37 protein-coding genes (1 of these 37 only partly in view) are annotated in these 42,535 nt (G+C 71.0%); 19 read left to right on the top strand and 18 right to left on the bottom strand.

Annotated elements, in window-relative coordinates; genetic code table 11:
* Positions 1-223: 223 nt before the first annotated feature.
* From MFF40_RS19020 to MFF40_RS19000, 5 genes are all read right to left on the bottom strand, one after another.
* Positions 224-2,308 (bottom strand): hypothetical protein, encoded by a 2,085-nt coding sequence (locus MFF40_RS19020; protein ID WP_147896978.1) that lies wholly within the window; start codon positions 2,306-2,308, stop codon positions 224-226.
* Positions 2,309-2,522: 214 nt separating this feature from the next.
* On the bottom strand, positions 2,523-5,342 hold the full coding sequence (locus tag MFF40_RS19015) for a DUF4159 domain-containing protein (protein WP_238261776.1): 2,820 nt from the start codon (positions 5,340-5,342) through the stop codon (positions 2,523-2,525).
* A gap of 7 nt (positions 5,343-5,349) precedes the next feature.
* Positions 5,350-6,261, bottom strand: coding sequence for a DUF58 domain-containing protein (locus tag MFF40_RS19010; protein ID WP_147856947.1), 912 nt, complete (start codon positions 6,259-6,261; stop codon positions 5,350-5,352).
* 2 nt (positions 6,262-6,263) lie between these two features.
* Positions 6,264-7,268 (bottom strand): AAA family ATPase, encoded by a 1,005-nt coding sequence (locus tag MFF40_RS19005; protein WP_147856948.1) that lies wholly within the window; start codon positions 7,266-7,268, stop codon positions 6,264-6,266.
* Between the two features lie 270 nt (positions 7,269-7,538).
* Entirely contained in the window at positions 7,539-8,087 is a 549-nt protein-coding gene (locus MFF40_RS19000; RefSeq protein WP_058192649.1) for a formaldehyde-activating enzyme, read from the bottom strand.
* 291 nt (positions 8,088-8,378) lie between these two features.
* Between MFF40_RS19000 and MFF40_RS18995 the strand changes: the two genes are divergently transcribed.
* Positions 8,379-11,486 (top strand): rhamnan synthesis F family protein, encoded by a 3,108-nt coding sequence (locus tag MFF40_RS18995; RefSeq protein WP_238261774.1) that lies wholly within the window; start codon positions 8,379-8,381, stop codon positions 11,484-11,486.
* A 17-nt stretch (positions 11,487-11,503) separates the two neighbouring features.
* On the top strand, positions 11,504-13,039 hold the full coding sequence (locus tag MFF40_RS18990) for a glycosyltransferase family 2 protein (protein WP_238261772.1): 1,536 nt from the start codon (positions 11,504-11,506) through the stop codon (positions 13,037-13,039).
* Between the two features lie 295 nt (positions 13,040-13,334).
* On the opposite strand, the gene MFF40_RS18985 is transcribed toward MFF40_RS18990, so the two are convergent.
* Positions 13,335-14,606, bottom strand: a complete 1,272-nt coding sequence (locus MFF40_RS18985; RefSeq protein ID WP_147896975.1) for an FAD-dependent monooxygenase — start codon at positions 14,604-14,606, stop codon at positions 13,335-13,337.
* A 95-nt stretch (positions 14,607-14,701) separates the two neighbouring features.
* Between MFF40_RS18985 and tesB the strand changes: the two genes are divergently transcribed.
* The 3 genes from tesB (at position 14,702) to MFF40_RS18970 (ending at position 17,953) form a co-directional block, all read left to right on the top strand.
* Entirely contained in the window at positions 14,702-15,601 is a 900-nt protein-coding gene (tesB, locus tag MFF40_RS18980; RefSeq protein ID WP_147896974.1) for an acyl-CoA thioesterase II, read from the top strand.
* Positions 15,602-16,036: 435 nt separating this feature from the next.
* Positions 16,037-16,375, top strand: a complete 339-nt coding sequence (locus MFF40_RS18975; RefSeq protein ID WP_147855545.1) for a P-II family nitrogen regulator — start codon at positions 16,037-16,039, stop codon at positions 16,373-16,375.
* 66 nt (positions 16,376-16,441) lie between these two features.
* Entirely contained in the window at positions 16,442-17,953 is a 1,512-nt protein-coding gene (locus MFF40_RS18970) for an ammonium transporter (protein WP_147855546.1), read from the top strand.
* Positions 17,954-18,290: 337 nt separating this feature from the next.
* On the opposite strand, the gene aqpZ is transcribed toward MFF40_RS18970, so the two are convergent.
* The 3 genes from aqpZ to trmD form a co-directional block, all read right to left on the bottom strand.
* Complete coding sequence (gene aqpZ, locus MFF40_RS18965; RefSeq protein ID WP_147896973.1) at positions 18,291-19,031, bottom strand: aquaporin Z; 741 nt, start codon at positions 19,029-19,031, stop codon at positions 18,291-18,293.
* 661 nt (positions 19,032-19,692) lie between these two features.
* Complete coding sequence (locus tag MFF40_RS18960; RefSeq protein ID WP_238261770.1) at positions 19,693-20,859, bottom strand: phosphoserine transaminase; 1,167 nt, start codon at positions 20,857-20,859, stop codon at positions 19,693-19,695.
* A 353-nt stretch (positions 20,860-21,212) separates the two neighbouring features.
* On the bottom strand, positions 21,213-21,941 hold the full coding sequence (gene trmD / locus MFF40_RS18955; protein ID WP_147896970.1) for a tRNA (guanosine(37)-N1)-methyltransferase TrmD: 729 nt from the start codon (positions 21,939-21,941) through the stop codon (positions 21,213-21,215).
* A 74-nt stretch (positions 21,942-22,015) separates the two neighbouring features.
* On the opposite strand from trmD, the gene MFF40_RS18950 reads away from it, so the two are divergent.
* The gene (locus tag MFF40_RS18950; protein ID WP_147896969.1) at positions 22,016-22,735 is read left to right on the top strand and encodes a class I SAM-dependent methyltransferase; all 720 of its coding nucleotides are present in this window, start codon (positions 22,016-22,018) and stop codon (positions 22,733-22,735) included.
* Positions 22,736-22,753: 18 nt separating this feature from the next.
* Here MFF40_RS18950 and MFF40_RS18945 read toward each other — a convergent pair whose 3' ends face one another.
* Complete coding sequence (locus tag MFF40_RS18945) at positions 22,754-23,545, bottom strand: NAD(P)H-dependent oxidoreductase (RefSeq protein ID WP_238261768.1); 792 nt, start codon at positions 23,543-23,545, stop codon at positions 22,754-22,756.
* A 92-nt stretch (positions 23,546-23,637) separates the two neighbouring features.
* Here MFF40_RS18945 and MFF40_RS18940 point away from each other — a divergent pair, with 92 nt between their 5' ends.
* A complete protein-coding gene (locus MFF40_RS18940) occupies positions 23,638-24,558 on the top strand; it encodes a LysR family transcriptional regulator (RefSeq protein WP_147857215.1) in 921 nt (306 codons plus the stop codon).
* Positions 24,559-24,592: 34 nt separating this feature from the next.
* Here the strand turns inward: MFF40_RS18940 and rimM are convergent, their stop codons facing one another.
* Genes rimM through MFF40_RS18915 form a run of 5 tightly spaced genes read right to left on the bottom strand, consistent with a single transcriptional unit; the run spans position 24,593 to position 27,843 of the window.
* Positions 24,593-25,288: a ribosome maturation factor RimM gene (gene rimM, locus MFF40_RS18935; protein WP_238261766.1), complete on the bottom strand. Its 696-nt coding sequence runs from the start codon at positions 25,286-25,288 to the stop codon at positions 24,593-24,595.
* 11 nt (positions 25,289-25,299) lie between these two features.
* Positions 25,300-25,662, bottom strand: a complete 363-nt coding sequence (gene rpsP, locus MFF40_RS18930; protein ID WP_147896965.1) for a 30S ribosomal protein S16 — start codon at positions 25,660-25,662, stop codon at positions 25,300-25,302.
* Positions 25,663-25,666: 4 nt separating this feature from the next.
* Entirely contained in the window at positions 25,667-26,002 is a 336-nt protein-coding gene (locus MFF40_RS18925) for a chorismate mutase (RefSeq protein WP_147857910.1), read from the bottom strand.
* Positions 25,999-27,582, bottom strand: coding sequence for a signal recognition particle protein (gene ffh, locus MFF40_RS18920; RefSeq protein WP_147896963.1), 1,584 nt, complete (start codon positions 27,580-27,582; stop codon positions 25,999-26,001). The genes MFF40_RS18925 and ffh overlap by 4 nt, the downstream gene beginning before the upstream one ends.
* Positions 27,583-27,600: 18 nt before the next feature.
* A complete protein-coding gene (locus MFF40_RS18915; RefSeq protein ID WP_147857418.1) occupies positions 27,601-27,843 on the bottom strand; it encodes a glutathione S-transferase in 243 nt (80 codons plus the stop codon).
* Between the two features lie 301 nt (positions 27,844-28,144).
* Here MFF40_RS18915 and MFF40_RS18910 point away from each other — a divergent pair, with 301 nt between their 5' ends.
* From MFF40_RS18910 to MFF40_RS18870, 9 genes are all read left to right on the top strand, one after another.
* The gene (locus MFF40_RS18910) at positions 28,145-28,777 is read left to right on the top strand and encodes an ATPase (RefSeq protein WP_238261764.1); all 633 of its coding nucleotides are present in this window, start codon (positions 28,145-28,147) and stop codon (positions 28,775-28,777) included.
* A gap of 401 nt (positions 28,778-29,178) precedes the next feature.
* Positions 29,179-30,204, top strand: a complete 1,026-nt coding sequence (locus MFF40_RS18905) for an aromatic ring-hydroxylating oxygenase subunit alpha (protein ID WP_238261784.1) — start codon at positions 29,179-29,181, stop codon at positions 30,202-30,204.
* A gap of 105 nt (positions 30,205-30,309) precedes the next feature.
* The gene (locus tag MFF40_RS18900; RefSeq protein ID WP_147856934.1) at positions 30,310-30,546 is read left to right on the top strand and encodes a DUF6894 family protein; all 237 of its coding nucleotides are present in this window, start codon (positions 30,310-30,312) and stop codon (positions 30,544-30,546) included.
* 76 nt (positions 30,547-30,622) lie between these two features.
* Positions 30,623-31,684 carry an MBL fold metallo-hydrolase gene (locus tag MFF40_RS18895; protein WP_238261762.1) on the top strand — a complete coding sequence of 354 codons (1,062 nt, stop codon included), beginning with the start codon at positions 30,623-30,625 and terminating at the stop codon, positions 31,682-31,684.
* A gap of 131 nt (positions 31,685-31,815) precedes the next feature.
* Entirely contained in the window at positions 31,816-33,435 is a 1,620-nt protein-coding gene (locus MFF40_RS18890) for an ABC transporter substrate-binding protein (protein WP_147896960.1), read from the top strand.
* A gap of 101 nt (positions 33,436-33,536) precedes the next feature.
* Positions 33,537-33,785 (top strand): hypothetical protein, encoded by a 249-nt coding sequence (locus MFF40_RS18885; RefSeq protein ID WP_147856286.1) that lies wholly within the window; start codon positions 33,537-33,539, stop codon positions 33,783-33,785.
* A gap of 184 nt (positions 33,786-33,969) precedes the next feature.
* Positions 33,970-34,383, top strand: a complete 414-nt coding sequence (gene lanM, locus MFF40_RS18880; protein WP_147856287.1) for a lanmodulin LanM — start codon at positions 33,970-33,972, stop codon at positions 34,381-34,383.
* 46 nt (positions 34,384-34,429) lie between these two features.
* Positions 34,430-34,633, top strand: a complete 204-nt coding sequence (locus MFF40_RS18875) for a hypothetical protein (protein WP_187277831.1) — start codon at positions 34,430-34,432, stop codon at positions 34,631-34,633.
* A 49-nt stretch (positions 34,634-34,682) separates the two neighbouring features.
* Entirely contained in the window at positions 34,683-35,027 is a 345-nt protein-coding gene (locus MFF40_RS18870) for a hypothetical protein (RefSeq protein WP_238261759.1), read from the top strand.
* A 41-nt stretch (positions 35,028-35,068) separates the two neighbouring features.
* On the opposite strand, the gene pcaD is transcribed toward MFF40_RS18870, so the two are convergent.
* Complete coding sequence (gene pcaD / locus MFF40_RS18865; protein WP_238261757.1) at positions 35,069-35,869, bottom strand: 3-oxoadipate enol-lactonase; 801 nt, start codon at positions 35,867-35,869, stop codon at positions 35,069-35,071.
* A gap of 171 nt (positions 35,870-36,040) precedes the next feature.
* Here pcaD and MFF40_RS18860 point away from each other — a divergent pair, with 171 nt between their 5' ends.
* On the top strand, positions 36,041-36,496 hold the full coding sequence (locus MFF40_RS18860) for a DUF1810 domain-containing protein (protein WP_238261755.1): 456 nt from the start codon (positions 36,041-36,043) through the stop codon (positions 36,494-36,496).
* Here MFF40_RS18860 and MFF40_RS18855 read toward each other — a convergent pair.
* On the bottom strand, positions 36,482-38,968 hold the full coding sequence (locus MFF40_RS18855) for a PBP1A family penicillin-binding protein (RefSeq protein ID WP_238261754.1): 2,487 nt from the start codon (positions 38,966-38,968) through the stop codon (positions 36,482-36,484). The two genes, MFF40_RS18860 and MFF40_RS18855, sit on opposite strands and share 15 nt — an antisense overlap.
* Positions 38,969-39,111: 143 nt before the next feature.
* Complete coding sequence (locus tag MFF40_RS18850) at positions 39,112-39,771, bottom strand: HdeD family acid-resistance protein (RefSeq protein WP_147857309.1); 660 nt, start codon at positions 39,769-39,771, stop codon at positions 39,112-39,114.
* Between the two features lie 197 nt (positions 39,772-39,968).
* Here MFF40_RS18850 and MFF40_RS18845 point away from each other — a divergent pair, with 197 nt between their 5' ends.
* Together MFF40_RS18845 and MFF40_RS18840 are read left to right on the top strand one after the other, a co-directional pair.
* Positions 39,969-41,237 carry an HlyD family secretion protein gene (locus MFF40_RS18845; protein ID WP_238261752.1) on the top strand — a complete coding sequence of 423 codons (1,269 nt, stop codon included), beginning with the start codon at positions 39,969-39,971 and terminating at the stop codon, positions 41,235-41,237.
* A gap of 5 nt (positions 41,238-41,242) precedes the next feature.
* A protein-coding gene (locus tag MFF40_RS18840; RefSeq protein WP_147857094.1) for a DHA2 family efflux MFS transporter permease subunit crosses the window boundary here: on the top strand, positions 41,243-42,535 show its 5' portion. It continues 357 nt past the right edge of the window; only the first 1,293 of its 1,650 coding nucleotides appear in the window; the start codon lies at positions 41,243-41,245; the stop codon falls past the right edge of the window.

Raw genomic sequence — 42,535 nt, 5'->3', positions numbered from 1 at the left:
CGCATGGAACGACACATACTTGCTCAGCCTCATCAGCCAAATGCGATAGCCCTGCCCCGCAGAGGGGGGGAGGGAGAGGCGCGGTATCTTTCGTGTAATCTGCCGACATGATGTGTGAATCCGCAAGCCCGCAAAGGGGGGAGGGCAGGCGTCGCGGCCGTTGAATGCGGGTCAGCCCGGAACGCTCCTCGCCGAGCCACCCCCAACGCGAACAAACAAAAACTCAAACCGCACGCCCGCGGCGGCCCTCGACCAGCCACATGGCGAGCACGGCGGCGGCAAGCGCCGCAAGGGCCGCGAGGCCCAGCGCCAGCGGGTAGACCTCGACGCCGCGGATGTTGGCGCTGTCGCTCGGGCGGAAGCCAATCCAGTCGCCGCCGGCCAGGCGGCCGCTGCGCACGGTGGCGAGGCGCGGCACCTGGGTGGTGCCGCCGGCATCCGCGACCCGGCGGATCGAGCCGCCGGAGCCTTCGGCCACCGCCTTCAGGCGTTCGGTATCGCTGAACACGTCGGCGAGTTCGCGCGGATTGGCGGGGCCGACGCTGACGAAGGCCACGAGGTTGCCCGAGCGCAGGGTGTGCAGCCCCAGGGTCTCCGCGTCGAAGGTGGCGGTGAACAGGCCGGGCTCGCCGGGCTTGAGGGTCAGCGTCGTGACCTTGCCGGTCGGGCCGGTGACGGTGACCGGCTCGACCTGCTCGGCCATGGTCTGCCGCTCGACCCGCACCTCGCGGCCGCGGCCGGTGGTCTGGGCACGCAGGGCCTCCTCTTCGAGGGCCGGCTCCTTCATCAACCAATGGGCGAGGCGGCGCAGCAGGTCGAGATAGGGGCCGCCCTCCTGATAGCCCCGCGCCCAGAGCCAGGTATGGTCGGACAGGAGCAGCGCGACCCGGCCCTTGTCCTCGCGCGACAGGGCGAGCAGCGGCAGCCCCTCGGCGCCGGACAGGATCGGCTGGATGCCGGGCCGGGTGCGGGCCTGGACGATGCGCAGCCAGTCGCCCCAGGCGGGCGGGTTGGCGTCCGAGCCCGGCAGATCGCGGGTGACCGGGTGGCGCTGGCCGACCTGCGTCGGGGTCGCCTTGTAGGGGCGCTCGACCACGCGCCCGTCCGGATCGCCCGGCAGGATGCCGGCGAGCCGGGTGCGGGCCAGGCTCGCCGGGCCGGCATATTCGGGGCCGGCGGCGACGAGGAGCGCCCCGCCCTCGCGGACGTAGCGGACGATATTGTCGAAATAGGCCTGCGGCAGCACGCTCTGGTTGGCGTAGCGGTCGAAGATGATCAGGTCGAAATCCTTGATCTTCTGGACGAACAGCTCGCGGGTCGGGAACGCGATCAGCGACAGTTCGGAGATCGGCGTGCCGTCCTGCTTCTCCGGCGGGCGCAGGATGGTGAAGTGCACGAGGTCGACGTTGGCGTCGGATTTCAGCAGGTTGCGCCAGGTCCGCTCGCCCTGGTGCGGCTCGCCGGAGACCAGCAGCACCCGGAGCTTCTCGCGGATGCCCTCGATCGGCAGCACCGCGCGGTTGTTGACCGTGGTGAGTTCGCCCGGCAGCGGCTCGACCTCGATCTCGACGACGTTCGGGCCGCCATGCTCGATCCGGGTGGTCAGCGCGAACGGCTTGTCGGTGGGTACGTCCCGCCGGCCGATCTCCTCGCCGTCGCGGCGGATCGTGACGACCGCGTGGCCGGTGCCGCCGCGCTCCATCACCTCGGCGCGGATCGTGAGATCCTTGCCGACGATGCCGAAGCGCGGCGCCTCCAGGAGTTTGATCTGGCGGTCGCGCTCGTCCGGATGGCCGGTGACGAGGACGTGGAGCGGCGCCTTGATGCCGAGTTGCGCCATCGAAGCGGGGATGTCGTGCACCACGCCGTCGGTGAGCATCACGATGCCGGCGAGCCGCTCGGGCGGCACGTCGGCCAAAGCCTGGCCCAGCGCCGTGAACAGCTTGGTGCCGTCGTCGCCGTCCTTGGCGTCGGGCACGTCGATGAAGCGCGGCTCGATGTTGGTGAGCGCGCCGAAGCGGCGCTGCAGCTCGGCCCGGACCGCATCGGTCATCTGCGGCCGGTCGCCCAACGCCTGCGAACCGGAGCGGTCGACCACGATGGCCGCGATGTCCTTCACCGGCTCGCGGTCCTCCCGCACCAGGGCGGGGTTGGCGAGCGCCGCCAGAACCAGGGCAAGCACCAGCGCGCGCAGCAGAGCGGTCCGGCCCCGGGCCACGAAGGCGAGCAGAGCCAGGACGACGACGATCAGCCCGAGGGCGGCCAGGACCGGCCAGGGGAGGAGGGGGGTGAAGCTGAGGCTCAGCATGGCGTGCAAGCCTCCGAGATTGGCGTGAGGGATGTAGCGATGGGCCCATCAGACCCCCTCATCCTGAGGTGCCGCGTCAGCGGCCTCGAAGGAGGGCTCCAGGGATCGCGCGGCCGGCTGGAGGGCTCCTTCGAGGCGCCCGCTGCGCGGCCGCACCTCAGGATGAGGGGGGTTGGTGGGAGCAGGCGCTGCCCGGGGACTGTGTCCAAAGAAATCACTGCCCCAGCCGCTCCAGCAGCGCGGGAACGTGGACCTGGTCCGCCTTGTAGTTTCCGGTGAGCGTGTAGATCACGATGTTGACGCCGCCCCGGAAGGCCATCTCGCGCTGGCGCTGGTCGCCGCCGACCACCGGGTAGAGCGGTTCGCCGCGGCGGCCCACCGCCCAGGCGGCGGCGAGGTCGTTGCCGGTGATGATGATCGGGCTGACGCCGTCGCCGGCCCGGGCCGGGCGGCGCTCGGCGCCCTCCGCCGCGGGGGGGAGTGCCTCGACCCAGGTCTGGCCGGTGGCGTAGCGGCCGGGGAAGCTGTCGACGAGATAGAACGCCTTGGTCAGGACGTGGTCGAGGGGCACCGGCTCCAGCTCCGGCACTTCGAGGGTCGCCAGCATCTTGCGCAGGTAGGCCGCCTCCGGGGAGGGCGGCCCACCCGGGCGGGTCGTGAGCGCGTCGCGGGTATCGAACAGGACCGTGCCGCCGTTGCGCATGAACGCGTCGATCTTGCGGATCGCCGTCTCCGAGGGCTGGGGCCGCGACGGCGCGATCGGCCAGTAGATCAGCGGGTAGAAGGCGAGCTCGTCCTTGGCCGGGTCGATCCCGGCGGGCTCGCCCGGTTCGAGGGCGGTGCGCGAGGCAAGCATCTGGGTCAGGCCGGACAGGCCGGTCCGGCTCGCCTCATCAACGGCGGCGTCGCCGGTGATCACGTAGGCCAGCCGGGTGACCAGCGCCGATTCGATGCCGTTCGGCCGGTTGGCCGCGGGCTCCTCGGCGCGCAGCGGCTGCGCCGGCAGGGCGGCGAACAGCACGAGGCCCGCGACGGCCAGCGCCGCCGGGCGTCCGCGCAGGCGGCTCGCCCAGGCGGAGCGGCGCAGGAAGCCGCCGAGCCACAGTCCCGCCAGGGTGTCGAGGGCGAGCAGCAGCAGCGCCAGGGTGAACAGGGTCGGGCGCAGGTCCAGGGTCTCGGCTCCGGCGAGGGTTCCGATCCGGGCGCCGTCCAGCGCCGCGGTATCGAGGGGCTTCAGGCGGTCGTCGGGCTTGAGGGCGTTGACGCTGATGCCGCCGTCCGCCGGTCCGTAGAAGCCCGGCGGGTGCTCGGCATTCCCCCGGTCTGCGTAATCGGCGGCCACCGCGGTGGCCGAGGCGGGGGGCGAGCCTAGCGCGCCGAACCCGTCCAGCGTCGCCCGGGGGGCGAGCACGATTGCGGACGCGCGGTTCGCCTCGCCCGCGGGGGGCGCCGAGGTGCCGGCCAGGCCGACCACGCGCCGGAGCATGTCGATGAACAGCCCCGACAGCGGCAGGTTCGACCAGGTCGTGTCGGCGGTGACGTGGAACAGCACCAGCGTGCCCTGACCGCGCTTCTGCGCGGTGACGATCGGCGTGCCGTCCTGCAGGGAGGCCCAGGTCCGGTTCGGCAGGTCGCCGTCCGGTTCGGCCAGGATCTGGCGGCGCACGCCGATATCGGCCGGCGGCGTCAGGCCGGCGAAGGGGCTCTCGGGTGGGAACGGCGCCAGGGTCTTGGGGCTGTCCCAGGACAGCGTGCCGCCGAGCGTCCGGTTGCCCCGGCGCAGGCGGACCGGCACGAGCGGGTCGTTGCCGGCGGCGAGCCGGGGGCCGGCGAAGCGCAGCAGCATGCCGCCGGCCTTCACGAAGCTCTCGACCCGGGCGGTGGTCTTCTCATCGAGCGCGCCGACATCGGCGAGCACCAGCACCGAGACCTGGTTGTCGAGGAGCTGGTTGATCGATTCCGCGGTGCCCTTGGCGCCGCGCGCCTCCTGCACGTCCGCGAAGGGCTGGAGCGCCCGGGCGAGGTAGTAGGTCGGCGCCAGGAGCGGCTGGGCCTGGTCGAGGGTGCCGCCGAACACCAGGCCGACCCGGCGGCGCTTGCCGCGTTCGTCCTGGAGCACCACGGCCCCGGCCGAGCGCTCCCCTGCGATCTCCAGGCGACTGATGCTGTTGCGCAGCTCCACGGGCATCTCGAACGTCGCCGTCGCCTCGGTGGCGTCGGCCGCGAAGGCGATGTCGCGCTCGGCCAGCGGCAGGCCCTTCTGGTCGAGCGCCCGGATCACGCCGGCGTCGCGCCCGTTCGGGGCAGCGCGCAGGGCCCGGGCCGTGAGGGTGCCGCCGGTCTCGGAGGCGGTGAGCGCCAGGGCCGGCGGCCTGTCGGCGCGCAGCACCGTCAGGGCGGCGCCGCTGCCGCCGACGAGGTCGGCCAGGCCCTTGGCGAAGCGCTCGTCGCTCGCCCCGGCGACGCCGTCGCTGATCCAGACGAGGCCGGCGCCGCGGTTCTTCTCAAGGAACGTCCCGATGCTGGCGAGATGCGCGTCCCGCGTCGGCAGGATCGGGCGGGGCGCCAGGGCGCGCAGGCGTTCCAGGGCGGCTGCCGGGGTCTTGGCCTCGAAGGCCGCGGGCGGCTCGGCCAGGCCGATCACCGCCACGGGCCGGCCGTCCCGGGCCGCGCCCTCGACGGCGTCGGTGGCGACCCGCAGCCGGTCGCGCCAGTCGTGGGCGGCCGGGAAGCCGTTGTCGAGGAGCACGAGGAGCGCGCTGCGCCCGCCGCCCGCCCCGACGCCGCCGGGATTCCAGACCGGGCCGGCCACCGCGAGGATCAACGCGGCGGCGATCAACAGGCGCAGGAGCAGCACCCAGGGCGGGGTGCGTGCCGGCGTCTGCCGCTGTGGGATCAGGTCGGCGACGAGCTTGAGCGGCGGGAAGTCGATCCGCCGGGGGCGCGGCGGCGTCACCCGCAGCAGGAACCACAGGGCCGGCAGGCCGATCAGGGCGGCGAGCGCCAGGGGCGCCGCGAAGGTCAGACCGAGCATGGCGGCCTCACTCCGGGCCGCGCGCGGCGATCAGCGTGGCGAGCCGCAGGGCCGCCTCGCTCGCCGGGCGGTCGGTGCGGTGGATGGTGAGCGTCCAGCCCTGCTGGCGGGCGATCGCCTGCAGGGCGGCGCGGTGCTCGGCGATGCGGGCGCGGTAGCGGTCGCCCCAGGCGCCGGCATCGCCGATATCGAGGCTGAGCCCGCCTTCGAGATCGTGCAGCACGGCCTGGCCCGAGAACGGGAAGGTCTCCTCGATCGGATCCACGACCATCAGCAGGTGGCCGCGGCTGCCCCGTCCGGCCAGGGCCTGGATTGCGGTCGCGATCCGGCTCGGATCGGTGAGGAAGTCGCCGATCAGCACGACCTCGTCGAAGCGCGCCGGGCTCGCACGGGGCGGCAGGTCCTGCTCCAGGCCGGCCTTGTCGGCGACCAAGGCCTGGATCATCCGCTCGACGATCCCCCGCGACGCCGTCGCCCGGGTCAGCCCCAGGAGCCCGACCCGCTCGCCGCCCTCCACGAAGGCGTCGGCGAGCGCGAGCCCGAGGACCAGGGCGCGCTCGACCTTCGACGCCGAGGCTAGGTCGGACGAAAACCCCATCGAGGCGGAGCGGTCCATCCACAGCCAGATATTGTGGGCCGCCTCCCATTCCCGCTCGCGCACGTAGAGCCGGTCGTCCCGGGCCGAGCGGCGCCAGTCGACCCGCGCCGCGGCCTCGCCGGTGACGAAGGGGCGGAACTGCCAGAAGCTCTCGCCCGGACCGGCCCGGCGGCGGCCGTGCAGGCCGTGGGCCAGGAGGCTCGACACCCGCCGCGCCTCCAGCACGAGGCGGGGCATCCTTTCGGAGAGGGCCGTCGCGCCCTCGCTCTCGCGCCTGCCGGGGGTGCGCCGTTCGGAGTCGAGGGCGTGGGTCCCGACCAAGGCTAAAGCTTCTCGGCGAGCTTGCCGATCAGGCCCTCGATGGTCTCGCCGTCGGCGCGGGCGGTGTAGCTGAGCGCCATCCGGTGCTTGAGCACCGGCTCGGCCAGGGCCTTCACGTCGGCGACCGAGGGCGCGACCCGGCCCTCGATCAGCGCCCGAGCGCGGGCCGCGAGCGTCAGCGCCTGGCTGGCGCGGGGGCCGGGACCCCAGAGCAGCTTGTCCTTCACCAGCGGGTCGCCGCCATCGGGCCGGGCGGCGCGCACGAGGTCGAGGATCGCCTCGACCACGGCCTCGCCCACGGGCAGCCGACGCACCAGGCGCTGGGCGGTGAGCAACTGGTCGGTGGACATCACGGCGTGCGGGCGCACCTCGTCGATGCCGGTGGTCTCGATCAGGATGCGGCGCTCGGCGGCGCGGTCGGGATAGCCGACGTCGATCTCCAGCAGGAACCGGTCGAGCTGCGCCTCGGGCAGCGGGTAGGTACCCTCCTGCTCGATCGGGTTCTGGGTGGCGAGCACGTGGAACGGCCGCGGCAGGTCGTGGCGGGCGCCGGCCACCGAGACGTGGCCCTCCTGCATCGCCTGGAGCAGGGCCGACTGCGTCCGCGGGCTCGCCCGGTTGATCTCGTCGGCCATCAGGAGCTGGGTGAAGACCGGCCCCTGCACGAACCGGAACGCCCGGCGGCGCTCGGCATCCTCCTCAAGGATCTCGGTGCCGAGGATGTCGGACGGCATCAGGTCCGGGGTGAACTGCACGCGCCGGGCGTCGAGGCCGAGCACCGTGCCCAGCGTCTCCACCAGCTTGGTCTTGGCGAGACCCGGCAGGCCGACGAGGAGGCCGTGGCCGCCGGCCAGGATCGTCACCAGGGCGAGATCGACGACCTTCTCCTGGCCGAAGATCACCCCGTGGATCGCGTCCCGGGCCTGACCCACGGCGGCGAGGCAGCTCTCCGCGGTGGCCACGATGCCGTCGTCGAGGCTGGTGGCCGGGCTGATCGCCTGCGTCATGCCGTTGTCCGTCTCCTGTGCAGGGCACCCGAGGCGCCCCTCCGGTCATCCGGTCAATGTGGGGCCGTTCGCACCGGGCTGGCAAGGTCGGGATCGCCGCACGCCGATTCGCGGTCGGATCCGCGAGGCAATGCAACTCCGGTTGCCAGCCTCGGGGGCGCCGCCTCCGGGCAGCCGCGCACCCTTACGTTTTTGGGCGCCGGCCGGTGCCCGGGAGCGAAGTCGTTCGGTCCTCCACCGCTCCCGGGCACGCTTGTTTCAGGACGCGGTTCAGATCTTACCTTCGAGACCCATGGTGTAATACTTGTGCACGATCTTGTCCTGGTTCTCGAGCAGCCAGTCGATCGACGGCTCGTTGGTCATGGCCTTGCGGATCGCCTCGGTCATGCCCTTGCGCTGGATCTCGAACAGCGCCTTGTGATCCACCGTCTCGGCCTGGATCACGCCGGGGCTGAGCCAGACCGAGCAGATGATGCCGAGGTCGTTGGCCTTCTCCTTGGGGATGTAGCCCGCCCGCACGGCGTCGAGCACGCCGTTGGCGATGGCGAACTGCACCGTGCCCATCAGGATCGAGGTGTACTTGCTCTCGGTCACGCTGACCTTGGAGACGCAGAGCGTCACCGGCCGGACCATGATGTCGGTGTTGAGGAGCGCGAAGACGCGGCTGTGGCCGACCACCTGGTCGCCCGTCAGCGTCGCGATCGCGGTGCCGACCGGACCGTCCAGCTCGCCGATGATGACCTCCGGCTCGGACGCGGTGTTCGGCGGGCCGCCCGCCACGAGCGCCTCGCCGGCGCGGAGGATGATGCGTTCACTCATAAAGGTAGGCTCCCTGGGTTGCGGCACGGGGCGGGGGCGGCCGCTGCGGCCGTGCCGACTGGATCGACGGCGCCCCCTCTAGCACGCGCTCCGGCATCCGTCGGCTCCGCCGCGATGCCGCTGCCGGCTCGGTGAACCTGTCCTGGCCCAACCTGTCCTGGCCCTTGGCGCGGGCGAGCCGGACCAGTAGGAAGGCGCGCGAGGCCGGGGCGACCGGCTGAACCTCCTGATGTCTCTCGCGGATTGCGGCGTAGGCAGCACAGCGGGCCTCCCGCGTATCCGGTACACACCATGCGCCTTCGAGATGTGTTCGTCGCCGGGCCCGCGCGGTCCCTCACGCGCCCGCTGGCCCGGCGCCTGAAGCGGCGGCGGACGAGCGAGCCCCGTCAGGCGGATCTGGTGGCGGCCGTGAAGGCCTCGGGCCTGTTCGATCCGGCCTGGTACGGGCGGCGCTATCCCGACGTGGTCGGCGAGGGGATTGACCCGCTCGTGCACTACGCGGTGCATGGCGGGCGCGAGGGCCGCTGGCCGTCGCCGCTGTTCCACGGCGACCGCTACCTCGACGCCGTCCCGGGCCTGCGCGCCGAGGGCGTGAACCCGCTGATCCACTACGTCGAGCGCGGCGCCGACGCCGGCATCGCCCCCAACCCGCTGTTCGACCCGGACTGGTACGCGCAGCGCTATCTCGGCGGCGCCGACGCCCGCGCCCGGGCGTTCTTCCACTTCCTGAAGAGCCCCGACACCGACCCGTCGCCGCTGTTCGACTCCGCCTGGTACCGATCGCGCTACCCGGATGCCCGGGAGGCGGGCGGCATCGCGCTCAGTCACTATTTCGAGACCGGGCGGAAGCAGGGCTACCTGCGCAACCCCGAGGAATTCGCCGGGCTGTCGCGGCACGTCGACCTGATCCGCCGCTCCGGGATCTTCGATGCCGAGTTCTACCGTGGGCGCTGCCCCGAGGCCGAGACCAGCGGGCTCGAGCCGCTGGAGCATTACGTGATGGCCGGCGGATACCGCCGCTACGCCCCGCATCCCCTGTTCGACCCCGATTGGTACGCCGCGCAGTCGGCGGCGGTGCGCGCCGACAGCCTCAACCCGCTGGTGCACTTCCTGGAGCACGGCGCCCGGGAGGGACTCGATCCCGGCCCCTGGTTCGACACGCGCTGGTACACCAAGACCTATCTCGCCGACGACGAGACGGAGGCTAATCCGCTCGCGCATTTCCTGTCCGATAACGGCCGGCGCACGAGCCCGTCCCCGCGCTTCGACGCGCCCTGGTACCTCGCCCGCTACCCCCGCGTCGCGGCGCTCGGGCTCAACCCCCTGGTCGATTACGTCACGACCGGGCTTGAGGCCGGCCGGCTGACCCGCCGGGTCGCCGGCACCGCGGTCCCGGAGGCCGCCGACGCCCGGCTGTCCTGCCTGAAGCGGGAGCCGCGCCGGCACGGCCGCACCGCCCTGTTCATCACCCACGCGCCGGAGGGGCGCATCCGCGGCCATGTCGAGCCCTACCTGCGGGCGTTTTCTGAGAACGGCATCGACATCGTGCTCATCATCGCGGCCGACCAGCACAAGACCGCGGTGCCGGAGGCGATCCTGAAGCTCTGCGCCTCGGCCTACCTGCGCGAGAACACCGGATTCGACTTCGCGGCCTGGGCGCATGTCCTCCTGGAGGACGACGACCTGCTCGATTCCGAGACCCTGTACCTCGCCAACGACAGCCTGGTCGGCCCCCTCGACAGCGGCGACTTCGCGGGGCTGCTGTCGAAGATCGATGCCTACCCGGAGGCGGTGATCGGGCTCGCAGACAACTTCTACTACAGTCACCACCTGCAAAGCTTCTTCCTGGCCCTGAAGAAGCGCTGCGTGTCGTCGTACGCGTTCAACCACTTCATCCAGTCGGTGGCGAACTGGCCGGACAAGAACACGGTCATCACCGAGTACGAGTTGACCTTCTCCGGGCGGATGCGGGCCGCGGGGCTCGGCATGCGCAGCCTGTTCTCGGCCCAGAATAAGCACATGACGCTGGTCAACGACCCGCGCAACAACCGCACCCTGTTCGACTGGGAGAACATGCTCACCCAGGGCTTCCCGTTCGTGAAGCGCTCGCTCCTGGGCGAGCACGCCGCGATCGGCGGCGCGGCGGTGCGCGAGGCGATCGGCGAGCGCGGCTTCGACCTCGACCGGCTCGACCAGACCTTCACGTATCCCGGCCCCAAGATCTGGGCCGACCTGCGCAGGCCGAAGGCGCCGGAGCGGCCCTTGCGCGTCTCCTACGTCTCGCCGATGAACTACGCCAACGGGCTCGGCGTCGCGGCGCGCAGCTACGTGCGGGCGCTGCACCGGGCGCCGTTCGCCCTGAACGTGCATCCGATGGAGCGGTCGTTCCACGTCCATGCCCGGGTCGGGCCGGGCTGGCAGGCCCGGACCTTCTCGGGGGCGCCGGACGTCGCCCTGGTGCATTTCAATGGCGACAGCTGGCACTCCCTGATGAGCGAGCGCCAGCTCGGCATCACCGCGAGCGCCCGGCTCAAGATCGGGCTGTTCGTCTGGGAGACCTCGCACGTCCCCGGCGGCTGGCTGCCCACCGTGGACGGCCTCGACGCGATCTGGGCGCCGACCGAGTTCTGCGCCGCGATCTTCCGCCAGATCACCGACATCCCGGTCGATGTCGTGCCCTACGTGGTCGAGAACGAGCCCGGCGAGCCGGCGAGCGCCGCCGCCAAGGCCAACCTGCGCAAGGCGTTCTCCATCGACCCGGCCAGACGCGTCATCCTCTACGCCTTCGACGGGTCGAGCTACCTCGCCCGCAAGAACCCGCACGCGCTGATCCGCGCGTTCCGGGCGGCGGCGCTGGCGCAATCCGGCTGGCAGCTCGTGCTCAAGACCAAGCACGTGTTCGACCTGCCCGACGAGGGCAAGAAGCTGCTCGACCTCGTCGGCAAGGCCGGGGACGTGGTGGTGATCGACCAGCCGCTGTCCCAGAACGAGCTCGGCGCCCTGTTCGAGCTCTGCGCGGTCTACGCCTCGTCGCATTCCTCGGAAGGCTTCGGCCTGACGATCGCCGAGGCGATGGAGATGGGCAAGGTCGTGGTCGCCACCGATTACGGCGGCAGCCGCGACTTCCTCGACGCCACCTGCGGCTTCCCGGTGAAGGCCGAGATCGCCGCCCTGGACCAGACCTACGGGCCGTATCTGCGCGGCGCCGAATGGGGGCAGGTGGACGAGGACGACCTCGCCCGCGCGCTCACCGACGCCGCCCGGACGGTGACGAGTGGCGATGCCGCGCGGATCGGCGCCGCCGCCCGCGCCCGGATCCGCGAGCGCCTGTCGATCGGCGCGGTGGCCGCCGCCATGGAGGCGAGCCTGTCTCGTCTTCTCAAGGCCGAACGTAGCTGACGCCCGGGAGACGCGCCGTGTTGAACAAAAAACCGGTCCCGGCCCCGTCGGCCTCCTGGAGCGCGCACGCCTGGCCGGACGCGATCCTGCCGCTACCCCTCGACGAGCGGTTCCACCCGGTCGACGAGCGGAAGCTCGGCCAGATCGCCGCCGGCCAGCTTCCCGCCTGCCGGGCCGTGTTCGTGGCCCCGGCCGCGTCCGATCTGCATCCGGACCTGTTCGCGCCGATCCTCGCCGCGATGGCCGAGCGGCCGGATATCGGCATCTTCTACGGCGACGACGCCGTGGTGGACGGCGCGGGCCAGGTCCGCAGCGTCCATTGCAAGCCGGCCTTCAACCCGGCACTCCTCATGGCCGACGACTATATCGGCTTCCCGCTGGTGATCCGCGTCTCGGCCCTGGCAGGCCTGACCCCGGATTTCGGCCGGCGTACCGGCAACGCCGCCTGGTTCCGGCTGCTGCTCGACGCGCTCTCGGCGGGCGTCGGCATCGACCGGATCCCGCAGACGCTGATCGCCTCGCCGCTCGCCCGCCCGAAGGCGAAGCGCGCCGCCCGCGCCGACGTGCTCGACCGCTGGTTCCAGGGCTCGGGCGCGTCCCTGCGCACCGCCCCCGGCCTGACTCCGGACACGCTGGAGATCCGCCGCAGCCTCGATGCGCGCCCAGTCGTGACCCTGGTGGTGCCCACCGCCCAGACCCGGCCCCGGAACGAGGACGGGAGCCCGATCGCGGGCGCCAAGCCGCACGTCATCACCTTCCTCGACAGCCTCGCCCGCAGCAGCTACCCGGCGGACCGGATCCGGGTGCTGATCGGCGACGACAAGACCGACGACGCGATCTACCGGGGCCGCTCCGACCGGTTCGCGGTGACCCGCCTGCTCACCACGCGGCCCGAGGGCGCGCCGTTCAACTACGCGGCCAAGATGAATACCCTCTGGCGCGCCGCCGAGACCGACCTCGTCATCCTGATGAACGACGACCTCGTGGTGCGCCGCCCCGGCTGGATCGAGGCGCTGCTGACCTTCGCGCTCGACCGCGGCGTCGGCGGCGTCGGCGGGCGGCTGCTGTTCCCGAGCGGCAAGATCCAGCATGCCGGCATGTTCGGCGGCATCTTCGATGTCTGCGCCCATCCCTGGTACAACCGCGACGCGGCCGAGCCGACCTACGGCGACTGGGCGCTGGCGCATCGCGACTGCTCGTCGGTGACGGGCGCGCTGTTCGCCACGCGCAAGGCGGTGCTGGAAGCGGTGAACGGCTTCGACGAGAGCTTCGCCCTCGACTTCAACGACGTCGACCTGTGCTTCAAGCTGCGGATGCTCGGCTACCGCATCGTCTACACGCCGTTCGCCGAGATGGCGCACCACGAGAGCGCCTCGCGGCAGACCAGCTTCGCCCCGGGCTCCCAGATCTCCCGTTTCCTGCGCCGCTGGCACGACGTGCTGACCGACGACCCGGCCTACAGCCCGCAGCTGCGCACCGACACCGACGTGGTCGCCCCCCGGGCCGACGCGGCGCGGTGGGTGAGCGAGCGAAGAGCAGGGCAGACGGCCTGAGCCTGCCAAGCTCGAGACCGTGCGCCGCTCCTCCTCATTGATCGGGTAGCGAAGCCAAAAGGTGTCGCACGAAGCGCGGGTCCCCTCTCCCGTGCGGGAGAGGGACAGGGTGAGGGGTGCGACCTCTCCGAAGAGACCTGGTCCCTCACCCCAACCCTCTCCCGCACGGGAGAGGGGGCGTGTTGCGCCTCACAGATGCCGACCTGCGAGCATCAGAACTTCGGGAGCGACGGCGCGCGTGTCATGTCTGGACGGCGCCTGTTGTCGAACCGCAGACCCGTTGGCATGCAATCCCTCACAGCGCCTCCCCCCGCATCAGCCTGGGCCGCGTGCCCCGGGAGGCCGCGGCCTCGCCGATGAAGAACCGCTTGAGACCGGGCAGGCGGTCGACGATCCCGAGGCCGAGGTCGCGGGCGAGCCGCAGCGGCAGGGCGTCGTTGGAGAACAGCCGGTTCAGCCCGTCGGTGGCCGCCGCCATGGCGAAGCTGTCGAACCGGCGGGCGCGCTCGTAGGCCCGCAGCACGTCCGGGCTGCCGGGATCGAGCCCGAGCCGCAGGGCGCCGGTCACCGCTTCGGCCAAAGCCGCGGCGTCCGCCAGGCCGAGATTGAGGCCCTGCCCGGCGATCGGGTGGATGACGTGGGCCGAATCGCCGAGCAGCGCCAGCCGCTCCGCCCGGAACGCCCGGGCGATGCCGAAGGCCAGCGGGTGCCGGCTCGGCCCGTGCTCCAGGGCCAGCGCGCCCAAATCCAGGGTGAACCGGCGCTCGATCTCGGCCAGCACCGCGTCGGGCTCGCCCGAAAGCAGCGCGTCGGCCTCGTCGGCCCGCTCGGTCCAGACGATCGAGGAGCGGTGGCCGAGCGACCCGCCATCCCGCAGGGGCAGGATCGCGAAGGGGCCGGCGGGCAGGAAATGCTCGAAGGCTCGGCCCTGGTGCGGCCGGGCATGCCCGATCGTGGCGACGATCCCGACCTGCGGATAGGACCAGCCGACCCAGCCGATCCGCGCCGCCTCCCGCAGGCGCGAGCGCGCCCCGTCGGCGGCCACCAGCAGGTCGGCCCGGAGGCTCTCGCCCGTGGTCAACTCCGCTCGGATCGCCGCGCCCTCCGGCACCGCCCGCACCACGCCCCCCGTGACGATCGCGACGCCCCCGTCCCGGCAGGCCTCGGACAGCGCCCGCGCCAGGGGCTCGGCCTCGACCATGTGGGCGAAGGGCTCGCCCACCGCCCGGTCGGCCTGGTCCTCCTCCTCCCGTCCGAAGGTCAGGAACACCGGCCGCACCGGGTCTGCGAGCCGGCTGTCGGAGATCACCATCTCGGCGACCGGCTCGGCGGCGGCCGCGATGCGCTCCCACAGCCCGAGCTGCGTCAGCATCCGCCGCCCGCCCGCCGCCAGCGCGTAGGCGCGGCCGCGGTGCCGGGCGGGATCGGCACCGTGCGGGTCGATCACGGTCACGGCGAGAGCCGGCCCGTGGGCCTGCTTGAGTGCGAAGGCCAGGGCGAGGCTGGCGAGGCCGCCGCCGGCGATCAGGAGGCTGCGGCTGCCGGGGCGGGGCGTCTGGGCCGTCATCGTCACGGATCTCCGATCTGGGGGCCGAGCGCGTGGATCGCTCCGCCCGAAAGGCCTATGTCGCGTTTGGACGACGAACGGAAACCCCGCGACTCATGACCGACGCCACCACCGACGCGATGACCGACGCGGTCGCCGAGCTCATCGCCATCCTCGACCTCGAGCGTCTCGAGGTCGATCTATTCCGCGGCCAGAACCCCAAGACCGGCTGGCGCCGGGTGTTTGGGGGCCAGGTGGTGGCCCAGGCCCTGGTGGCCGCCACCCGCACGGTGCCGGACGACCGGCCGGCCCATTCGCTCCACGCCTATTTCATGCTCCCGGGCGATCCCCGCGCGCCGATCGTCTACGAGGTCGAGCGCATCCGCGACGGGCGCAGCTTCACCACCCGGCGGGTCAAGGCGATCCAGCACGGGCGGGCGATCTTCGCCACCACGATCTCCTACCAGGTCTCCGAGGGCGGGTTCGAGCACCAGCCCGGCAGGCCGGCCGTGGCCGGGCCGGACGGCCTCCTCGACGGCAAGGCGCTGGCGGCCGCCGGCGCCTCCGGCATGCCCGAGGCGGTCGCCGCCTATTTCGGCCGCGAGCGCCCGATCGAGCTGCGACCGGTGGACCTCGACCGCTACACCGCCCGCCGCAAGGACGGGTCGCGCCCCGATCCGGTGTTCAATGTCTGGCTGCGGGCGGCCTCGGCCCTGCCGGACGACCCGGCCCTGCATCGGGCGGTGCTGGCCTATGCATCCGACATGACCCTGCTCGACGTGTCGCTGATCCCGCATGCCAGCTCGGTGTTCGATCCCGACATCCAGGCGGCGAGCCTCGACCACGCCCTGTGGTTCCACCGCCCGGTCCGGGTCGACGACTGGCTGCTCTACGCTCAGGACAGCCCGGCCGCCGGCGGCGCCCGCGGCTTCGCCCGTGGGGAGATCTTCGACCGCGCCGGCAACCTCGTCGCCTCGGTGGCGCAAGAGGGTCTGATCCGGCCGCATGGGGGATGAGGTCACGGCGCGGAACGACTCCTCTTTCGATCCGCGCGGCGAGGGCGGCCCCCGGGATGGCGGGGTGGGCGCCCGATGCAACGGGGTTCAACGGAGGCTTTAAGCCACCGTATCGCCCATCGCCCGCGGATTAAGGAGCCTTCGCCAACGTGCGTTGCAAAAATGCATCGCCATGATGTGCCGTTTTATCAATCGTTTGCACGCCTTATGGGCAACACTCCGACGCAGCGTGCTCAACGCTTCGCCTAACGGGTCTATTTGCTGGGCATAAGCGCGTCCGGCTGAAAAGTTCCCCGCCAAGCTCGGGTGGCATAGTCCTTGAATAGCCCCGCTCAACCGCGGGCCAGCCCGGCTCGGCGGGCGGCTCTGATCGGGCCGCCGCGTGGATCGGGCGACGGCATCGGTTCCCAGGGACTCGGTAAGGGGGCGCCGCCCATGAAGATCGTGATGGCCATCATCAAGCCGTTCAAGCTGGAGGAGGTGCGCGACGCGCTCACCGGAATCGGCGTCCACGGCCTGACGGTGACGGAAGTGAAGGGCTACGGCCGCCAGAAGGGCCACACCGAGATCTACCGCGGCGCGGAATACGCGGTGAGCTTCCTGCCCAAGCTCAAGATCGAGGTCGCGGTCGCCTCCGACCTGACCGCCAGCGTCATCGACGCCATCGCGGCGGCGGCCCGCACCGGCCAGATCGGCGACGGCAAGATCTTCGTGCTGCCCCTCGAGAAGGCGGTGCGCATCCGGACCGGCGAGACCGACGCCGACGCGCTCTGAGCCGGCCCGCCGACAGCCTCAACCTTTACGCAACGCGCAACGCATCGTGACCGGAGCCACCTGTCCATGAAAGTCCGTAACGCCCTGATGCTCGGCTTGGGAGGCGCGGCGCTCGCCGCCCTCCTGATCGAGCCATCCCTCGCGCAGACCCCGGTTCCGGAAGCCGCCTCCGCGGCTCCGGCCGCCGCCGCCGTGCCGCTGCCCAACAAGGGCGACACCGCCTGGATGATGATCTCCGCGGCCCTCGTGCTGATGATGAGCGTGCCGGGCCTGGCACTGTTCTACGGCGGCCTCGTGCGCACCAAGAACATGCTGTCGGTGCTGACCCAGGTGTTCGCGATCGTGTCGATCGTCGGCCTGCTGTGGGTGTTCTACGGCTACAGCCTCGCCTTCACCAACGGCGGCGGCATCAACGACTTCGTCGGCGGCCTGTCCAAGGCGTTCCTGAAGGGCATCGACGCCAACTCGACGGTGGCGACCTTCTCCAACGGCGTCGTGATCCCCGAATACGCCTATCTGTGCTTCCAGATGACGTTCGCGATGATCACCCCGGCGCTGATCGTCGGCGCCTTCGCGGAGCGGATGAAGTTCTCCGCCCTGGTGGTGTTCACGATCCTCTGGGTCACGCTCATCTACTTCCCGATGGCCCACATGGTCTGGTACTGGGCCGGCCCGGATGCCGTCGGCAACGCCGCCAAGGCGCTGGCCGCCGCCACGGACGACGCCTCGAAGGCGACCGCCCAGGCGGCGCTCGACGCGGTCAACAAGGATGCGGGCTTCCTCTTCCAGAAGGGCGCCCTCGACTTCGCCGGCGGCACCGTGGTGCACATCAACGCGGGCATCGCCGGCTTCGTCGGCTGCCTGATCATGGGCAAGCGCATCGGCTACGGCCGCGACCTGCTCGCCCCGCACTCGCTGACCATGACCATGATCGGCGCCTCGCTGCTGTGGGTCGGCTGGTTCGGCTTCAACGCCGGCTCGAACCTCGAGGCCAACGGCACCGCCGCGCTCGCGATGCTCAACACCTTCGTGGCGACCTGCGCCGCCGCGGTGGCGTGGCTGTTCGCCGAGTGGGCGCTCAAGGGCAAGCCGTCGCTGCTCGGCATGCTCTCGGGCGCGGTGGCGGGCCTCGTGGCCGTCACCCCGGCCTCGGGCTTCGCCGGCCCGATGGGCTCGATCGTGCTCGGCCTCGTGGCCGGCGTGGTCTGCTTCGTGATGTGCTCCACCGTGAAGAACGCGCTCGGCTACGACGACTCCCTCGACGTGTTCGGCGTGCACTGCATCGGCGGCATCCTGGGCGCCCTGGCGACCGGCATCCTGGTCGACCCGAACCTCGGCGGCGTCGGCATCCCCGACTACACCTCGAAGCCGGGCGAGCTGGCGGTCGGTGCCTACGACATGGTGAGCCAGCTCATCATCCAGGCGGAGGCGGTCGGCCTGACCCTGCTGTGGTCCGGCATCGGCTCGGCGATCCTCTACAAGCTCGTCGACCTGACGATCGGCCTGCGGGTGACCCAGGAAGAGGAGCGCGAGGGCCTCGACATCGCCGACCACGGCGAGCGCGCCTACAACTACTAGGGCGCTCTGGGCCGACGTAGACACCGGTTCGGCACAAGAGATCGCGTCCCGACAAAGCCTTGGAGCCATTTCCGATTGCAACGCGGTCGGGAACGGCTCCAGAGCATCGCCCCGAAAGGCGGTAGCCGGCTTTCGGAAAAGCCGACGCAAGAACAAAGACCGAGCGCGGCCCTGCGGGGCGGCGCTCCGCGAACGAAAAGCCTCGGCTCCGTGTGAGCCGGGGCTTTTTCATGTCGGAGCCCCGGGCGGCAGGGGCTTCCCCTGGGCCGGGGCCCGGGCCGGGGCTGGGATTGGGTCTCGGTCCGGCACCGCCCGCGACGGGCGGGCCGTCAGGATCTCACGCGACGGCGCGTTTCTCGATCACGCGGGTCTCGACCATGTCCGCGGGCTCGTAGATCCAGCGTGCCATCGCTCCGGCGGTCATCGCCCCGAGGATCGGCGCCAGCCAGAACAACCAGAGCTGCGTCACGTAGGGGCCGCCGGCGATCAGGGCCGGCCCTGTGCTGCGAGCCGGGTTGACCGACGTGTTGGTCACCGGGATCGAGATGAGGTGAATCAGCACCAGGGCGAACCCGATCGGGATGCCGGCGAAGCCGGCGGCCGCGCCCTTCGAGGTCGTGCCGACGATGATGAACACGAAGAAGAACGTCGTCAGGAACTCGGTGACGAGGCAGGCCGTGAGGCTGTACTTCCCCGGGCTGAGATCGCCGTAGCCGTTGGCGGCGAATCCGTTCGGGATCCATCCGGCCTTCCCCGCCGCGATCACGTAGAGCACGCCCGCCGCCAGGATCGCGCCGACGACCTGGGCGGCGATGTAGGGAAGCACGTGCCGGTTCGCGCACCGCCGCGCCGACCACAGGCCAAGCGTCACGGCCGGGTTGAAGTGCCCGCCCGAGATGTGCCCGACCGCGTACGCCATCGTCAGCACGGTGAGGCCGAACGCGAAGGCTACGCCGAGGAAGCCGATGCCGAGTTCCGGAAAGGCCGCCGACAGGACCGCCGCACCGCATCCGCCGAAGGTGAGCCAGAAGGTGCCGAAGAACTCGGCGGTCGCCCGGCGCATCGTGTCGTGATCCATGTCGGAACCTCTCGAATGCTGGATTGGCGGGATGATAGAAGGATCTCAAGCTCGTAAGCTTCGCCGTTTCCGATGGAGAATTTCAATGTTGACTGTATTTTTTGGCATATATGGAAGGGAATACTGCATAGTTTTAAGACGGATACAACCTGCACGGGCTTGCCCGGACGACCGGTCGAAGTCTGGCATCCTGAAGTTTGTGTATAACTCTAAGGTTGCCGATTTGACCCGCTACCGAGGCGTCCGGCTGCCGGGTCGAGCCGTCGGGGACGCCGCGCCGGACGGGGAGCCGCATCGCAGGTCCAAAGAAACCCCGGCTCCATGGGGGCCGGGGTTCCGTCGGACTTCGGCGCCGCGCGGCGTTTGACGGCTCGCAATGACGCGACCGCTGCAGCGATCGCGACGGACCTCGCGGTTCCTCACCGCATCCCGACGCGCCGCGGGAGCCTCGCAGGATGTCTCCCGGGATCGCGGCGGCTTCCGGAGGCCGCCTGCCGGACTTGCCAGCGCGGAGGCCGTTCCCGACCGGGATGCGATCGGGAACGGCCCTCAGTCCGTGTTTCGGCGCGCATTCATTCGCCGAACCGGTGTCCCGTGCGGCGGAGAGGGCTTGCGCCGCCTCGGGATCGGGGAGAGGCTGGGAACGACCCAGCCGACGGCGCTACGCCGCCTTCGACAGCGTCGCCTTCTCTTCCGCGAACGCCCAGTCGAGCCACGGCGTCAGCGCCTCGAGATCCGCGGTCTCGACGGTGGCGCCGCACCAGATCCGCAGGCCCGCCGGGGCGTCGCGGTAGGCGCCGATGTCGAGGGCGACACCCTCGCGGTCCAGGCGCTCGACGATGCCCGAGGCGAGCGCCGCCACCGCCGCGTCGCCGCGGGCGAGCACGTCCGGGTCGGCGATCACCAGGCACACGCCGGTGTTCGAGTAGGTCGCGGGGTCGACCGCCAGCGGCGCGATCCACGGGGTCCGGGCGACCCAGTCGTAGATCGCCTTGGCGTTGGCGTCGGCCCGGGCGTGAAGCGCCGGCAGGCCGCCGATCCGCACGGCCCAGTCGAGGGTGTCGAGGTAATCCTCCACGGCCAGCATCGAGGGCGTGTTGATCGTGTCGCCCTTGAAGATGCCCTCGATCAGCTTGCCGTCCTTCGTCAGTCGGAACACCTTCGGCAGCGGCCAGGCCGGGACGTGGCTCTCCAGCCGCTCGACCGCCCGGGGCGAGAGCACCAGCATGCCGTGCGCGGCCTCGCCGCCCATCACCTTCTGCCAGGAGAAGGTCACGACATCGAGCTTGTCCCAGGACAGCGGCTGCGCGAAGGCCGCCGAAGTGGCGTCGCAGATCGTCAGGCCCGCGCGGTCGGCGGCGATCCAGTCGCCGTTCGGGACCTTCACGCCGGCGGCGGTACCGTTCCAGGTGAAGACCACGTCGTTATTCCTGGTGTCGATCGCCGACAGGTCCGGCAGCACGCCGTAAGGCGTCTGGTGGATCCTGGGCGCGATCTTGAGCTGCTTGAGCGCGTCGGTGACCCACTCCTTGCCGAACGCTTCCCAGGCGGCGACCTCCACGGGCTTGGGCCCGAGCAGCGTCCACATCGCCATCTCGACGGCGCCGGTATCGGAGGCCGGCACGATGCCGATCCGGTAATCGTCGGGCACCTGCAGCACCGAGCGGGTCAGGTCGATGGCCCGGCCGAGCTTGGCCTTGCCGATGGCGGAGCGGTGCGAGCGACCGAGTGCGGCGTCGGCCAGGGCGGCCGGAGTCCAGCCCGGACGCTTGGCGCAGGGGCCGGACGAGAAGTGGGGAACGCGCGGGCGCCTGTCGGGTCGGCTCATCGTCGGATCCATCCTTGCAGATGGGCGCTCCTCGACGGGGAGGAGTGTCCCGGAACCGCGCATGCGCCCAATCCGGGCCTCTGGCAAGCGCTTGTGCGGGTTGCAGTCTTCGGTGCGTGCCCCTGCCCGGGACAGGCTGTTCGGGCCTACGGAACCGTCGATTAATCTTGGGCCGTTAGCCTTAATGGCGTGCCGTGTTGCGTTCGAGGTACGCTGATGTCTTTCCACAGTGCTGCGATAGTATCGGCCTGGTCGGTTTTACTTATGGTTATCGGCGCGTTAGCGACCCGCCTCGCCCTCGCGGGCCGGCTCCGGCATCCCGCCGCCCAGCCCCTGCAACTCGATCCCCTGGACTACGAGTGCGACGGGCCCGTGATCGATCTGGAGCCCGCCTGAAGGTCCGGGCGCCGCTCGGCCGTGATGCGTTCGGCCTCCGCCCGCCGCCACCGGGCGATGGCGCCGTGATTCCCGCCCGAGAGCACATCGGGAATCGGCCGGCCCTCCCAGTCGCGGGGCCTCGTGTAGTGCGGATATTCGAGGAGCCCGCCCTCAAAACTCTCCTCGACGCCCGATTGCGCCTTGCCCATCACGCCGGGGAGGAGCCGGACGCAGGCGTCGAGCACCACGAGGGCGGCGATCTCGCCCCCGGAGAGCACGTAATCGCCGATCGAGACCTCCTCCAGGCCGCGGCCGGCGATGACGCGCTCGTCGACGCCCTCGAACCGGCCGCAGACGATCAGCGCCCCGGGGCCGGCGGCGAGGTCCCGCACCCGGGCCTGGCTGAGCGGCCGGCCGCGGGGAGACATCAGCAGCCGGGGCCGCGGATCGTCCGCCCCGGTCGCGGCGTCGATGGCGGCGGCGAGCACGTCGCAGCGCAGCACCATCCCGGCGCCGCCGCCGGCCGGCGTGTCGTCCACGGAGCGGTGGCGTCCGAGCCCGTGCTCGCGGATGTTGCGCGCCTCCAGGCTCCAGTCGCCCCGGGCGAGCGCGTCGCCGGACAGCGACACGCCGAGCGGGCCCGGGAACATCTCCGGGTAGAGGGTGAGGATCGTGGCCCGCCAGGGCGTTTCCGCGCGCGTCATGGCGCTTGATCGCGCGCCGGGTGCGGCACGGTCAACGGCTCGGGCACCGTTCGGCCCCCGGCGGGTTGTCGGCGATGATCCGGCGCATGCTTCTCCTCACCGCTCTCCTGGCGGGACCGGCCCTCGCGGCCGGGCCCCTGGCGCCCCCGGGCGCCCCCGCCGGGGCGTTCCCCAAGCCCGACCGGCCCGTGGCCGAGATCGTCGCGCCGCAATGGTCGGCGGAGGCCGCACGCGACAAGGCCGGCGAGTTCGACGCGGTCGCCCGCGGGATGGGCATCGCCCCGGGTGAGACGGTGGCCGATATCGGCGCCGGCAGCGGCTATTACGTGGTGCGCCTCAGCCCGCTTGTCGGTCCTCGCGGCAAGGTCCTGGCCGAGGACGTGACCCCCGCCTACCTGGCGAGCCTCGAAAAGCGCGTGACGGCGCTCGACAACGTCACCGTCGTGCGCGGCGAGCCCCACGATCCCCGGCTGCCGCCGAACTCGGTCGATGCCGCCATCCTCGTGCACATGTACCACGAGATCGCCCAGCCCTTCGGCCTGCTGCACAACCTCGCCCCGGCGATGCGCCCGGGCGGCCGGGTCGGCATCGTCGACGCCGACGACATCCCGTCGCGGCACGGCACCCCGCCGGCGCTACTGCGCTGCGAACTCGCCGCCGCCGGCTACCGGGAGACCGGGTTCCACCCCCTGAGCGGCGGCGCCTATCTGGCGGTGTTCGCCGCGCCGGCGCCGGATCAGAGGCCGCGCCCGGAGACGATCCGCCCGTGCCGGGATGCCGCGACGCCCCGCTGAGCGGTTCGGATCGCGCGGTCAGGGCGTGTCGCAGGTGCCCAGATGGGCCGCGAAACCGGAGAGATGCGGGACCAGGTCGGGCCGCAACTCCATGGACGGGATCGCGTAAGCGCCGCCGTTCTGCCGCCGGAACGGGATGGGATCCGTGCTGAACAGCGCGCGCATCCGGGCCCGAAGGCTCTCCGCGGTGGCCGCGAAGCCGCTCTCGCTCATGCTGTCGGCCCGATACACGACGAAGGGCGGGAGCACGGCGTAGCCCGGGTAGAACAGCACGCCGTGCTGGATCGGGAACAGCAGGTCATCGATCGGTCCGTTGATCCCGCGGGCGCCGTAATGCGTCTCCCAGCCGCCGGCCGTCACCACCAGCATCGCGCGCTTTCCGGCCAGCGTGCCCTCGCCGTAACGGTCGCCCCAGCGGGTCTCGCTGTGCTCGCCCACCCCGTAGGCGAACCCATAGGCGTAGACCCGGTCGATCCATCCCTTCAGGATCGCCGGCATCGAAAACCACCAGAGCGGGAACGCCAGGATCAGCGCATCCGCCCAGAGCAGCTTGGCCTGTTCGGTGGTCACGTCGGCGGTCAGGGTCCCGGTGGTGAACGCCGCGCTCGACGCGGCCGGGACCCGCAGGCGCGCCGCGTCCGGCAGGGTCGGGAAGTCGGCCCGATCGACCGCACTCTTCCAATCCTCTGCGTAGAGGTCGGTGACGCGGACTTCGTGTCCGTCCGCCTCCAGTTGGCCCACCGCCACGCCGCGCAACGCGTTCGTCAGCGATGCCGGATCCGGATGGGCCGAGACGACGAGGATCTTCATGAGGCGGGCTCGCTGGGAAGGAGGAGCCGCGAAGCTAGAAGTCCGCTGGGCCATCCGGTAGACGGCACGGCGGGATAGGATCGTTCCGCATAATGGATCAATCGAGCGTCACGCTGGAGCGGATGCGGAGCTTCGTCCGCGTGGTCGAGCGCGGCAGCCTGTCGGCCGTTGCGCGCGAGCAGGGCGTCGGTCAATCGACCGTCAGCCGGCACGTGGCCGAGCTCGAAGCCGCCCTCGGGGCCAGCTTGCTCAACCGAACCACGCGGCGGGTCACCCTGACCGACGAGGGCCAGCGCTTCCACACCGAGGCACGCACCATCCTGCGGTTGGTCGAGGAGGCCGCGGACGGCGTCCGGAACGCGGGGGGCGGCCTGATCGGCACGGTGCGCGTGTCCTGCACGGCGGCCCTGGGCGTTCGACACGTCTGCCGGGCGCTGTTCGCAGTCCAGGATCGCTATCCGGAACTCAGCGTCGATCTCGGTTTGACCGATGAGCGGATCGACCTCGTGCGCGAGGCGACGGATGTCGCGATCCGGCTCGGCCCGCTGGCGGAGAGCAGCCTGCAGCGCAAGGCCGTCGGTCGCTCGCGCCGGATCCTGGTGGCGTCGCGGCGCTATCTCGCAGATCACGGCCGGCCCGAGAAACCGGACGACCTGGTGCGGCATTCGATCATCCGCATGAGCAACGTGGCCGGCAGCGACACGCTGTGCCTGTACGGGCCGGACGGCGCGACATCCCGCGTCCCGGTGGGCGGCCGCTTGCTGGTCGATCACGGCTTGGCCGCCCGCGAGGCCCTGGCGCAGGGGCGTGGCATCGCGGCGGCCCATGTCTGGCTCGTCGACGATCTGCTGGCGGCCGGCGCGATCGAGCACGTCTTGCCGGACTACGCGCCCGAGCCGGTCCCGCTCTCGATCCTGATCGTGCCGGGCCGCATCCGTATCCGGCGCATCCGCCTGGTGGTCGACGCCCTGGCGGCCGCGCTTACCGAGCTTCCCGGCATCGACAGGCCCTGAGCCGGACGGTCACACCCGTGCTGGGACAGGGGTGTCAGCCCGGATCGTCGGCGGGCTTCTCGCCCACCGGCGCGAAGAAATCCTCCGGCAGGACCACGGTCACCCGCCGCTGCGGGACGTCCAGGACCGGCACGAACGCCTTGGTGAACGGCAGCAGCGCCGTGGCGCCGCCCGTGGCGGGCTTGAGTTCGAGCAGGTCGCCGCCGCCGTAATTCGGCACCGCGACGACCGTGCCGACGACGTTGCCGGCCTCGTCCACCGCCGTGGTCCCCACGAGGTCGGCGGCGTAGACCTCGTCGTCGTCCTCGGGCTCCGCGAGGCGGTCGCGGGGGATGAACAGGGCGACGCGGTTGAGCGTCTCGGCGGCGCTGCGGCTGCCGATATCCTTGACCCGGGCGATCAGGATGTCGGGGGAGGAGCCCGGGGCGGTGCGCACGGCCGACAGGGTCAGCGTCCGATTGTCGGACGTCATGAGCGGGCCGTAGCCGGCGATCGCCAACGGATCGCCGGTGTAGGATTTCAGGCGGATCTCGCCGTTGAGCCCGTGCGCGCGGCCGAACTCGCCCAGGAGGACGAGGTTCGGGTCGGGCGGCGCGGGCGGTGCCACCGGCTTGGGGGCCGGTGCCTTGGGCGATGTCGCGGCCTCGGGCGCGATCGCGCCGATAGCCGTGCCAGCGCGGCCACGGCGACCGCCGTCGCGGGAGGATGGACCAGCGGGGCGGCGCGCCATGGCCTCGAGCCTCAGGCCGCGGCGTCCTCGGCGGGCGCGGCGGCCTTCTCGGCGCGCTTGGTGGCGCGCTCCTTGGCCTTCTCGCCGGGCTCGGCCTTCTGCGGGTTGTTGCGCGTCGGGCGCTTGGCCAGCCCGGCCTGGTCGAGGAAGCGCAGGACGCGATCGGTCGGCTGCGCGCCCTTGGCGAGCCAGCCCTGGATCTTCTCGGCGTCGAGCTGGATCCGGGCCGGATCGTCCTTGGGCTTCATCGGGTCGTAGGCGCCGACCTTGTCGATGAAGCGGCCATCGCGGGGGGCGCGGGCGTCGGCGACGACGATGCGGTAGTACGGACGCTTCTTGGCGCCACCGCGCGTGAGACGGATCTTCAGGGCCATTGTCTTAGGACTTTCTCTGTTCTTCGACCGACGGCGTATGGTTGGCCGCGATCGTCTGGTGGTGCCGGATGACCTCCTTGACCACGAAGGCCAGGAACTTCTCGGCGAAGTCGGGGTCGAGCTTGGCTTCGACCGCGAGCGTGCGGAGCCGGGCGACCTGACGCGCCTCCCGGTCCGGATCGGAAGGGGGGATCCCCTTTCGGGCCTTGAGCTCGCCGACCCGCTGCGTGCAGCGGAAGCGCTCGGCGAGCAGATGGATCAGCGCCGCATCGAAGTTGTCGATGCTGTCGCGCAGGCGGGCGAGTTCGGGATCGACCGCTTGGGCAGCGAGGACGCTCATTTCTTCTTCCCCGGCATGAATCCGCCGAGACCGGGCAGCTTCGGGCCGCCGAGGCCGGGAAGCCCCGGCATCTTGGGCATGCCGCCCAAGCCGCCGCCCAGTCCGCCCCCGCCCAGGCCCGGCGGCATCGGCGGCAGCTTGCCGCCGAACTGCTTCTCGATCTGCGCGATCTGCTCCGGGGTCGGCTCGGGCATGCCCGGCGGCAGCCCCGGCATGCCGCCACCCATCCCGCCGCCGCCGAGACCGAACATCGAGCCGAGGGCCTGCCCGATGCCGCGCTTGCCCGAGCCCATCGCCTTCATCATGTCGGCCATGGTCCGGTGCATCTTCAGGAGCTTGTTGATCTCCGAGACGTCGACGCCCGAGCCCGCCGCGATGCGCTTCTTGCGGGAGTTCTTGAGCAGGTCCGGGTTCTTGCGCTCGTGCGGGGTCATCGACGAGATGATCGCCCGCTGGCGCTTGAACATCTTCTCGTCGAGGTTGGCGCCCTCGACCTGCTTCTTCATCGCGCCCATGCCGGGCAGCATGCCCATCAGGCCGCCGATGCCGCCCATCTTCTCCATCTGGGCGAGCTGCATGGAGAGATCCTCCAGGTCGAACTTGCCCTTGCGCATCTTCTCCGCCGTGCGGAGCGCCTGCTCGTGGTCGATGGTCTCGGCGGCCTTCTCGACCAGGGAGACGATGTCGCCCATGCCGAGGATGCGGTTGGCGACGCGGGCCGGGTGGAACTCCTCCAGCGCGTCGACCTTCTCGCCGGTGCCGACGAGCTTGATCGGCTTGCCGGTGACGGCGCGCATCGAGAGCGCCGCGCCGCCGCGGGAATCGCCGTCCATGCGGGTGAGCACGATGCCGGTGACGCCGAGCCGCTCGTCGAAGGCGCGGGCGGTGTTGACCGCGTCCTGACCGGTCAGCGCGTCGGCGACCAGCAGCACCTCGTGGGGCCGGGTCGCGGCCTTCACCTCGGCCGCCTCGACCATCAGGGCCTCGTCGACGGTGGTGCGGCCGGCGGTGTCGAGCATCACCACGTCGAAGCCGCCCAGCCGGGCCGCCTCCATGGCGCGCTTGGCGATCTGCACCGCCGACTGGCCGGCCACGATCGGCAGGCTCTCGACGCCGACCTGCTTGGCGAGCACCGCGAGCTGCTCCATGGCGGCCGGGCGGCGGGTATCGAGGGAGGCCAGCAGGACGCGGCGCTTCTCGCGCTCGGACAGGCGCCGGGCGATCTTGGCGGTGGTGGTGGTCTTGCCCGAGCCCTGGAGGCCGACCATCAGGATCGGCACCGGAGCCGGGGCGTTGAGGTCGATCACCTCGGCATCGGTGCCGAGCATCGCCACCAGCTCGTCGTTGACGATCTTGACGACCATCTGGCCGGGGGTGACCGACTTGAGCACGACGGCGCCGACCGCCTTCTCCTTCACCCGGTCGGTGAAGCCGCGCACGACCTCCAGGGCCACGTCGGCTTCCAGCAGGGCGCGGCGGACCTCGCGCATCGCCGCGGTGACGTCGGCTTCGGTCAGGGCGCCCCGGCGGGTGAGCCCCGAGAGGATGCCGGACAGGCGGTCGGACAGGCCTTCGAACATGGTGTTTCCGACCCGCGCTTACTGTTCGAGGCCGGCGCGCTCGACGCGGCGCGCCTGGAGGGCGGCCTCGAAGCTGCGCACGGCGCTCGCGAACTTGTCCCGGCACTCCGGATTGCAGAAGCCAACCACGGCGCCGTTATAGAGCGTCAGCGAGTCGGCCGAGATCGGCTTGCCCGACCACGGGCAGGTCTCGTTGATCGCGTCCGCGACGTTCAATGCGGCGGGGGGCACGGCGACTCGGGTCACGGCGACTTGGGTCATGCGATAAGCCTCGACCGGCGGAGTCCGGCGAAGCGGATCGGCCCAACACAGATCGCGCCCGAGGGCGCGGACGCGCTGTCGGGCGTTGACCTCCGGCCTCAGGGGCCGGTCGGCTTCGTGTCGTGACGATCTGCTACGGATCGGAAGCGCGGGGGGTAGCGGCAGCCACCGCAAAAGTCAATTTTCGGTGTCTCGCCCGCGAACCATCTCACGGTTGAGGCGCCAGGCGGGCATTAACTTTTACGGATCGTTAAGCATGTTGCGACTCTGATCGGGCAGCACCCGTTCAGGACGACCGCCGATGTCGGAACCCGCCCGCACCCTGCCGCCGCACGAAACCGGCAGCCGCATCGCCCCCGGCCCCCTGCGGGACTGGCTGGCGACGATGAAGACCCACAACCCCGCCGAGCCGCGCGGCGACGACCGCCCGCTGTACGAGGCCGCCCCGGAGGCCAAGGCCCCCCGGGGCGCCGAGGCGGCCTGGTCGCCCCGGCTGGTGGCGCAGCCCGAGGCGTCCGGCGCGGCCCCGGAGGATGCGGACGTGTCCGAGCTGATGGCCGAGAACATGATGCTCAAGGCCAAGCTGAAGCTCGAGGCCGACCGCCAGACCGAGCTGCAGGCGATCCTGGCCGAGGAGATCCGGGCGCTGCGCGAGCATATCCGCGAGGAGATCGGTTCGATCGAGGACCTGCGCGCCGAGCAGGAGGAGGTCCGCGCCGAGCGCGAGGAGTTCCGGAGCGAGCGCGACCGGTTCCGTCAGGAGCGGGAACACATGCGGGCCGAGCGCGACCGGGCCGTCGCCGAGCGCGACGGGCTGCGGGCCGAGCGCCACGCGATGGCGGCCGAGCGCGACGCCCTGCGCGAGGAGCGCGACCTGTGGCGCGCCCGGACCGAGGCCCTGGCCCAGCCGCTGTTCCAGGCCCCGAAGCGCTGAAAACACCCCCTTAAAAGCCGAAGGGCCACCCGCGAGGGTGGCCCTTCCATTGCCGAACCGTCATGTCCGGCGGAACTGTCCCGAAATCGGGGCTCAGGCGCGTCTTAGAACGACGCGCCGGAGGCGACGGTCCAGGTCCGGTAAGCCGAGACTGACGGCTGATGACAATGAGACACTGGATCACCTCCTTTCGTTCGTTGCGGGTGATGCGAAGTTAGGTGGCCGGACCCGGCTTGTGAAGCCCCGTGGCTGCGCCCGTTTGTCCTCCCCGCGCACCTGCTTTCCCGCTTCGGCTGCCGGGCGTATGACGAGCCCACCGAGGTCAGCCCGAACCGCCGTTGAACGCGCCCGTCACGCCCCTGCCGCGTCCGCCCGAGGATGCAGCCCTCGATCCCGAGGCCATGCGCCAGCCGCTCGGCAACGCGTGGTACTGCGTCGGCCAATCCCGCAGCCTCGGCCGCACCGGGCTCCGCGCCGTGGAGCTGAACGGCGAGCAGATCGTGCTCGGCCGGACCCCCGATGGGACGCCGTTCGCGCTGCGCGACCGCTGCCCGCATCGCGGCATGGCCCTGTCGAAGGGCCGCTTCGACGGCGACACCCTGATGTGCCCGTTCCACGGCTGGCGCTTCGGCACGGACGGGCGCTGCCGGGACGTCCCGACCCTGTCCGAGCACGACGCCGCCGATTTCTCCCGCATCCAGGTCCAGCGCTTCCCCGTACGGGAGAGCGCCGGGTTCCTGTGGGTGAACCCGCATCTCGGGCCCGCCTCCGGCGACGTGCCCGCGGTGCCGGAGCTGGATTTCGCGCCGGCCGGCTCCCTGGTCGTGGAACTCGTGGTCGAGGCGTCCTACGATCTCACCACGCTGAGCCTGGTCGATCCCGGCCATGTCGCCTTCGTGCACGACAGCTGGTGGTTCCGGCCCTCGAAGCAGCTGCGCGAGAAGGTCAAGACGTTCCAGCCGGTGCCGCACGGCTTCGTCATGACGAGCCACGCCACCACGACGAGTTCGCCGGTCTACCGCCTCCTCGGCGGCGTGCCCGAGGTCGAGATCGAGTTCCGGCTCCCCGGGGTCCGGCTGGAGCGCATCCGCGCGGGTGACAAGCGGGTGGCCAACTACACCTTCGCCACGCCCCTCACGCCGGACCGCACCCTGCTCACCAACGCCCTCTATTGGAGCATGCCGGCGCTGAACCTGCTCAAGCCCGTCGCCCGGCCGCTGATGCGGCAGTTCCTCACGCAGGACCAGGAGGTGCTTCAGCACGCGCAGGACGGCCTGGACCGCAAGCCGACCATGGTGCTGTTCGGACAGGGCGACCTGCCGTCGCAATGGTATTTCCGGCTGAAGCGCGAGGCCCTGGAATCGGACCGCGCCGGGCGCCCGTTCGAGAATCCCCTGGAACGGCGCGAGCTGCGCTGGCGCTCCTGATTTATAGGGCAGTTATTGGGCTCTATTCGGAGCGAGTAACGCTCTATTAACCACAATTTGCGCAATGATTTCCGAGAAGTATTCCTCTCGAGACGCTGCGCGCCGATGCCCCGCTTCTACATCGACCTCCATGACGGTTCCCAGCCGGTCCGCGACGAGGTCGGCTTCGACCTGCCGGACCTGCCGGCCGCCCGCGCCAAGGTCACCCGGATCATGTCGGCGATCGCCCGCGACATGCTGCCCGACGTGGAGCGCCAGGATTACGTCGCCTGCGTCCGCGATACGGTCGGCAAGGTCGTGTTCCGCGCCCGCCTGTCGCTCGCCGCCGAAGCCGTGGAGTGAGGCAAAAGCGGGCCTGAGGCTCCCCGTCGCGGCGGCGAGAGCTTGACCACGGCGCCGGGCCGGCCATCTCCCACCTATGAAACGGCGCAGCCTGCTCACGGTCGCGAGTGCGGCCACGGTGATGACGCTCGGCGGCGTCGGCTATGCCGCCCACCGCCGGGGCAAGAACCCCTATTATCGCGGCCCGGAATCCGATCATTTCGACGGGTTGCGCTTCTTCCTGCCGGACCAGGCCACCGACAAGTCGTTGCCGGACGTGCTGCGCTGGCAGGCCGGGCGGCAGCGCGAGCCCTGGCCGAAGAGCTACCCGAGCCCGTTCCCCGCCGACCGCCCGCCCGAGCGCAGCGGGTCCCTGCGCGTCGTGCTGATCGGGCATGCGAGCTACCTGGTGCAGGTCGCCGGCCGCAACATCCTGATCGACCCGGTCTTCGCCAAGCGGGCGAGCCCGGTCCGGTTCGCCGGACCGAAGCGGGTCAACCCGCCCGGTATCGCGTTCGCCGACCTGCCGCCGATCGATGTCGTCCTGATCACCCACAACCATTACGATCATCTCGACGGGCCGAACCTCGCCCGGATCTGGCAGGCCCACCAGCCGCTGATCGTCGCGCCGCTGGGCAACGACACGATCCTGCGCAACTTCGACGACACGATGCATGTCGAGACCCGCGACTGGGGCGAGTCGGTGGATCTCGGCGACGGTCTCGCGGTCCACCTGGTGCCGGCCAACCACTGGTCGGCCCGCGGCGTGCAGGACCGGCGCATGGCGCTGTGGTGCGCCTTCGTGATCACCTCGGCCCAGGGCGTCCACTACCATGTGGGCGATACCGGCTTCGGCGACGGCGGGCTGTTCCGCGACATCCGGGCCCGGTTCGGGGCGCCGCGCCTCGCGACGCTGCCGATCGGCGCCTACGAGCCGCGCTGGTTCATGCAGGCGCAGCACGTGAACCCGGCCGAGGCCGTGGAGGCCTTCGCGCTGCTCGGGGCCGACCAGGCGCTCGGCCACCATTGGGGCACGTTCCAACTCACCGACGAGGGCATCGAGCGGCCCGCGGAGGCTCTGGCTGAGGCCCTGGAGGCGCACGGCATCGCCCCCGAGCGGTTCCTGGCGCTGCGACCCGGGCAGGTCTGGGGCGCCTGAGGCGTCGAATACCGACGGCCGCCGCACTGGGCACGATGCATGCAAGATACCGTATGCAGGCTGCATGTGGCGCGTCTCGATGAATGGGGTGCCGCGGACCGGCCGCGCGTCCCCTTCTGCCGAGAGACCCGATGGACCCGATCAAGCCGACACGCCGCTCGCTCATGGCCGGGGGCGCCGCCCTGGCCGCGCTCGGCAGCGCGGGCCGGGCCGGCGCGCAGGGCGCGGCCGCCGGCAGCCTGACCTACGGTATCTCGATGACCGACCTGCCGCTCACGACCGGCCAGCCGGATCGCGGCGCCGGCGGCTACCAGTTCACCGGCCTCACCCTGTACGATCCCCTGGTCGCCTGGGATCTGGGCATCGCCGACCGTCCGGGCCGGATGGTCCCCGGTCTCGCCACCGCCTGGGAGGTCGATCCGGCCGATCCCAAGGTCTGGGTCTTCCACCTGCGCGAGGGCGTGGCGTTCCATGACGGCTCGGCCTTCGACGCCGACGCGGTGATCTGGAACTTCGACAAGGTGCTCAACAAGGAGGCGCCGCATTTCGACCAGCGGCAGGCCGCCCAGGTCCGCCCGCGGCTGCCGGGCGTCGCGAGCTACCGCAAGCTCGACGCCAAGACCGTCCAGGTGACGACCAAGAACCCCGACAGCCTGTTCCCCTACCAGATGCTGTGGTTCCTGATCTCCTCGCCCGCCCAGTACGAGGCGGTCGGGCGCGACTGGGCGAAGTTCGCGTTTCAGCCCTCGGGCACCGGCCCGTTCAAGATGGGCCAGCTGATCCCGCGGGTCCGCCTCGAATTGCTGCCGAACGCCGGCTACTGGAACCCGAAGCGGGTCCCGAAGCTCGCCAAGCTGACGCTGACCTGCGTCCCCGAGGACCTCGCCCGGGTGAACGCGCTGCTCTCCGGCAACGTCGACCTGATCGAGGCGCCGGCCCCCGATGCGGTACCGCGCCTCAAGGCGTCCGGCATGCGCGTCGTCGGCAACGACACGCCGCATGTCTGGAACTACCACCTGTCGATGCTGGAGGGGTCGCCCTGGCGGGACCTGCGCCTGCGCAAGGCCGCCAACCTCGCCATCGACCGCGACGGCGTCGTCCAGCTCCTGGGCGGCCTCGCCCAGCCGGCCGTGGGGCAGATGCAGACTTCGAGCCCGTGGTTCGGCAAGCCGAGCTTCCAGATCAGGACCGACGTGGATGCGGCGCGCAAGCTGGTGGAGGAGGCCGGGTTCTCGGTGAAGAACCCGGTGAAGGCGACGATCATGATCCCCACCGGCGGGACCGGGCAGATGCTGTCCCTGCCGATCAACGAGTTCGTCCAGCAGAGCTGGGCCGAGGTCGGCATCCAGGTCGAGTTCAAGACGGTGGAGCTGGAGGTGGCCTACACGGCCTGGCGCCAGGGCGCGGCGGATCCGGGCCTCAAGGGCGTCACCGCCGGCAACATCGCCTACGTCACCTCGGATCCGTTCTACGCGATCCTGCGCTTCTACGATTCGAAGCAGATCGCCCCGAGCGGCGTGAACTGGAGCCACTACCGCAATCCCGAGGTCGACGCCCTGTGCGACAAGGTGAAGGCGAGCCTGGACCCCGAGGAGCAGAACAGGCTGCTGGCCCGCATCCACGAAATCGTCGTCGACGACGCGGTGCAGGTTTGGGTGGTGCACGATACCAACCCGCACGCGTTGTCGCCCCGGGTAAAGAACTATGTTCAGGCGCAGCACTGGTTTCAGGACTTGTCGACGCTGGCCTGAGATCGCCGGGATCTCTGCGGCGCCGCGGGAGATGCCTTGCGCGAATCGGGAACGATCGTCGCGAGACTGTGTTGGCACTCCAACGCACGAAGGAGTGTCCCATGAAGACCCTGCTCGCCGGCGCCATCCTGGCCGCCTCCCTCGCGACTGTCGTCCCGGCTTCGGCCCAGCGCATCGATATCGGCCCCGACGGTCCCAGCGTCGACCTGCGCTCGCGCGGCCAGCGGGAGCGCGATTTCCGCCGGGACGAATACCGCCGGGATCGTGACCGCGCCGACGACGACCGGATGTATCGCCGCCAGCGATTCGAGGACGACCGTCCGGCGGTCCGCCGCGGCTACGGTTACTGATTCGGACTGTCCACAGCTTGCTGTGACTGGATGATCCATGAGGGGTCGGCGCTGGCCGGCCCCTTTTTCGTGTCTCGCGTCATCCGGACCACGCGCGGCTGGCCTGCCCTGCCAATTTCGCACTTGCAGCATCGTCCGGGCACGCCTAGGAAGATCCCGCATCAAATTTCGGGAGTATTTGGCAATGACCCTTCGTTTCATCAGTGGCTTCGCGGCTTTTGCCGTCGCCGTTTCGGGCCTCGCAGTTCCGGCCGCCCTCGCCAAGCCGGTGAGCGGCGCCAGCGCCGTCAAGATGATCGACACCGACAACGACGGCACCGTCGATCTCAAGGAAGTCGAGGCCGTCGCCTCCGCGACCTTCGACCGCCTGGAGAAGGATGCCGACGGCACCCTCGACGCCAAGGAGCTGAAGGGTCGCCTGAGCAAGGCCGGCCTCAAGCAGGCCGATCCGGACAACGACGGTACCGTCGACAAGAAGGAATACCTCGCCGCGGTCGCCGATCGCTTCAAGATGGCCGACCCGGACAACGACGGCACCCTCGACGCCAAGGAGCTGAACTCCAAGGCCGGCAAGGCGCTGCTCGCCCTCGTCAAGTAACGGCTCGTTAATACTAATTGCGCTCAGTGAAGATACAGGCGCCCCCGTGGATCTCTCCGCGGGGGCGTTCTTGTGTTTGAACCGGGAATGCCATGCGGTCGGACGACGAGCCGCCTCACTGCTGCTGCACCTCGTGGTTGTAATCGTTTTCTTCTTTGATGATGCCGTGATCGACTTTTGCGGTGGCGCAGCCTGCGACAATCCCGCTTTGAAACCTATATGCCTGCAAGATGGGCAAGCGGACGGTTGACGGACCGCAACCTGTAGGTGCAGTTTGGGACCGGTTGGGGGACCGAACCATGCGTAAGGATACGCCAGACGACGTCACGAGCCTCGAATTGCTCGCAGAAATGCGGGCCATGATCGACGCCGCGCGCCAGGTCATCGAAGGCTCGCAAGCCGCCCACGACGGGCCGGCCGGCGAATCGGCGGCCGCGCCGGTGTCGTCACTCGGGGCAGACGTGCAGCACGATCCGGTGGACCTGCTCGGCGACATCAGCGACAGCCTGCTCGACGCCTATCAGCTCGCGAAACACGACGGCGATCCGCTGACCATCGCGCTGATCGAGAAGGTCCTGTTCCATGTCGGGCGCCGGCTCGCGCGGGGCATGTCCCCCGCGGAGGCCGGCATTCCCTGCCACTGACGCGCCGTTCCGGGTGATGGCGGCTTGAGGCTCGTGGATCCTCAGGCGCCGCCGGCCTCGATGCGATCGAGGAACGCCCGCAGGTAGCGTCCGGCCGCATCGGCGCGCTCGACCGCCAGGAGATGCGCCGCCCGGGGCAGCACCACGAGTTCGGCCTCGGCGATGCCGGCACAGAGCGCTTCGGCCATGGCGGGGGGCGTCGATGGGTCGTCGCGCCCGGCCATCACCAGGGTCGGGGCCGTGATCGCCGACAGGGCGGGCCGCAGGTCCATCCGTCCGATCACGCCGCAGCACACCGCGTAGCCGACCGGATCGCAGGCGACGAAGCGCTCCCGCACGGACCGTACGGCCTCGGGTGAGCGCTCGGCGAAGGCCGGAGTGAACCAGCGCGCCAGCGTCGCGTCCATGAGCGCGCCGGTCCCCTGCATCCGCGCCGTCTCGGCACGCTCGTTCCAGCTCTGTGCGCTCGGAAGATGCGCGGCCGTCGCCATCAGGGTCGCGCTCGCGCAGCGCGCCGGATCGTCGCTCGCCAGAGCCTGCACGATCATGCCGCCGAGCGAGAGCCCGACCAGGTGGGCCCGGGCGATCCCGAGCCCGTCGAGCAGCCCCGCGAGATCGCCGGCCAGGTCCGCGATCTCGGTCGGCCGGTCGTGCGTCTCGGAGCCGCCATGGCCGCGGGTGTCGTAGCGCAGCGTCCGGAACCGGCCGGCAAGCGCCGGCAGCAGGGCGTCCCACATGTCCAGGGTGGCGCCGAGCGAGTTCGAGAACGCAACCACGGGTGCATCCTCGGGCCCCTCCAGGACATAGCGGAACGCGAGTCCCCGGACGGTGATCTGCGGCATCAGACGTCTCCGTGTACCGTTGCAGCCGGGCCGGTGCCTCCCACCGGCCGACGGCACGTCCCGCCGAGATAGGTCTCCCGCCGGCCGCGATCAGCGCCCGCCCGGATAATCCGGCCGCGCGCATCCGGGCGACCGCTACCGGGTTGGTGTGGTGCAGACCGGAGCCGGATCATGGCCGAACCCTACGATCTCGACCGTTTCGTCGCCGCCCAGGCGGGCGTCTACGACCGGGCCCTCGCGGAATTGCGGGCCGGGGAGAAGCGCAGCCACTGGATGTGGTTCATCTTCCCGCAGATCGCCGGCCTGGGCTCCAGCCCGATGGCGCGACGCTACGCGATCGGCACCCTGGACGAGGCGCGGGCCTATTGCGGGCATCCGGTGCTCGGCGCACGCCTGCGTGCCTGCACGGCGGCGGTGAACGGCGTCACCGGACGCTCGGCTCACGCGATCTTCGGCTCCCCGGACGACATGAAGTTCCGCTCGAGCATGACCCTGTTCGCCCGCGCCGCTCCGGAGGAGCCGGGTTTCGCCGAGGCCCTGGCGCGGTATTTCGGCGGCGCGCCCGATCCGCTGACGCTCGCCGAGCTTGGATCGCAGGGGTGCTCGAACACGTCACCGGCCCCATAGGCCGACGCGTTCGGCCCGGGCCTGCTCCTCGGCGCCGAGGAGGTCCGGGGGCGCATCGTCCGAGGCCCGGGCGCCGCCTGCGGTGAGGATCAGGGCGGCGAGGTCGTCGCCCTCGATCCGGCAGCGGCCGGCGGCATCCTCGGAGACGCTGCAGACCACCTCGCGGCGGCGCAGGTACTTGGCGAGCTGCCGGGCGAGGTGCCCGCGCTCGCCCACGACGCCGAGGAGGTGCACGGTCCGCCCGCGCAGCGACAGGGTCCCGGTGTCGATCACTTCGGGCACGCCCCGGATCTCGCTGGACGCGACCGGGGTCGGCTGTTGCGTCGGCTGCGGGGCCGGCTGCGGCGTCGCCGCGACCGCCGGGGCCGGCTCGGCCCGTTCCGCCGACGGGCGCGGACGGCCCTTGGCGAGCTGCGCGGAGGCCCGCTGGACGAAATCGTGGAAGATCCCGGCCGGCATCTCGCCGCCGAACATCCGGTTCATCGGGCTGTCGTCGTCGTTGCCGATCCAGACACCGACCACGAGGTCCGGGGTCATGCCGACGAACCAGGCGTCGCGGAAATCCTGGCTGGTGCCGGTCTTGCCGCCGATGATCTGGCCCGGCACCCGCGCCGCCCGGCCGGTCCCTGAATCGACCACCGCCTGGAGCGAATCGAGCATCATCTGGCGCGGCTCCTGCGCCAGGGTGGCGGCCGGCGCCGGCTCGGCCCGGACGTAGAGCGGCTGCGGGGCCGCCCCGCGGATCGCGTGGATGCCGAAGCTCGCGAGCGGCGCGCGGCCGGAGAGCACGGAGCCGTAGGCGCGGGTCATCTCCAGCAGGCTGACGGTGCCGGACCCGAGGACGAGGCTCGGCACGTTCGGCAGCTCGGACTGGATCCCCAGCTTGCGCGCGGTGGCGATCACCGCCGGGATGCCGACATCCTGCCCGAGCTGAGCCGCCACCGTGTTGATCGACAGCGCGAAGGCGGTCCGCAGCGGCACCGGTCCGCGATAGCGCCCGTCGTCGTTCTCGGGCTCCCAGTCGCCGATGCGCACCGGGCGATCGTCCATCACGCTCTCGGGCGTCAGGCCCTGCTCGTAGGCCGTCAGGTAGACCAGGAGCTTGAACAGCGAGCCCGGCTGGCGCTTGGCCTGGACCGCGCGGTTGAACTGGCTGTCCTCGTAGTCCCGGCCGCCCACCATCGCGAGGATCGCGCCGGCCTTCGACAGCACCACCATGGCGGCCTGGCCGACCTTGCGCTTGGCGCCGTCCTTGTCGAGGCGCCTGGCGACGACGCCCTCCGCGAGGCTCTGCAGGTCGAGGTTGAGGGTGGAGCGCACCGTCATGTCGCCGTCGGTGCCGGCGAGCCGCTTCACGTCGCCGGCGATCATGTCGAGGAAGTAGTTGGTGCCGGGCGGCGCCTCGGGCGGAGACTTCAGGGTGACGCTCTGCTTGCGCGCGGCGTCGGCCTCCTTCTGCGAGATCGCCCCGGTCTCCACCATGGCCTGGAGCACCACGTCGGCCCGCTCCTTGGCGCCGCCGAGGTTGCGGGTGGGGGCGAGCTGCGAGGGCGCCCGCACCAGCCCGGCCAGCATGGCCGCCTCGGGCAGGGTCAGGGCCTTGGCGGGCTTGCCGAAATAGCGCCGGGCGGCCGCGTCCGCCCCGTAGGCGCCGGCCCCGAAATAGGCGGCGTCGAGGTAGCCGAGCAGGATCTCGTCCTTGCTCATCGTGGTCTCGACCCGCAGCGCCAGGAACGCCTCCTGGACCTTGCGCCAGAGCGTCTTCTCCTGGTTGAGCGAGGTCAGGCGGACATATTGCTGCGTGATCGTCGAGCCGCCCTCGCGCACCCCGCCGCCCGCGGCGTTGCGCCAGGCGGCGCGGGCGAGGCCGCGCAGGTCGATGCCCCAGTGGCTGTAGAACCGGCGATCCTCGATCGCGACGATCGCCTTGGCGAGGTTCGGTGGCAGGTCGGCGGCGGTGAGCTTCTGGCCGCGGAAACTGCCCCGGGTGGCGAAGACCCGGCCGTCATCGGCCTCGACGGTGATCGCCCGCTGGCCGGTCTCGACGACCGCCCCGCCCAGCGGCGGCAGGGTCACCAGGGCGGCCAGCAGGTAGACCGCCAGCGCCAGGGCCGGCAGCAGGATCGCGGCCCCGGCGGCGAGCAGAACGGGCCGGCGCCGCAGGCGGCCGAAGCGGCCTCGGCCTTCCGCGAAGCCCGGTACCGTGTCCGCCGCAGCGGACCGCTCGGCCGCGACGGGCCGCGCGCGGTCACGTCGCCGGGTCAGGGCGCCGGCGATTCGCGAGAAAGCCGAACGCCCGGCTTGCAGCATGCCGCGCCCGGCGGCGGCGATCAGGATCCACAGGTGGCGGAAAAGATCGCGCGCGGCGCGTCCGGCCTCTCGGGCCGCCCGGCGCGGGTCCGCCGTGTCGGCCCCGGGATCCCGTGCGGGGCCCGGATCGGTCGGGGCGCGCTCCGGCGCGTCTGGCGTCATCGCGATGCGTGTTCCGGGACCGGACCGTCCGGTCGAGGCAGCGTTCTAAGCTGCATTCGGGTGCGAGTCCCATCGACAAACGGACGATGCCCGGTCGCGGCGTCCGAGGCGCCGCGACCGTGTGCCCCGCGCAACGCGAACCGCTACCGCCCGGCGACCGGTCCGGCCATTCCGTGGCGGCTGCGCAGCTTCACCGCGAGGATCAGCAGGAGCACGCCGAACGCGAACGTGTAGGCGCCGATCCACCAGGTCAGGACCAGGGCGGACATGCCCGGCTCCAGGATCAGCGCGATGCCGAACAGGATCGAGACGAGGCCGCCGAGCCCCAGCCACCAGCGCCCGTAATGCAGGTGCAGCCGGAACGCCGCCGCGATCATCAGCCCGCCGGTGACGAGCGCCCAGGCGGCGAGGAGCAGCACGAAGGCCCAGACCGCGGCGGCCGGCACCAGCACGGCGGCCACGCCCACGACGACGTCGACGATGCCTTCGAGCAGCAGGAAGCCCCAGCGCTCGTGCCGCTGGGCCGCCCGCACCGCGCCGACGATGGCGAAGATCCCGTCGACCAGCATGTAGGCGGCAAACAGGAACACCAGCGACAGCACGAAGGCCTGCGGAGCCGCGAAGGCGACGATGCCGAACAGGATCGCGACGACGCCGCGCAGGGCGATGAGCCACCAGTTCCGGGCGAGCACCGTGCTCATGGCGTCCAGGCGGGCGGTGCCGGTCAGCGGGATGCCCGAGGGCGACGTCGCGCTCGAACCGATGCCGGATCCGGGCGGTCTCGGGGACGGGGTGCTGGTCATGGCGGAACTCCGAAGCGCGTCGGGCGCATGCCCGGCCGACCCGCCCGCAGAACGCTGCACTGCGACAAGCGTTCCTGAACGCGGCCGCCGACGGGCCGGAACCTTGGCGCGGCCGCCGGCTTTTGCTGACCGAGGCGGGCACGAACAGAGCCCGGCCGCCGCAGGGTGGCCGGCCCATCCGGTGGTGATGAGACGCCATGTTTGACGATCAGCGGCAGGCAGCCGAGTCCGCGTCCCATCCGCTGCCGGCCGAGAGCCGGCCCGAGCCGCCCGCTCGCGACATCCTTGATCTCGGCCGGGACGCCGCGCCTGCCGAGACCGCGCGCAAGCCGTCCCGGGACGACGACCGGGGCGCCCCCGAGGCAGACGCCGACCGGGATGGCGACCAGGAGGACGGCGCCCCCGGGGACGGCGAGCAGGACGAGGACGAGCGGCGCCCGGGCGTCCTGCGGCGCCATCCGGTGGCGTTCATCCTCGGAGCCCTCGCGGTGGTCGCGCTCGGCGTCGGCGTGTTCTTCTACTGGCTGCTGTACATGCACCCCTACGAGAGCACCGACGACGCGTTCGTCGATGCCCGCAGCATCTCGGTCCAGCCGAAGGTCGGCGGCTATCTCGTCGCGGTGCCGGTCACCGACAACCAGCACGTCGATGCCGGGCAGATGCTGTTCCAGATCGACCAGCGCGACTACAAGATCGCCCTCGAACAGGCCAAGGCGCAGGTCGTGGCCGACGCGGCGGCGATCAAGAACATCGACGCCCAGATCCAGGCGCAGTACGCCAACATCGACGTGTCGAAGGCCCAGGTCGCCACCGCCGAGGCGGCGCTGAAGTTCGCCCAGGAGGACGCGGCCCGGTACAAGGACCTGGCGGAGCGCGGATCGGGCTCGGTCCAGCAATCCCAGTCGGCCACCTCGACGCTGCAGCAGCGCCAGGCTTCGGTGCAGAGCGCCAACGCGAGCGTCGTGGCGGCCCAGAAGCAGATCGGCTCGCTCCAGGCCCAGAAGGCCTCGACGGAAGCGCAGCTCGCCCGCGACAAGGCGCAGGTCGAGCAGGCCGAGCTGAACCTCGGCTACACGACGATCCAGGCCGTGCAGCCCGGGCGCGTGGTCCGGCTGACGGGCGGCATCGGAGCCTACGCGCAGGCCGGCCAGAGCCTCTCGATGTTCGTGCCGGACGAAATCTGGGTCACGGCGAACTACAAGGAGACGCAGATCGCCGACATGCGTCCCGGCCAGCCGGTGGACCTCGTGATCGATGCCTATCCGAGCCGCACGATCCACGGCACCGTGGCCTCCGTCCAGCCGGGTTCGGGCACCGCCTTCAGCCTGCTGCCGGCCCAGAACGCCACCGGCAACTACGTGAAGGTCACGCAGCGCATCCCGGTGAAGATCGTGGTGAAGGACTGGCCGACGGACGTGTCGATCGGCCCGGGCATGTCGGTCGTGCCCACCGTCACGGTGCGGTGACCGCGATGGCCGGCACGGCCCAGGCCTCCGGGGGCAGGTCGCCTGCAGGCAAAGCGTCCGGCGCGAAGGCGTCCGCGGCGAAGGCACCCGGCGGCCACAATCCCTGGCTGATCGCCGGCGTGGTGGCGCTGGCGACCTTCATGGAGGTGCTCGACACCACCATCGCCAACGTCGCCCTGCGCTACATCTCGGGCGGCCTCGCGGTCGGGCCCGACGAGGCGGCCTGGGTGGTGACGAGCTACCTGGTGGCCAACGCCATCACGCTGACCGCGTCGAGCTTTCTGGCCAAGCGCTACGGCCGCAAGGCGTTCTTCATGTGGTCGGTGGCCCTGTTCACCATCGCGTCGATCCTGTGCGGCTTCGCCTGGAGCCTCGAATCGCTGCTGCTGTTCCGGGTGCTGCAGGGGCTGGGTGGCGGCGGCATGGCGCCGCTGGCGCAGTCGATCCTCGCCGATTCGTTCCCGCCCGAGAAGCGCGGGCAGGCCTTCGCCCTCTACGGCGTGGCCATCGTGGTCGCGCCCGTGATCGGCCCGACGCTGGGCGGCTGGCTGTCGGACAACGCCTCCTGGCACTGGTGCTTCCTGATCAACGGGCCGATCGGCATGATCGCGCTCGGGCTGATGTACTGGCTGATCGAGGACAGCGAGGCGGCCAAGAAGGAGCGCCGCGCCCTGGTGCGCAAGGGCATCCGGTTCGACCTCGTCGGCTTCCTGCTGGTCGCCGTGTTCCTCGGCTCGCTCGAGGTCATCCTCGACGAGGGGCAGCGGAAGGACTGGTTCGGCACCTCGACCCTGATGAACGTCTCCGGCGTCCTCGTGGTCGTCTCGTTCGTCGCCATGATCCCGTGGCTCCTGAACCAGAAGAATCCGGCGGTGGACCTGCGCCTGATCGGCAACCGCCAGTTCGGCTCCTGCTTCCTGGTGATGATGTTCACCGGGGCGATCCTGATCTCCACCACGCAGTTCATCCCGCAGATCACGCAGGAATATTACGGCTACACCGCCACCCTGTCGGGCCTCGTCCTCGGCCCGGGCGGCATGGTCACGGTGGTGATGATGTTCCTCACCGGCCGGGCCTCGGCCTACGTGCAGCCGAAATGGCTGATCGCCGCCGGCATGACCATTGTGGCGCTGGGAATGTACGACCTGACGCGCCTCAACGGCACGACCACCTTTTCGTTCTTCGCGTGGTCGCGGGTCTATATCGGCATCGGCCTGCCGATGGTGTTCCTGTCGATCACCTCGGCCTCCTACGAGGGCCTGCGCAAGGACCAGACCGACCAGGCCTCGGCCCTGATC

The sequence above is a fragment of the Methylobacterium mesophilicum genome (assembly GCF_022179445.1).
Classification (GTDB): domain Bacteria; phylum Pseudomonadota; class Alphaproteobacteria; order Rhizobiales; family Beijerinckiaceae; genus Methylobacterium; species Methylobacterium mesophilicum.
The sequence above is the reverse complement of the archived record's forward strand: the minus strand, read 5'-3'. Positions and strand labels throughout refer to the sequence as shown.

Coding starts and splice junctions, on each gene's coding strand:
- MFF40_RS18890 (WP_147896960.1), top strand. CDS start 31,816: ATGGACCCGATCAAGCCGACACGCCGCTCGCTCATGGCCGGGGGCGCC.
- MFF40_RS18860 (WP_238261755.1), top strand. CDS start 36,041: ATGGCCGAACCCTACGATCTCGACCGTTTCGTCGCCGCCCAGGCGGGC.
- rimM (WP_238261766.1), bottom strand. CDS start 25,288: ATGGCGCGCCGCCCCGCTGGTCCATCCTCCCGCGACGGCGGTCGCCGT.
- lanM (WP_147856287.1), top strand. CDS start 33,970: ATGACCCTTCGTTTCATCAGTGGCTTCGCGGCTTTTGCCGTCGCCGTT.
- MFF40_RS18970 (WP_147855546.1), top strand. CDS start 16,442: ATGAAAGTCCGTAACGCCCTGATGCTCGGCTTGGGAGGCGCGGCGCTC.
- MFF40_RS18885 (WP_147856286.1), top strand. CDS start 33,537: ATGAAGACCCTGCTCGCCGGCGCCATCCTGGCCGCCTCCCTCGCGACT.
- MFF40_RS18985 (WP_147896975.1), bottom strand. CDS start 14,606: ATGACGGCCCAGACGCCCCGCCCCGGCAGCCGCAGCCTCCTGATCGCC.
- MFF40_RS18905 (WP_238261784.1), top strand. CDS start 29,179: ATGCGCCAGCCGCTCGGCAACGCGTGGTACTGCGTCGGCCAATCCCGC.
- MFF40_RS19015 (WP_238261776.1), bottom strand. CDS start 5,342: ATGCTCGGTCTGACCTTCGCGGCGCCCCTGGCGCTCGCCGCCCTGATC.
- MFF40_RS19000 (WP_058192649.1), bottom strand. CDS start 8,087: ATGAGTGAACGCATCATCCTCCGCGCCGGCGAGGCGCTCGTGGCGGGC.
- MFF40_RS18950 (WP_147896969.1), top strand. CDS start 22,016: ATGATCCGGCGCATGCTTCTCCTCACCGCTCTCCTGGCGGGACCGGCC.
- MFF40_RS19020 (WP_147896978.1), bottom strand. CDS start 2,308: ATGCTGAGCCTCAGCTTCACCCCCCTCCTCCCCTGGCCGGTCCTGGCC.
- MFF40_RS18960 (WP_238261770.1), bottom strand. CDS start 20,859: ATGAGCCGACCCGACAGGCGCCCGCGCGTTCCCCACTTCTCGTCCGGC.
- MFF40_RS18940 (WP_147857215.1), top strand. CDS start 23,638: ATGGATCAATCGAGCGTCACGCTGGAGCGGATGCGGAGCTTCGTCCGC.
- aqpZ (WP_147896973.1), bottom strand. CDS start 19,031: ATGGATCACGACACGATGCGCCGGGCGACCGCCGAGTTCTTCGGCACC.
- MFF40_RS18845 (WP_238261752.1), top strand. CDS start 39,969: ATGTTTGACGATCAGCGGCAGGCAGCCGAGTCCGCGTCCCATCCGCTG.
- MFF40_RS18975 (WP_147855545.1), top strand. CDS start 16,037: ATGAAGATCGTGATGGCCATCATCAAGCCGTTCAAGCTGGAGGAGGTG.
- MFF40_RS18855 (WP_238261754.1), bottom strand. CDS start 38,968: ATGACGCCAGACGCGCCGGAGCGCGCCCCGACCGATCCGGGCCCCGCA.
- MFF40_RS18895 (WP_238261762.1), top strand. CDS start 30,623: ATGAAACGGCGCAGCCTGCTCACGGTCGCGAGTGCGGCCACGGTGATG.
- trmD (WP_147896970.1), bottom strand. CDS start 21,941: ATGACGCGCGCGGAAACGCCCTGGCGGGCCACGATCCTCACCCTCTAC.
- MFF40_RS18915 (WP_147857418.1), bottom strand. CDS start 27,843: ATGACCCAAGTCGCCGTGACCCGAGTCGCCGTGCCCCCCGCCGCATTG.
- rpsP (WP_147896965.1), bottom strand. CDS start 25,662: ATGGCCCTGAAGATCCGTCTCACGCGCGGTGGCGCCAAGAAGCGTCCG.
- MFF40_RS18995 (WP_238261774.1), top strand. CDS start 8,379: ATGCGCCTTCGAGATGTGTTCGTCGCCGGGCCCGCGCGGTCCCTCACG.
- MFF40_RS18925 (WP_147857910.1), bottom strand. CDS start 26,002: ATGAGCGTCCTCGCTGCCCAAGCGGTCGATCCCGAACTCGCCCGCCTG.
- MFF40_RS18850 (WP_147857309.1), bottom strand. CDS start 39,771: ATGACCAGCACCCCGTCCCCGAGACCGCCCGGATCCGGCATCGGTTCG.
- MFF40_RS18945 (WP_238261768.1), bottom strand. CDS start 23,545: ATGAAGATCCTCGTCGTCTCGGCCCATCCGGATCCGGCATCGCTGACG.
- MFF40_RS19005 (WP_147856948.1), bottom strand. CDS start 7,268: ATGACGCAGGCGATCAGCCCGGCCACCAGCCTCGACGACGGCATCGTG.
- pcaD (WP_238261757.1), bottom strand. CDS start 35,869: ATGCCGCAGATCACCGTCCGGGGACTCGCGTTCCGCTATGTCCTGGAG.
- ffh (WP_147896963.1), bottom strand. CDS start 27,582: ATGTTCGAAGGCCTGTCCGACCGCCTGTCCGGCATCCTCTCGGGGCTC.
- MFF40_RS18870 (WP_238261759.1), top strand. CDS start 34,683: ATGCGTAAGGATACGCCAGACGACGTCACGAGCCTCGAATTGCTCGCA.
- MFF40_RS18910 (WP_238261764.1), top strand. CDS start 28,145: ATGTCGGAACCCGCCCGCACCCTGCCGCCGCACGAAACCGGCAGCCGC.
- MFF40_RS18900 (WP_147856934.1), top strand. CDS start 30,310: ATGCCCCGCTTCTACATCGACCTCCATGACGGTTCCCAGCCGGTCCGC.
- tesB (WP_147896974.1), top strand. CDS start 14,702: ATGACCGACGCCACCACCGACGCGATGACCGACGCGGTCGCCGAGCTC.